51 protein-coding genes (1 of these 51 cut by a window edge) are annotated in these 57,127 nt (G+C 56.6%); 17 read left to right on the top strand and 34 right to left on the bottom strand.

What is annotated here, in order from left to right; all coding sequences use genetic code 11:
* The 10 genes from surE to J7382_RS09515 all read right to left on the bottom strand — a co-directional run.
* On the bottom strand, positions 1 to 384 hold the 5' portion of the coding sequence (gene surE, locus J7382_RS09560; RefSeq protein WP_209068826.1) for a 5'/3'-nucleotidase SurE. It extends 399 nt beyond the left edge of the window; the window shows 384 of its 783 coding nt (coding positions 1-384); the start codon lies at positions 382 to 384; its stop codon lies off the left edge, out of view.
* A 140-nt stretch (positions 385 to 524) separates the two neighbouring features.
* Positions 525 to 1,199 (bottom strand): SDR family NAD(P)-dependent oxidoreductase, encoded by a 675-nt coding sequence (locus J7382_RS09555; protein WP_209068825.1) that lies wholly within the window; start codon positions 1,197 to 1,199, stop codon positions 525 to 527.
* Between the two features lie 172 nt (positions 1,200 to 1,371).
* Positions 1,372 to 1,629 carry an amidophosphoribosyltransferase gene (locus J7382_RS09550; protein WP_209068824.1) on the bottom strand — a complete coding sequence of 86 codons (258 nt, stop codon included), beginning with the start codon at positions 1,627 to 1,629 and terminating at the stop codon, positions 1,372 to 1,374.
* 137 nt (positions 1,630 to 1,766) lie between these two features.
* Entirely contained in the window at positions 1,767 to 2,336 is a 570-nt protein-coding gene (locus J7382_RS09545; RefSeq protein WP_209068823.1) for a DUF2199 domain-containing protein, read from the bottom strand.
* Positions 2,337 to 2,343: 7 nt separating this feature from the next.
* Positions 2,344 to 3,873 (bottom strand): amidophosphoribosyltransferase, encoded by a 1,530-nt coding sequence (purF, locus tag J7382_RS09540; protein WP_209068822.1) that lies wholly within the window; start codon positions 3,871 to 3,873, stop codon positions 2,344 to 2,346.
* A 341-nt stretch (positions 3,874 to 4,214) separates the two neighbouring features.
* On the bottom strand, positions 4,215 to 4,496 hold the full coding sequence (locus tag J7382_RS09535; RefSeq protein WP_209068821.1) for a GlsB/YeaQ/YmgE family stress response membrane protein: 282 nt from the start codon (positions 4,494 to 4,496) through the stop codon (positions 4,215 to 4,217).
* A gap of 29 nt (positions 4,497 to 4,525) precedes the next feature.
* The gene (locus tag J7382_RS09530; protein WP_209068820.1) at positions 4,526 to 5,788 is read right to left on the bottom strand and encodes a TAXI family TRAP transporter solute-binding subunit; all 1,263 of its coding nucleotides are present in this window, start codon (positions 5,786 to 5,788) and stop codon (positions 4,526 to 4,528) included.
* A 138-nt stretch (positions 5,789 to 5,926) separates the two neighbouring features.
* On the bottom strand, positions 5,927 to 6,481 hold the full coding sequence (locus J7382_RS09525; RefSeq protein WP_058238014.1) for a CvpA family protein: 555 nt from the start codon (positions 6,479 to 6,481) through the stop codon (positions 5,927 to 5,929).
* A 74-nt stretch (positions 6,482 to 6,555) separates the two neighbouring features.
* Positions 6,556 to 7,923 carry a DNA repair protein RadA gene (radA, locus tag J7382_RS09520; RefSeq protein ID WP_209068819.1) on the bottom strand — a complete coding sequence of 456 codons (1,368 nt, stop codon included), beginning with the start codon at positions 7,921 to 7,923 and terminating at the stop codon, positions 6,556 to 6,558.
* 17 nt (positions 7,924 to 7,940) lie between these two features.
* A complete protein-coding gene (locus J7382_RS09515; RefSeq protein WP_209068818.1) occupies positions 7,941 to 8,375 on the bottom strand; it encodes a paraquat-inducible protein A in 435 nt (144 codons plus the stop codon).
* Positions 8,376 to 8,605: 230 nt separating this feature from the next.
* On the opposite strand from J7382_RS09515, the gene J7382_RS09510 reads away from it, so the two are divergent.
* On the top strand, positions 8,606 to 9,901 hold the full coding sequence (locus J7382_RS09510) for a hypothetical protein (protein WP_209068817.1): 1,296 nt from the start codon (positions 8,606 to 8,608) through the stop codon (positions 9,899 to 9,901).
* A gap of 559 nt (positions 9,902 to 10,460) precedes the next feature.
* Here J7382_RS09510 and J7382_RS09505 read toward each other — a convergent pair.
* From J7382_RS09505 to J7382_RS09455, 11 genes are all read right to left on the bottom strand, one after another.
* Positions 10,461 to 11,804, bottom strand: a complete 1,344-nt coding sequence (locus tag J7382_RS09505; protein ID WP_209068816.1) for a biotin/lipoyl-binding protein — start codon at positions 11,802 to 11,804, stop codon at positions 10,461 to 10,463.
* Entirely contained in the window at positions 11,801 to 13,879 is a 2,079-nt protein-coding gene (locus J7382_RS09500; protein ID WP_209068815.1) for an ATP-binding cassette domain-containing protein, read from the bottom strand. Before J7382_RS09500 ends, J7382_RS09505 begins: the two co-directional genes overlap by 4 nt.
* Positions 13,880 to 13,887: 8 nt before the next feature.
* Complete coding sequence (locus J7382_RS09495; RefSeq protein WP_209068814.1) at positions 13,888 to 16,302, bottom strand: calcium-binding protein; 2,415 nt, start codon at positions 16,300 to 16,302, stop codon at positions 13,888 to 13,890.
* A gap of 125 nt (positions 16,303 to 16,427) precedes the next feature.
* Positions 16,428 to 16,820: a hypothetical protein gene (locus tag J7382_RS09490; RefSeq protein WP_209068813.1), complete on the bottom strand. Its 393-nt coding sequence runs from the start codon at positions 16,818 to 16,820 to the stop codon at positions 16,428 to 16,430.
* Positions 16,817 to 17,563: an ATP-binding cassette domain-containing protein gene (locus tag J7382_RS09485; RefSeq protein WP_209068812.1), complete on the bottom strand. Its 747-nt coding sequence runs from the start codon at positions 17,561 to 17,563 to the stop codon at positions 16,817 to 16,819. The genes J7382_RS09490 and J7382_RS09485 overlap by 4 nt, the downstream gene beginning before the upstream one ends.
* Complete coding sequence (locus tag J7382_RS09480; protein ID WP_209068811.1) at positions 17,560 to 18,345, bottom strand: ABC transporter permease; 786 nt, start codon at positions 18,343 to 18,345, stop codon at positions 17,560 to 17,562. The genes J7382_RS09485 and J7382_RS09480 overlap by 4 nt, the downstream gene beginning before the upstream one ends.
* A complete protein-coding gene (alr, locus tag J7382_RS09475; RefSeq protein ID WP_209068810.1) occupies positions 18,342 to 19,379 on the bottom strand; it encodes an alanine racemase in 1,038 nt (345 codons plus the stop codon). The genes J7382_RS09480 and alr overlap by 4 nt, the downstream gene beginning before the upstream one ends.
* A 208-nt stretch (positions 19,380 to 19,587) precedes the next feature.
* A complete protein-coding gene (locus J7382_RS09470) occupies positions 19,588 to 21,078 on the bottom strand; it encodes a replicative DNA helicase (RefSeq protein ID WP_058238001.1) in 1,491 nt (496 codons plus the stop codon).
* Positions 21,079 to 21,269: 191 nt separating this feature from the next.
* Positions 21,270 to 21,950, bottom strand: coding sequence for an orotate phosphoribosyltransferase (locus J7382_RS09465; protein ID WP_209068809.1), 681 nt, complete (start codon positions 21,948 to 21,950; stop codon positions 21,270 to 21,272).
* Positions 21,951 to 21,977: 27 nt separating this feature from the next.
* Positions 21,978 to 23,021 (bottom strand): dihydroorotase, encoded by a 1,044-nt coding sequence (gene pyrC / locus J7382_RS09460; RefSeq protein WP_058237999.1) that lies wholly within the window; start codon positions 23,019 to 23,021, stop codon positions 21,978 to 21,980.
* Positions 23,022 to 23,093: 72 nt separating this feature from the next.
* On the bottom strand, positions 23,094 to 24,038 hold the full coding sequence (locus J7382_RS09455) for a phosphoadenosine phosphosulfate reductase (RefSeq protein ID WP_209068808.1): 945 nt from the start codon (positions 24,036 to 24,038) through the stop codon (positions 23,094 to 23,096).
* A gap of 204 nt (positions 24,039 to 24,242) precedes the next feature.
* On the opposite strand from J7382_RS09455, the gene J7382_RS09450 reads away from it, so the two are divergent.
* From J7382_RS09450 to J7382_RS09415, 8 genes are all read left to right on the top strand, one after another.
* The gene (locus J7382_RS09450; RefSeq protein WP_209068807.1) at positions 24,243 to 25,151 is read left to right on the top strand and encodes a MoxR family ATPase; all 909 of its coding nucleotides are present in this window, start codon (positions 24,243 to 24,245) and stop codon (positions 25,149 to 25,151) included.
* Between the two features lie 60 nt (positions 25,152 to 25,211).
* Positions 25,212 to 26,465, top strand: coding sequence for a VWA domain-containing protein (locus J7382_RS09445; RefSeq protein ID WP_209068806.1), 1,254 nt, complete (start codon positions 25,212 to 25,214; stop codon positions 26,463 to 26,465).
* A 93-nt stretch (positions 26,466 to 26,558) separates the two neighbouring features.
* Positions 26,559 to 27,527: an XdhC family protein gene (locus tag J7382_RS09440; protein WP_247744940.1), complete on the top strand. Its 969-nt coding sequence runs from the start codon at positions 26,559 to 26,561 to the stop codon at positions 27,525 to 27,527.
* A complete protein-coding gene (locus J7382_RS09435) occupies positions 27,524 to 28,510 on the top strand; it encodes a molybdopterin-binding protein (RefSeq protein WP_209068805.1) in 987 nt (328 codons plus the stop codon). Before J7382_RS09440 ends, J7382_RS09435 begins: the two co-directional genes overlap by 4 nt.
* Positions 28,511 to 28,645: 135 nt before the next feature.
* The gene (locus tag J7382_RS09430) at positions 28,646 to 29,131 is read left to right on the top strand and encodes a (2Fe-2S)-binding protein (RefSeq protein ID WP_058237993.1); all 486 of its coding nucleotides are present in this window, start codon (positions 28,646 to 28,648) and stop codon (positions 29,129 to 29,131) included.
* A 98-nt stretch (positions 29,132 to 29,229) separates the two neighbouring features.
* Entirely contained in the window at positions 29,230 to 31,593 is a 2,364-nt protein-coding gene (locus J7382_RS09425) for a xanthine dehydrogenase family protein molybdopterin-binding subunit (protein WP_209068804.1), read from the top strand.
* A gap of 13 nt (positions 31,594 to 31,606) precedes the next feature.
* A complete protein-coding gene (locus J7382_RS09420; protein WP_209068803.1) occupies positions 31,607 to 32,395 on the top strand; it encodes a xanthine dehydrogenase family protein subunit M in 789 nt (262 codons plus the stop codon).
* 70 nt (positions 32,396 to 32,465) lie between these two features.
* Positions 32,466 to 32,864 carry a hypothetical protein gene (locus J7382_RS09415; RefSeq protein WP_209068802.1) on the top strand — a complete coding sequence of 133 codons (399 nt, stop codon included), beginning with the start codon at positions 32,466 to 32,468 and terminating at the stop codon, positions 32,862 to 32,864.
* Positions 32,865 to 32,895: 31 nt separating this feature from the next.
* Here J7382_RS09415 and J7382_RS09410 read toward each other — a convergent pair whose 3' ends face one another.
* Positions 32,896 to 33,426, bottom strand: a complete 531-nt coding sequence (locus J7382_RS09410) for a hypothetical protein (RefSeq protein WP_209068801.1) — start codon at positions 33,424 to 33,426, stop codon at positions 32,896 to 32,898.
* 144 nt (positions 33,427 to 33,570) lie between these two features.
* Entirely contained in the window at positions 33,571 to 34,116 is a 546-nt protein-coding gene (gene infC, locus J7382_RS09405) for a translation initiation factor IF-3 (RefSeq protein WP_209069144.1), read from the bottom strand.
* A 195-nt stretch (positions 34,117 to 34,311) separates the two neighbouring features.
* On the opposite strand from infC, the gene J7382_RS09400 reads away from it, so the two are divergent.
* Complete coding sequence (locus tag J7382_RS09400) at positions 34,312 to 34,998, top strand: hypothetical protein (RefSeq protein WP_209068800.1); 687 nt, start codon at positions 34,312 to 34,314, stop codon at positions 34,996 to 34,998.
* An 87-nt stretch (positions 34,999 to 35,085) separates the two neighbouring features.
* On the opposite strand, the gene J7382_RS09395 is transcribed toward J7382_RS09400, so the two are convergent.
* The 5 genes from J7382_RS09395 to J7382_RS09375 all read right to left on the bottom strand — a co-directional run bounded on the left by J7382_RS09395 (position 35,086) and on the right by J7382_RS09375 (position 39,272).
* Complete coding sequence (locus J7382_RS09395; RefSeq protein WP_209068799.1) at positions 35,086 to 35,934, bottom strand: ferredoxin--NADP reductase; 849 nt, start codon at positions 35,932 to 35,934, stop codon at positions 35,086 to 35,088.
* A 118-nt stretch (positions 35,935 to 36,052) separates the two neighbouring features.
* Positions 36,053 to 36,460: a DUF934 domain-containing protein gene (locus tag J7382_RS09390; protein ID WP_209068798.1), complete on the bottom strand. Its 408-nt coding sequence runs from the start codon at positions 36,458 to 36,460 to the stop codon at positions 36,053 to 36,055.
* Positions 36,457 to 37,254, bottom strand: a complete 798-nt coding sequence (locus J7382_RS09385; protein ID WP_209068797.1) for a phosphoadenylyl-sulfate reductase — start codon at positions 37,252 to 37,254, stop codon at positions 36,457 to 36,459. The genes J7382_RS09390 and J7382_RS09385 overlap by 4 nt, the downstream gene beginning before the upstream one ends.
* The gene (locus J7382_RS09380) at positions 37,244 to 38,911 is read right to left on the bottom strand and encodes a nitrite/sulfite reductase (protein WP_209068796.1); all 1,668 of its coding nucleotides are present in this window, start codon (positions 38,909 to 38,911) and stop codon (positions 37,244 to 37,246) included. Before J7382_RS09380 ends, J7382_RS09385 begins: the two co-directional genes overlap by 11 nt.
* Positions 38,912 to 38,948: 37 nt before the next feature.
* Positions 38,949 to 39,272, bottom strand: a complete 324-nt coding sequence (locus J7382_RS09375; protein ID WP_209068795.1) for a DUF2849 domain-containing protein — start codon at positions 39,270 to 39,272, stop codon at positions 38,949 to 38,951.
* 142 nt (positions 39,273 to 39,414) lie between these two features.
* Here J7382_RS09375 and J7382_RS09370 point away from each other — a divergent pair, with 142 nt between their 5' ends.
* The gene (locus J7382_RS09370; RefSeq protein WP_058238136.1) at positions 39,415 to 39,876 is read left to right on the top strand and encodes an Lrp/AsnC family transcriptional regulator; all 462 of its coding nucleotides are present in this window, start codon (positions 39,415 to 39,417) and stop codon (positions 39,874 to 39,876) included.
* A 169-nt stretch (positions 39,877 to 40,045) separates the two neighbouring features.
* Entirely contained in the window at positions 40,046 to 41,824 is a 1,779-nt protein-coding gene (locus tag J7382_RS09365; RefSeq protein ID WP_209068794.1) for a HAMP domain-containing methyl-accepting chemotaxis protein, read from the top strand.
* Positions 41,825 to 41,892: 68 nt separating this feature from the next.
* On the opposite strand, the gene J7382_RS09360 is transcribed toward J7382_RS09365, so the two are convergent.
* Genes J7382_RS09360 through J7382_RS09350 form a run of 3 tightly spaced genes read right to left on the bottom strand, consistent with a single transcriptional unit; the run spans position 41,893 to position 46,045 of the window.
* Positions 41,893 to 43,056, bottom strand: a complete 1,164-nt coding sequence (locus J7382_RS09360; protein WP_209068793.1) for an MFS transporter — start codon at positions 43,054 to 43,056, stop codon at positions 41,893 to 41,895.
* Positions 43,053 to 44,279 (bottom strand): sigma-54 dependent transcriptional regulator, encoded by a 1,227-nt coding sequence (locus tag J7382_RS09355; protein WP_209068792.1) that lies wholly within the window; start codon positions 44,277 to 44,279, stop codon positions 43,053 to 43,055. Before J7382_RS09355 ends, J7382_RS09360 begins: the two co-directional genes overlap by 4 nt.
* Complete coding sequence (locus J7382_RS09350; protein WP_209068791.1) at positions 44,276 to 46,045, bottom strand: ATP-binding protein; 1,770 nt, start codon at positions 46,043 to 46,045, stop codon at positions 44,276 to 44,278. Before J7382_RS09350 ends, J7382_RS09355 begins: the two co-directional genes overlap by 4 nt.
* A gap of 176 nt (positions 46,046 to 46,221) precedes the next feature.
* Between J7382_RS09350 and J7382_RS09345 the strand changes: the two genes are divergently transcribed.
* Genes J7382_RS09345 through J7382_RS09335 form a run of 3 tightly spaced genes read left to right on the top strand, consistent with a single transcriptional unit; the run spans position 46,222 to position 49,782 of the window.
* Positions 46,222 to 47,397, top strand: a complete 1,176-nt coding sequence (locus J7382_RS09345) for a M20 aminoacylase family protein (RefSeq protein ID WP_209068790.1) — start codon at positions 46,222 to 46,224, stop codon at positions 47,395 to 47,397.
* Between the two features lie 27 nt (positions 47,398 to 47,424).
* Positions 47,425 to 48,588 (top strand): M20 aminoacylase family protein, encoded by a 1,164-nt coding sequence (locus tag J7382_RS09340; protein ID WP_209068789.1) that lies wholly within the window; start codon positions 47,425 to 47,427, stop codon positions 48,586 to 48,588.
* Between the two features lie 27 nt (positions 48,589 to 48,615).
* On the top strand, positions 48,616 to 49,782 hold the full coding sequence (locus tag J7382_RS09335) for a M20 aminoacylase family protein (RefSeq protein WP_209068788.1): 1,167 nt from the start codon (positions 48,616 to 48,618) through the stop codon (positions 49,780 to 49,782).
* 54 nt (positions 49,783 to 49,836) lie between these two features.
* Here the strand turns inward: J7382_RS09335 and J7382_RS09330 are convergent, their stop codons facing one another.
* Entirely contained in the window at positions 49,837 to 52,284 is a 2,448-nt protein-coding gene (locus tag J7382_RS09330; RefSeq protein WP_209068787.1) for an ATP-binding protein, read from the bottom strand.
* Between the two features lie 496 nt (positions 52,285 to 52,780).
* Between J7382_RS09330 and J7382_RS09325 the strand changes: the two genes are divergently transcribed.
* Both J7382_RS09325 and J7382_RS09320 read left to right on the top strand, forming a co-directional pair.
* Positions 52,781 to 54,025, top strand: a complete 1,245-nt coding sequence (locus J7382_RS09325) for a glycosyltransferase N-terminal domain-containing protein (protein ID WP_209068786.1) — start codon at positions 52,781 to 52,783, stop codon at positions 54,023 to 54,025.
* On the top strand, positions 54,022 to 55,365 hold the full coding sequence (locus J7382_RS09320) for a glycosyltransferase N-terminal domain-containing protein (protein WP_209068785.1): 1,344 nt from the start codon (positions 54,022 to 54,024) through the stop codon (positions 55,363 to 55,365). The genes J7382_RS09325 and J7382_RS09320 overlap by 4 nt, the downstream gene beginning before the upstream one ends.
* Positions 55,366 to 55,641: 276 nt before the next feature.
* Here J7382_RS09320 and J7382_RS09315 read toward each other — a convergent pair whose 3' ends face one another.
* A complete protein-coding gene (locus tag J7382_RS09315; protein WP_209068784.1) occupies positions 55,642 to 56,109 on the bottom strand; it encodes a PACE efflux transporter in 468 nt (155 codons plus the stop codon).
* Positions 56,106 to 56,504 carry an ACT domain-containing protein gene (locus J7382_RS20130; RefSeq protein ID WP_209068783.1) on the bottom strand — a complete coding sequence of 133 codons (399 nt, stop codon included), beginning with the start codon at positions 56,502 to 56,504 and terminating at the stop codon, positions 56,106 to 56,108. Before J7382_RS20130 ends, J7382_RS09315 begins: the two co-directional genes overlap by 4 nt.
* Positions 56,505 to 57,127 lie beyond the last annotated feature (623 nt).

The following is a 57,127-nucleotide window of genomic DNA, read 5'->3' as shown; positions in this document are numbered from 1 at the left end:
TGAAAGCGCAAAGGAAGGAATGCCCTGTAGCGCGCCTTCAATGGCCGCGCCCAGGGTGCCGGAATAAAGCGCGTTCTCAGCCGAGTTGTTGCCCCGGTTCACACCGGAAAGGATCAGGTCGGGCCGGGCCTCTTTCATCACGTCATGCACACCGGCCAGCACACAATCGGCCGGGCTGCCCTCTGCTGCAAAGCGCCGTTCTCCCATTTTGGCAATCATGGTGGGGTGGGTGTAGCTGATGCAATGGCCGACGCCAGATTGTTCAAAGGCTGGTGCGACACACCAGACCTCGCCTTCAGCCCCGGCGAGATCTTTGGCAATCTGCTCCAGAACCGCCAGACCGGGCGCGTTGATACCGTCGTCATTTGTGATGAGAATGCGCATGCTGCCAGCCCCTGAAATCGCCCGTGTGTCTATCTAGTCGAGGTTCTGTCTAGTAGAGCGGCTGATCCGGGGCAAGCATCACAGCCGCCTCTGGGGCAGTTGCCAAATCTGTTGCGCAGAAGTCGCGGCTGGCTGGCCTGTCAGAGACCCAGCTCTGCCATGAGACGCGCGGCTTCCTCTTTGGGAGAGGTCAGCGTGTCGCGATCTTCACCGGGGAAGAACCGCGCGCGTGTGCCGGTGGGCATGCCTTTGGGTGACAGAATAGAGACCTTGGGGCCAATGCTGGCGGTTTCCAGCTGCCAGCTGCGCGCCAGAGCAATCTGCGCCGCCTTGGTGGCCCCATAGGAGCCAAAGAACTTCTCACCGGCGTGGTCATCGTCAAAGAAGACCGCATGGCCCTGTTTGCCCAGCAGCGGACTGACAAAAGGAATAAGTCGTGCCACCGCATCCAGATTGATCGCCATGGATTTCTGCCAGTCTTTGGCATCAATATGATCGGTGGGCGTCAGCGGAGCCCCATGTGCGGCGGTGTGGATCCAAAGATCCACTTTGCCCCAGCGGTCGTGGATGGAGCGGCACAGCTGCGCCATCGCATCGGCATTGCTGATGTCCATGGGGGCCAATGTGGCCTGTCCGCCTTTGGCCTGAATGCGATCATCCAAATCTTCCAGCCCGCCGGTGGTGCGCGCCACGGCCACCACATGATAGGCCCCGGCCAACGCTTCGGCAAAGGCGGCACCCAAACCACGGGAGGCCCCGGTGATCAGAGCGATTTTTTCGTCAACTGGTGAGGCGGAAGAAGGCGTGTTGGTCATGCCTATCACATGCGGGGAAAGCTGCGAAAGGTCAAGAGTGGCTGTTGGGGGAAGGAGAAAGGGGCCAGCCCCTCTTGGCCCATGCGGGCCAATTCACCCCGGGATATTTTGCTCAAGAGGAAGAGCGGATCTGTGTTGCTCGATCAATTGGGGCCAGATCAACTGGGTCCGGTCAATTGGGCATCGAGAGTCGCGTGGCACCCTGACCGCCATTGAGCACGATGCTGCGCTCATCAATGGCCACCACCTTGCCTGATGGGGTGCGATCCCCCAGTTCCACCCGCAACGTGCGCCCGCTGCTGGTCATCAGAAGCGCGCGGGGGGCTTTCTGCGATCCCATGACCCCGATCAGGGTCAGCCGCGCACGATTTTGCAATACGCCGCTTTGCGTGGCCTGCGCGGCCACGTGAGGAGGGGTCTTGGACGTCATGGCCAAACCTATATCTGTGAGTGGTGACGCCCTTATGAGAGAGTGTGTCGGGCGCTGCTATTCACAGATACGATAGGTATGGTTAACAGGGCCTCAACAGGCAAAAGCTTGCCATATTTTCTTCGATTGCGCGGGTGTCAGCCCATCAGATGCGGGCGGATGTCCGTGCCGCTGGCCGCATAGATATCCAGCAGGTGATCAAACGAGATGCCCTCTGCCTGCGCTTGTGCCAATGGGCCGTCTTGGACCATGAGGCGCGGGCGCTCCACAGGAGTTTCCGGCGCTGTGAGGTGACAGCTCAGGGCCTGTGTTGTTTCAAACCCGGGCAGATCATTCATCAGCCAGGCGGCGCAGCCCTCAAACCCTGGGGCTTCGCTGGTGGCGTCTTGCACATAGGCTTTGAAATCTGCCTCTGCCACGCTGGCCCAGACCCCAAAGAAGAAGGTGTCCGTGCTGCCCCGAACGGGGAGCGGCAGCACCGCATGTACGAAGTGAAGCCCCTCAAAACGACACAGATCCGGCGTGAGGAAATCTGCATCAACGGTCACGGTCTCTGTGTCGTTCTCCGTCAGAGCCTCATGTGTCCAGCAGTCTGGATGGTCAAAACCGATATCAACAATCCCGCCAAAGCTGCGCCCACAGCAGGGGCAGGCGTAGCTTTCATCGTTCAGACGCCGCCAGCGGCTGTCCAGCGCCAGCAAGCTCATCAGAGCGTCACCCTTGGCTTGGGGCCAGCGTTGCCCCGTTCCAGCTTGCGCCCGGCGTCGGGGCTTCGGCGATTTTCTGGCTCACCCGGCTGCTGTTTTCCAGCGCATCCAGATATTCCGGGGTCACGCCACCGGTGATGTAATCCCCATTGAAGCAGGAGCAGTCAAAGCGGGCGATCTCAGGGTTGCCTTCCTGTGCGGCCCAGATCAGATCTTCCAGATTTTGGTAGAACAGCGCATCCACGCCCAGTTCCTCACGGATCTCTTCCACGCTGCGGCCATTGGCAACCAGCTCATGTTTGGTGGGCATGTCGATGCCATAGACATTGGGGTAGGCCACCGGCGGGGAGGCCGAAGCGATATAGACTTTCTTGGCCCCGGCTTCGCGGCACATCTGCACGATTTTTTTGATGGTGTTGCCACGTACGATGCTGTCATCAATCAACAGGATATTGCGGCCTTCCATTTCACGCGGAATGGCGTTGAGCTTGCGGCGCACACTCTTCTGACGCTCTTCCTGACCGGGCATGATAAAGGTCCGGCCCACATAGCGGTTTTTCACCAGCGCCTCGCGGTAGCGAATGCCGGTGATATTGCTCACTTCCAACGCCACAGGGCGCGCGCTGTCGGGCACAGGAATGATCGCATCAATCTCAAGCCCGCTCTCCTGCACCTGTTTGGCAAGGGTTTTGCCCATGCGGATCTGCGCCTGATAGACGGACACGCCGTCCAGCACACTATCGGGGCGCGCCAGATAGACATATTCAAAGATACAGGGCGTCAACTCGCCTTCGACCGCTTGGAACTCATGCAGGTTGCCATCCAGATCCACCAGAAGCGCTTCGCCCGGCTTCACATCACGCAGCTTGTCAAAGCCATTGATGCCAAAGGCCACATCTTCGCTGGCAAAGGCATAATCATCGCCCTCGCCATCTGCGGCACGTTTGGCGACTGACAGAGGGCGGATGCCATGAGGGTCACGGAACGCCAGCATACCGACACCGGCAATCAGGCAGATCACCGAATAGGCGCCCTGCACACGTTCCATGGTCATTTTCACACCGGCAAAGATATTGCGGATCGCATCGGCACTGCCGTTCACCTTGATCGCATCCGCCACTTTGTCCGCCAGCACGTTCAGCAGGATTTCACTGTCGCTGGTGGTGCGCAGATGGCGACTGTATTTGCCGGTGACTTTCTCGCGCTGGGCTTCGGTGTTGGTGATATTGCCGTTGTGCACCAGATAGATGCCATAAGGCGCGTTTACAAAAAACGGCTGCGCTTCGGCGGCACTCAGGCTGCCAGCGGTGGGATAGCGCACATGCCCCATGCCCACACGCCCGGTCAGAGTTTCGGCGTCAGAGGGCTGAAACACGTCTTTCACAAGACCATTGGCCTTGCGTTCGCGGAAGAAACCGCCTGTGTAGGTCACCACGCCCGAAGCGTCCTGACCCCGGTGCTGCAACATCAGCAGCCCGTCATAAATCTCCGCAAAAACATCGTCATTGCGATTGGCGATCCCCAGAATTCCGCACACGTGCAGCGCTCCCTTGTTCGGTCTAGGCTAAGCTAGGGTGGGTGGCTTTGCAGTTTTGTACACGGGGGGCATCCCGATGCGACAAAACTGTTGAAAGAGCACGAATAACCGCAGTTGCAAAGGTTCGGATGCAGGTCAGCAGCCCGCTTTTCGCGGCAACGTTAGGGGCGTCTGACAGGTCAATGACCACAGGGCGGCTCCGAATCCCGGTTACGTGCTTGGCTTCTCATAAGCGCTCCTGCGCAGCATGTCACGAAAGGATCACAATTGCCGGGCAAGAAAGCCACAGATGTACGGCGAAACCCTGCGTCGCTTAGACAAATTTGATCAGTCAAATTTGGTCAGGCTGATTTGATCAGCCGGATGATCAAAAGCACAACGGCGGCCCCAATCATGGCGGAGAGCACAGAGCCGATAAAGCCTGTGCCAAGGCTCACTCCCAACAGCGGCAGAAAAAAATGCGCGAGCACCGCGCCCCCAATGCCCAGCAACACATTGCCAATCAGGCCAAATCCGCCGCCGCGCACCATTTTGGCCGCCAGCCAACCGGCCAGCCCGCCAATCAGGATGGCGGAAAAGACACCCGAAAACAGGGCGGCTTGCGTGTCATTGAGGCTCTCCATGTCTGGATCCTTAAGCTGTGCAAAGGGGATCAGAGAGACTGATCTTCCATTTGGCGGATGCGTTTGCGCACCAGATCGATATGCATGCGCGCGTGATAGGCGGTCTGGCGATAGGCCGGCGGCAGGCGCAGCTGCGCGATGCGATGGTCCACCGCTTCAAGATCTTCTGCCAGCAGAGTGAGGTTGGCCATGGTGCCATGCTGGCTCAGTTCGGCTTCGATTTCGCGAATACGACCATAGTGTTTCCACACCTGCCAGCCTCGGAAATAGGCGTAAAGCGATGGCACAACCCGTAGCAGCGGCACCAGTAAGAGCAGGATCGGCAGGGTCAGCAGCAGCAATCGGTTGACCTGCGCCGCCGCCCAATAAGGCAAGAGGTTGTGCCAGGTTGAAGGACCTTCCTGTATGAGCTGACGCGCCACGGAATTGATCGGCATGCCGATGCCATAGGGCGAGGGGAATGTGCCCCGGTCTGTCAACAGATCGCGCCCGCGATGCAGCTCCTTGGCGGCCATGGTCAGGCGGTTCACAAGCGCCGGGTGCAAATCCGGCGCAATGGCCAACTGCGCCTTAAGCGCCAGCATTTCGCGGGCTTCTTCCGGCTGCACGGGGGCCAAAGACACTGCTCCTGTGGGGATTTGCACAATATCCGCATAATCCAGATGCCGGGAGATGGCCTCTGTATAGGCCAGCTGCAACAGCGTGATCTCCTCAGAGGCAAAGGCCTGCGTCAGGTAAGGCGCTTCAATGCTGCTGACCAGAAACGCCAGATCAATGCCCCCTGCCTCAAGCGCAAAAACACTCTGCGCAAAACCAAGAGCCAGATGTTTGTTGGCACCTTGCGCCATCCCGACGGCTTTTTGAAAATCTTCAAAAGCGGCAGAGGTTCCAGAGCCGGGGCGGCCGCTGGAAATGCGCAGATCACGCCAGAGCGCAGGGTTGGACGGGATGTCATGCCCCTTGCGTGCAAGAAAGATCATCGGTTCATAAAACACGCCACCAATGGCCTCGGCCTTGCCCATCGGCACATGCACACCCGCCTGCACAAAGGCCGCGTCAATCTCACCTCTCGTAAGCAGGGCGGCATTGTCCACAGAGCCATCGGTATAGACAATTGTCACGTCAATATCGTCACGCGCCAGCACCTCTCTATAGCGCTCCGCCATGAGCGCATAGGCGCCGCCACGTGCGCCCGCCGCCAATGTCAGAGATTGCGGCGGCAGCAGCATAAACAGGATCAACGACAGGCACATGGCCAGCGTCAGGGCGGTAATGGCAATCCAAAGGCGCATGGACAGGCTCTGTTATTCTATGTCGCGCGCCACGGTAGCGGTCCACCGGCGCGCAAACAAGTGCTGCCTGCGCTTAAAAAGAAAGCCCGCGCTCCAAAGGGCACGGGCTTGATGCATTCGCAAAATCTGCGGGGCAGCTTACTGCTCGCAGACACCGACAAGCTGTTCATACTGTGTGGTGATCCAACCCAGCGCTTCCTGTGGATCACGGTCATCAATGCGGCGTGTGATGCGGCTGAACACTTCTGCCGAGCGGCTGTCATCCACCATGGCAATCGACTGGCTGGTGATCACGGTTTCATAGACAAAGAAGGTGATTGCCACCAACAGGATGCCGCGTAGCACGCCAAAGATAAAGCCCAGAGCCTGATCCAAACCGCCAAGCGCAGAGCGCTGAATGACCGAAGAGAACAGCGGTGTGAATAGCGAGACAACCACCAAAGACAGGGCGAAAACCCCGGCAAAGGCGGCGATGATCGAAAGCTCACAGCTGTCTGCGAGGTATTCGCCAAGCACCGGCACTTCCTTCACCAGCGGCTGGAGCGAGCCTGCAAACATGAAAGCCAGCACCGCTGCGGCAATCCAGCCCGCAATCGCCATGCCCTCGCGGACAACACCGCGGCTATAGGCCAGCAATGCCGAAATAATAATGACACCCGCGACCACGGCGTCGATGATGGTGAAACCTTCCATGTACTCTTGTCCCCTTAGACCGCCCGCGGTCCGCCTTTCGGCCCTTTAGTCTGTGGGCCGCTGGCCCTGGCATTTTACCCCGCTCCGAAGACTTCTCCCACAAAGCTTGCCAAATCCCCAATACGGTTCAGGTTCATGCCTTCCACGGTCTGGGTTTTGCCACCTTTCGGAGCGATTGCCGATGTGAAACCAAGTTTTTGGGCTTCTTTCAACCTATTTTCCGTCTGGCTGACCGCGCGAAGCGCGCCAGAGAGGCTGATTTCGCCAAAAACCACCGTGTCGGCGGGCAGGGCGCTGTCCTCTCTGGCGGATATCAGCGCACAGGCCACCGCAAGATCGGCGGCAGGTTCTGAGATCTTCATGCCTCCGGCCACGTTCAGATAGACATCGAGCCCCGCAAACGGCACACCACAGCGCGCTTCCAGCACCGCAAGAATCATCGCCAGCCGCCCGCTGTCCCAGCCAACCACCGTGCGGCGGGACTGGCTGTGAGGGGAGGGGGCCACCAGAGCCTGCAATTCCGTCAACACAGGGCGGGTGCCCTCAATACCGGCAAAGACCACACTGCCCGCCGTGGGCGCGCCCCGATCAGAGAGGAAAAGCGCTGAAGGGTTGCCCACCTCTGCCAGCCCCCGTCCGGTCATCTCAAAGACGCCAATCTCGTCAGCAGGACCAAACCGGTTCTTCACAGCGCGCAGAATGCGGAACTGATGCCCGCGCTCGCCTTCAAAATAGAGCACTGTATCGACCATATGCTCGACCACACGGGGCCCGGCGATCTGGCCTTCCTTGGTGACATGCCCCACCAGAATAATCGCCATGCCCTTGCGCTTGGCAAATGCCGTCAACTCATGGGCAGCGGCACGCACCTGACTGACCGATCCCGGCGCGCTGCCCACCGTGTCACTCCACATTGTCTGGATGGAGTCGATAATGGCAAGCTGCGGCCGTTCCGCTTCCAGCGTGGTCAGAATATCGCGCAGATTGGTTTCCGCCGCCAAGAGCACCGGGCTTTCCGTCAATCCCAAGCGCTGGGCGCGCATGCGCACCTGTGCGCTGGCCTCTTCGCCGCTGACATAGATGGTTTTTACACCCTGCCGCGCAAACCGCGCTGCCGCCTGCAACAAAAGTGTGGATTTCCCGATCCCCGGATCGCCGCCTACCAGAAGCGCGCTGGCAGGCACCAGCCCGCCGCCCAAAACTCGATCGAGTTCTTTCACGCCGCTGATGGTGCGCGGTGGCGGGGTCTCCTTGGTGGCCAGATCTGACAGCTCGATCCGCCGCCCCTTGGCGTTACCAAGGGCGCTTCCTGCGGGACCGGCCCCAAAGGGGGCCTCTTCCACGATGGTATTCCACTCTCCACAGGCCTCACAGCGGCCGGACCATTTGGAGGATACTGCGCCGCAGGCGGAACAGGTGAATTGGGTTTTGCTCTTTGCCATGTTCCCGTTTTGGACCACTACCGCCTGCGGGTCAAATAGCTAATCGCCAGCGAGCCCAAAATGCAGCCGGTGAACAGATAAAGCCCCCAGCCAGCTTCCACCGTCACATAACCCGCGCCTTTCACCAGTACGATGTAAAGCGCAATCAGAAACACATCGCCCATCGCCAGCTTGCCCAGCAGCTCCAGCGCAGGAACCACCCTGCGTCGCATCAGTCCAAACTGCACCAGCGCTATTCCGATCACCTTCACATAGGGGGCGAAAATCGCCAGAAAGGTCACCAGCAAGGCCAGCGCCACATCCGTGGTCCACAGCGATTGCAGACCGGAAATGATCGAAATCTCGCTCAGCCCAAAGATGGGCAAGACGCCCGCCCTCAACAGGGGCGCAAACCAGGCCAGCGGAAAAAGGATCAAAAGCGACAGATTGGCAAAGCGCAGAACATGTTTCATGCCCAAACAGCTAGGCACAGGCACCGCGCCGCACAAGCGAAACCTTACGGGGAAACACGTCTTCCTTTCCCCGTGTCGGGCTCGGTGTCACCGACATGCGGCGGCTGCCCGGCCTGTGACGCTACGACCACAGAACAGGGTGAAATGCAGCCTATGCGTGTTTTTGCATTGTCCGGTGCCCCGCGCTTTCCTCAAGGTAAACGCGGGACATAAGACATAGAAGAGACATCATGCACAATTTTGCAGCACTCGACTGGCCGCAGTCGTTGATCACACAACGGATCAAAACCGCCAGCCGGGTTGGGCGGCTGATGCCACAGTCTCCAGCAGCCAAACTTGGCATTCAGGAAGGCTGGCTTGTGCTGGCTCTCAATGGTGAGGCGCCCAGCGAAGATCGGGTGAGCGCGCTCTATGCTGCCGATAACGTGGAAATCGTTTTTATGGACGAGGCCACAGAGCAGTGCTTCCATGTGGTTGGATCAGGGATCCCTTTTGGTTTCAATGTGATGCCCGTGTTCTCTGAGGAGTACCGGCTGGATATTCGCGTCGGCAAAATCCCAGCTATGGATTGGCTGAAACCTTGGGATGTGGGGGCCACCAATGACTATGCCGAGCTGCGCCGCGATTTCGAAGTTGCGCTGAGCCCCGTGTCCCACAACCTCTTTGGGGCTTTTCTCTCTGCCCACAAGAAACGCATGGCACAGCTGAGCAGTGCGGACCGCTGGTCACAGCTCGGGTTGGCGCTTGCGGCCTTGGCACAGGAGGATTTTGATACGGCTCTGGCCTTTGGGCAGGCCTATTTCCGCAACCTGCAATCTGGCGAAACGGAGTCTGATCCGGTGATTGTGCTCTCCGCAGCCTCTTACGTCATGGCCGCCTGTTTCTGGCACAGCCAAGACAGAGACGCCGCTCTGGATATGGTCTCTGATGCGCTCTTCTATGACCCCGATGCCGCACCCGCCCGCCAGCTCTTCGAAGGCATCACCGGCCATCCCTTTGTTGCGCCCGCCCAAAGCCTGAAGGGGCGTGTTTTCCCTGTGGCGGATTACGCGCTGCCGCAATTTGATCCTTATGATGTCTGGGCCGATCCCGGTGAGGATCTGAATTTGCAACAGGCCTTGGCGCGGATGGGGCCGAAGGATTACGGCCTGATTTGCGTCTTAGGCGTCTATCGCTCCAACGGGCCTTTTCTGGAAGATTTGCAGAGGGTTCTGGCCTTGCAAAAATCAGAAGAGCTGCGCCCGGCTTTCCTGCATGCCATCACCGCATGGTCCGGCAACCCTGACAGCGACATTTCCAGACACAGGATTGGCTTTGAGACCCAGATGAAAGACCATGGCCTGACAATGAACATCGGGTTTGACGCCCCCGATCACATCAGCACGACTGTCGCCGCAGAGGCCCTGCCCACATGGTTCGTGATCGCACCGGGCGGCACCGTTATGGCCTATGGGACGCTTGAAGAGGGTGAGGTGATCACGGCCATCGCGCAAACCGCCAGCCCGGCCCAAACTCCCGCTATGTAACGCGATGACAGGTCTCCCTGCGCCAACGCGCGCAAGCCCTCGGCACTGGCACTGAATGGTCGATGGTATCCTGTCGCCAACGGCCGCCGCCATCAGTTGCAAATGTCGAGCTTATATCATTCGGGTGTCAAAGAGGAGATCGGTAAGCCCGAAACACGCTCCCACGCACGACCTAGGCTTAGGAGCCATCCATTTTCCGCACCGGTTTGGCAGATGTTCGAGCTCAAAAGGAACAGCGCCGCAGGGATAGTTTTCTATTTCAACGGAATGCGACGATGCTCCGGTCGAATATCCGCCAAATCGCAGACGCCAAAATCGCGGCAGCTCAGTGGCGCGAGATGTTTGAAAATAGATCCAATATGTTGAGCACATCTCAAACCCCTGAAAGTTAGCGCATTGGCAGATTTCACGGCATGTGTCCGGTTGAGGCATGCAGGCCTGCGCCGGTGTGCGCCTCCTTGGCTCTCCCTCGTCCAAGGTGTCGTCCATCACGCCAAGACTCGCGACCATATGCGCGCCCTCTCCCCATCACTGGTCGCCCGGCATGGCCGCCGCTCGCTCAATCCTGCATGGCTTTGGTCAGGAAATCCGTGAAAGGGCCAAGCAGGTAGGCACCAAAAGTAATCGTACGCCCGGTAAACACAAGGCTCACCGGCATATCGGAGATCAGCGAGGCCTCTTCTCCCAGCGCGTTGAGCAGACGGGCATGATCCTGCACGTCAATTTCCGCCATGCCATCATAGCCCAAAATGGCTCCATCGCGATCCCGCCGCGCTTCGGGGGAGAGGGTTTTGATTGTGACCGCCACTTTGGGATGGCTGCGCTGAGATAAGGCGGTGACTGTGAGTTGCCCGGTCATGCCGACGCGCAGTTGGTCAATCACCTGAGGATTGGCCACGAAAGACACCTGATGCTGTCCACTGGGACGCGCGAGGCTCAAAACCGTATCGCCGCGCGCAATGACCATTGCGTCCGTGTCATAATAGAGCGCGGAAATCACCCCATCATCGGGGGCCGGAATATCCGCCTGTGCGATCTGTGCCTCCAGTCGCAACAGTTGCAACCGCAGCTTGGGGATGGCTTCCTCCAAATAGGCCAGCCGGTCCAGCACCTGCTGGCGAAATGCCAATTGATCCTGCGCGATCTGCAACTTGGCTTGGGCGGCCTGGCTGGCCAGCCCGGCCAGTTCCGCATCTTCACGTTGCAAATCGGCCTCCAGCTCCAGAATATCCTCTGCCAGAGCATCTGTGTCTGCCGCCCGAAAGGCCCCCTGCGCCTGCAGCGCGGCGTAGCGCTCATATCTGGCCTGCATGGAGTGATGTTGCGCCTGACGGTGCTGTCGGCTCTTTTGCAAACGCTCGGCGCGATCCTTTAGCTCCTGAGCCAGCGCTGTGCTCATTTCGGCGCGCAATTCCATCGTGGCCTTCATGGTCTGCAATCGCCGCAGCGCCAGCGCCGCCGGATCTGTGACCGCCGTTGCATCGGTCTCCTCCCCATCGGGTAATGCCCCGACCATAGCCGCGCGCAAAACAGCCCTTTCTTCCTGCAGAGGTGACAGCGTTTCTCTAAGCGCTTGTGCTTCTGCTGTTTCGCGGCTCACATCCAGTTGCAGCAAAATCTGCCCGGCGGTGACCACATCATGCGCGGACACATGGATTTGCGCGATCTTGCCCCCGTAGGGATGTTGCACATCATAGCTTGGTCGCGCTGCATTGAGGTGCCCGGTTGTGGGAATGGAGGTGGCCAAGGGCGCAAAACCTGCCCAGAGGCAAAAGCCTCCCAGAGCAAGAAACACCGCCCAGGCCCCGCGCCGCAAGGGGCGGATCACCTGACTAGGAAAGGCCGCTTCAGAGCTCATTGGCGAGGCATCAGTATGTGCCGCCGTATCTGTCCGTTGGATCAATGGCGCAAACCTCCCTGCAAGGCCACCGGACGCATGGAGACCGCCGCCCGGTAGGTGGCCTGTCCGGCTACATTGTCGATGTCAAAACTGTCACTCAGTTGGGCGATCACAGCGAGCGCGGCCTCATCCCCCGGCAATCGGCCCATGTCGGTTTCGGGCTGCAGCATGAGCCGCGTGACCTTTTCCATCTTGCGGGCCGCCTCCGTGATGCGGTTCTCCGTCACGGTCACTTCGCAGCTGTGATCGGACAGAAAGCGGAACGCGAAGCTCACCGTGCGGGGCTCATCCTGCGGCCCGCTCGCCCGGGCGAGATTGAACAGTTCCGAGGCGATCAGCTCTGTGCGGGTGGAAAGCTCCGCATCATTGCCACGGGTAAATTGCGCGCCAACCCAGTCGACCAGATCCTGCAAGCTGTCATGGCGCAAAGGCAGGTCGATCCGCCTGCGCCCGCCGCTCATACGGCCAAGCACTTCGCTGCGGCTGCCAAAATCCGCAAGCCGACCATTTTCCAGAGCTACCACGTGATCGGCCAGCCCCATCAATCCGGAGCGGTGAATCACCATGACAATTGTGATGCCCTGTTTCCTGAGCCGCGCCAGCACCGCACAGAGCTGCCGTTCTCCGGCCGCATCCAGCAAGGCGTTGGGCTCATCCAGAAACAGATACTGTGGCTCATGAAAAATCGCGCGCGCCAGCGCGACGCGTTGTTTCTGCCCCGCCGAAAGCACATGGGGCGTTGCACCAATATCTGTGTCATAAGACTGCGGCAGGGCGGAGATCAGCCCATGAACCCCCGCCATTTTCGCGGCTGTGATGATGTCTTCATCGGCGGCTTCTGGGGCAAAGCCAGCAATGTTTTGTGCCAAAGTGCCGGCAAAAAGCTGGGCCTGCTGCGGCAGATATCCGATGTGCGCCGTATGGGAGGCCACCGGCAAAGTCTTGATTTCGGTGTCTTCCAGCCACACGGTGCCAATCGGGCAGGGGGCCAAACCGCTCAGAGCCTCAAGCAGCGTGCTTTTGCCGCTTCCGGATGCCCCGACAATGGCAGTACAGCTTCCAGCGGGCAGTGCAAAACTCACCCTCTCCAGCCTTGGCGCCGCGCCGCCTGCGCGCGGAAAGATCAGCCCGTCACAGCGCAATGCTCCCGACAATTTGGAAATATGCGTTTCGGCGTTTGAGCGCGGCATCGCAAGTGATTTGAGATGCATATAGGCCGATTTGGCGGCGCTGATATCCGGCCATGTTGTCACCACGGTTTCAAAGCTTGTCACCGTCTTGATGAGGATCAGGCTGGCAGCAATCATCCCTCCGGCACTGAGAGCATCCTGCACCACCAGCATGGCGCCAAGGCTAAGACCAAGCAGTTGCCCCATTGCGCGCAAGAACCCACTCAGCGCCGCGCTCTGTGTTGTGAAGGGGGTTAGCCGGTCTTCCAATCGGCTGCGCGCCCGCATGGTGCGCACCACCTGATTGCGCAGATTGTCTGCCATCCCCGGCACCCCAATAGACTGAGAAAACTGCTGTGCGTTTTCTGTGGCGTGGTCTTCTGCTGTGCGGGCTTGTGCCAAAGCGGTCTCGGGAGCTTTGGACATGGCACTTGTTGTCAGCCGCAGCGCAGCTGAGAGACAAATCAAACCAGACGTCAGGGCCACAAACCAAGGATGTATCAGCCACAGCACTGCCAGAAAAAGCGGCAACCACGGCAGGCTCAGCGCGGCAATGGCCGCTGGTCCACGCAGAAAGCGGACCACCTTTTTCAACTCCTGTAAATTGGCCACACGGTCGACCAAAGGTGTTTGCAGGATCAGTGGCGCAAGGCTGCGTTCTGCAAACCCTGCAGCGGCGTAAAAACTGCTGTCGCGCAGGCCATCTACAACCGCCTGCAGCAAGAGGGCCAGAGCTGCGATCAGGAGCAAAAGCGCCAGCGTATGCAAATTGCCAGTGGGCAGCACCCGATCCAACACCTGCATCATGAAGATCGGGTTGATCAACACCGCAAGATTTGAAACGGCGCTGAGCCCCAGCAGCAGTGGCACCATCTTTGCGAAGGGTGAAAGGGCAGAAACCGGTCCCATCAATTGGCTCACAGCAGAAAGTTGCTTTCGTCCAGATCATCCGGGTCCACCGATTTCAAAATCAGTCGATCATTGCTTTCGCCGCCAGTGAGTGCGGAGAGATCGATGACTGTCGCCCATCCCTGATCCTGAATATGCGGCTGCAGATCTGCATAGTTGATGCCATAGCTCGACAGATCGATCACGTCTTGATCCACTTCAAAATCATGGATCATGTCGCGCCCGCCGCCAGCCTCGGCGACAAATGTGTCGGAATCCCCATCCCGCCACCAGTTCCCGCCCCAGAGATGGTCATTGCCCGCGCCGCCCTGCAGCGTGTCGGAGCCGGTCCCGCCCACAAGGCGATCTGCGGCATCGCCACCTGACAAGAGATCATTGCCCTCGCCGGTGTTGATATAATCCTGCCCTGCGCCGCCATCGGCGCGATCATGGCCTTCTTCGGTGGTGATGCTGTCGTTGCCTGCACCGCCAAAGGCGTTGTCATTGCCGCTGCCGCCCATGATGCGGTCCGCGCCGGCGTCGCCGTGCAGTTGATCGTCGTCTGCGCCTCCATGCAGCGTGTCGTCGCCCGCGCCGCCAAACATCGTGTCATCGCCACCGCCGCCCCGCAGATCATCATTGCCGCCTTGGTCGCTGATGATTTCCGGATCTCGGATCAGGATATTGCTGCCCCGATCGACAGGGGCAAAAGGATCCGGGGCGCGTGGATCGACGGCCCCATCATTGCTGCCAGTGCTTTGGGCCTCTGCCATGAGTTCGGAGTAGGCTGTGCCCGCCTGCCAATCCACCTCAACCCGATAGATGGCACCGGTGGCATCTGTGGTACCGTCCAGATCGTGGTCACCTCGGTTGAGCCCAAAGAAGAGATTGCCCTCGCCATCCATGAAGACAGCACCATAGGCGCCACGCGGCATGCCAGAGGTCATGCCATCGTCATTGAGAGTTGCGGTGATCGGCACAGAGCTGATCTCGGGGGCACCGCCGTCTGGTACGCCAGACAGATCAATCCGATGCACGGCCCCGGCCTCACCATTGCGGCCAGGGGACTCCACCGCATAGAAAGCCCCTTCTGAGGCGTTATAGGCCACATCATAGGTGCGCCCCTGAAACAGACCGTTGGGCAGATCGTAGTTTACCACCTCTGGATTGCCGTTTTCATCCAAGGCGTTCACGTCGATGCGCGTGACGCGGTTGAGGCTGGATTGAAACGTCCAGAGGTTGCCCTGATCATCAAAATCCCCGACGTAGTCACCAATTGGGGTCTCGCCAACGCGATAGGCTTGGCCCTCTGCGTCGACCATCACGAGGTCGCGCACGGATACAGGGTTCCCAAGCGCGTCCACGCCATTGGCTTTGGCGATCCCATAAATCAGATCATCTTCGGTGTTGAAGCCGATGGCGTTGATGCGCAGCCCTGTTGCAGGTCCGGCGATTTCATAACTTTCCGCAACGGGATCAAAGACATTGAGCTGCCCGTCAATCATTTGAAACAGTTTGGATTGCCCCGGCGCAAACCCCGCCACAGAAATCTCTTCACCGCCAAGGGTGACGGTGGTGTCATAGGAATAAATGGGCCCGTCCATGTTGATGATGGGGCCTGTGTTGGGCAAAGGCAGCTCCCTAAGGGTGAGCGCGCCCATGCTGCCATCTCCGGTCACCTCAAAGCTGTGGGTTTCAAACACGCCGGAGGTGGCGGTGATCATGCCAATCACCTCACCATTCCAGAGCACTTCCAGACAGCCGCAATCGGCCCCGCCTGCAAGGTTGGCGGCCGCTTCAAGTCGAATGGTATAGGTCTCTCCTGTCTCCGTGGCCACCGCTTGGGAGAGGTTGTTGTGCGCGGCGTCTTCATCCACCGTCCAGCTGCTGTTTTCGGCGAATTGTGTGAGCGTGGCCGCCCCACCGCCCGTGCCCGTCAAAAGATTGCTGTTTGCCAGATCCCCAAACACCAGATCATTGCCGCTGCCTGCATTGATTGTGTCCGCGCCAAGCCCGCCCTGCGCACGGTCATTGCCCGCCTCTAGATTGATCAGGTCATCGCCAAGCCCGCCATCCGCCGTATCATGTCCGTCACCCGCATTGATCAGATCATCGCCGGCGCCGGAGGAGAGGCGATCCTCTCCTCCATTGCCCAGCAAAACATCGTCGCCCGCGCCGGTGGATATCACATCATTGTAGGAGCGATCCGTGGCATCTCCATTGGAGACGATGTTTGCAGAATTATACACCCACCGTCCCCCAACAAAGCTCCATTCGCTGCCGACCATGTCGCCCGCGGCAAGATCATTGCCTGCACCCGTGGAAATCGTGTCATCCCCGGCATGGCCGTTGATGGCATCGACACCTGCGTCTGTTGAAATGGAGTCATCCCCGGTCGTGCCCACGACACGACGCACCGGCCCTTGCGGCTCGTTCTCTGGCATACCCAAAACACCTTTTACCAATACACAGGGAACATTGTGCGAACGAAGGGTTTACAAATGGTAAAGAAATGCCCGCGAATGTCGCGCTGCGCCAAGTAATACTGTAGCCACTTGAAAACGCGCGGCTAAAGGCCGTGGGAGTGATTCAGCACAAAGGCGACAAAGAACCAGATCAGCCAGCCAACACTAAGCGCAGATCCAAAAGCACATAACAGCTTTTTCTCACTCACGATGGCCAGATAGCTCAACACCCCACCTGCCGTTATCAAGCCTGCTGCTAGCCCGCCCCAAAACAGTGGTGCAAAAAGCCAACTTGCCGAGCTTCCGCGCATCTCCGGTGGAAGCATGTTTAAAAGGAACATGATCGCAAAAGGCCAAACAAACGTTACCGGCGGCAATACAATTAAAGCAACGCCGATCCGTCGATGCGACTTCAAATGATGAAGCCCCATATACACGCTGATCCCGGCCGCGATGAAGGGCATAGCGACGAAAATGAGGGCGATGAGCGCATTCACCGCACCGCCTCAATCGGGCCCTCTGCGCTGCCGGCTATAAACTGGCTGAGATAAGGATCGCCGCTGTTGTCCATCTGCGCCACCGGGCCGCTCCACTGGATCACGCCGCCATGCAGCATCGCCACCTCATCGGCAATCGCGCGCACGGAGGTCATGTCATGGGTGATCGTCATTGCGGTTGCGCCCATCTCCACCACAATCTCGCGGATCAGATCATTGATCACGCCGGACATGATCGGATCCAGCCCCGTGGTGGGCTCATCAAAGAAGATGATCTCAGGCTCCGCCGCAATGGCGCGGGCCAACCCCACGCGCTTTTGCATGCCGCCCGACAGCTCGGAAGGGAAAAGATCCGCCACATCCGGGGTCAGCCCAACACGCCGCAGCTTTTCAATGGCAATCTCCCGCGCCTCGGCCTTGGGCCGTTTTAAACGCCCCCGCAGCAGGCGGAAGGCCACATTCTGCCACACCGTCATACTGTCAAACAGCGCAGCCCCCTGAAACAACATGCCAAACCGCGCCAGAAAGGCATCGCGATCCTCTGTGCGCGCATCATGGCCGTCTACCGAGATCGTGCCGCTGTCCGGTGTGATCAGGCCCAGAACGGATTTCAGCATCACCGATTTTCCGGTGCCCGATCCGCCAATGATCACCATGGAGCTGCCCTTGGCGATGGAGAGATTCACACCCTGAAGCACCTTCTTGGGCCCAAAGCTCTTATGCACGTTATCAAACTGGATCATGAGGAGAAAAACAGACTGGTCAGCAGGAAGTTGGCGGCAAGAATGAGCACGGCGGCGGCCTGAACCGAGCTTTTTGTGGCTTGGCCCACGCCCTGTGCGCCACGCCCGGAATTCATCCCGTAATAGCAGCCCATCACGGCGGCGATCCCGCCAAAGACCGCGCCTTTCACGAGGCTGGAGACAATGTCATTCAACTGTAGAAAATCGGCGGTGTTGCGCACATAGGTTGCGGGGTTGAAGCCAAGGTTCTCTGTGGCCACCAGAAACCCGCCATATATGCCAATGATATCGCCAATCCCCACCAGTGCAGGCACCACCAGCACCGCCGCAAGAACACGTGGCGCGGCCAGATATTTCATTGGATGTGTGGACAGGGTCACCAGCGCATCAATCTGTTCCGTGACCTTCATGGTGGCAATCTCTGCGGCAATGGAGCTGGTCACACGGGCGGCCACCATCAGACCAACCAGCACCGGCCCCAATTCGCGCACCATGCCAATGGCCACAATCTGCGGCACCACGCTTTCCACGGAAAACCGCGAAGAACCGTCATAGATCTGAAGCGCCAGCGCGCCGCCGGTGAAAATCGCCGTCATGCCCACCACGGGCAGGCTCAGCCAGCCAATGTTGAAAAGCGCGCTGAGGAATTCACGCCCATAAAATGGCGGGCGAAAGATGTGGCTTACCGCCCCCCAGACAAACAGCGCCACGCTGCCGATCATCGTCACCAGCGCAAGCACATTGCGACCAATCGCGGTGAAAGGCGCCAGCAGGGCCGTCATGAAGATTTGTAGCGGCGCTGATAGCGCTGCCCCATGGAGGTGAGGATTTCATATCCAATCGTGCCTGCGGCCTCCGCGAGCGTGTCCACAGATTGGTGCTGCCCTAAAAGTTCAACAGTTTGCGGCTCAGTTCTTGCGTCTGTCACATCCACCCCGATCATATCCATGGAGATCCGTCCAATCATGGGACAGCGGCTCTCTTCGGCAAAGACGTCCACTTTCTCTCCCATGGCGCGGATGATGCCATCGGCATAGCCTGCTGCGATGGTGGCCACCCGGCTGTCGCGCTGGGCGATCCACATATTGCCATAGCCAACACTCTCTCCCGCTGCCACATCGCGCACCTGAATGACCGGCACGCTCAGGCTCACCACTGGGGTGGCGTCAACAAAGGGCATGCCCCCATACAGGCCCACGCCGGGACGGGTGAGGTCAAAGTGATAGTCTGCCCCCAAGAGGATGCCACCGGTTGCCGAAAGCGAACGTGGCACATCAAGCCCATCGGTCATCTCTTTAAACGCGCTAAGCTGGCGCGGGTTCATCGGGTGGTCTGGCTCATCCGCACAGGCCAGATGGGACATCAAAAGCGTTGGGCCGCGCTGCATGATCAGATCTTGCACTGCCGCCCATTCCGGCGCTTCCAATCCAAGGCGGTTCATGCCGGTGTCCAGCTGCACCCCAAAAGGATGCGCGGGCAGGGCCTCCAGGTGGCGCACGATCTGTTCAGTGGAATTTAACATTGGCGTCAGCATCATGTCGCTGATCATATCCGCGTCGCCGCGCATATGTCCGCTGAAGACATTGATCTCTGGCGCTGGGCCGACGGCCTGACGCAGAGCCGCGCCTTCTTCTGCGGCAGCGACAAAGAAACGGTCCACACCCGCGCGCATCAATGCGCGGGCCACCCGGTCCGCGCCAAGTCCATATCCATCAGCCTTCACCACCGCGGCGGTCTGGGCTGTGCTCTGTGCATCCAGCGCCCGCCAATTGGAAAGCAGGGCGTCCAGATCAATTGTCAAAGTTGCAGTAGCCATGGGCGTGTTTGTTGACCTCTGTCTGCGGGAGGTCAAGGCCAAAGGCGTTTCGTTTTTAGGGGAAGGGGCGCACTGTGGTGAAACAAACGCCAATCCGCGCCTTTTGGAAAAATCCACCTACGCGATACCGCTGGAATACCGACGCGATACCGATGCTCCGTTTTTCCCAAAAAGGCGCGTTAACACTTTGATTCGCTCTGGCGAAAAATCAGAACTCGTCGCCGCCGCCGGATTGCTGCCAGGGCTGCACAAGGTTGCCAAAGCGGGTGAACTGCCCCTCAAAGCTGAGCTCCACCGTGCCAATCGGGCCGTGACGCTGCTTGCCAAGGATTACCTCAGCCTTCCCATGCAACCGCTCCATGCGTTCCTGCCAGGCGGCCATCTCATCCAACCGGTCATCAGAGGGTTTTTCCCGCTCCACATAGTATTCTTCGCGGAACACGAACATCACCACATCGGCGTCCTGCTCAATCGAGCCAGATTCCCGCAAGTCACTGAGCTGAGGGCGTTTATCGTCTCGGCTCTCCACCGTACGTGACAGCTGGGACAGGGCAATCACCGGAATGTTGAGCTCTTTGGCGATGGCCTTCATGCCCATTGAAATCTCGGCAATTTCCTGCACCCGGTTGTCGGCGGTGCCGCGGCACAGCTGCAGATAGTCGATGATCAGGACATCAAGACCATGGGTCCGTTTCAAGCGCCGCGCCCGTGCTGCGAGCTGCGCAATGGGCAGGGCGGGGGTGTCATCAATAAACAGCGGGCAGGCCTCAAGATCCTTGGCCGCTTGCACAAATCGACGGAATTCCTCTTCGGTCATATCCCCTTTACGGATCTGCTCAGAAGGGATCTCCGCCGCCTCCGACAAAATCCGCGCCGCCAACTGTTCAGCAGACATCTCAAGGCTACAGAAAGCGACAACGCCGCCCTCAATGGCCCCCTCGGAACCATCTGGTTTTAAACCCTTCTTATAGGCTTTGGCGACGTTAAACGCGATGTTAGTCGCAAGGGAGGTTTTGCCCATAGAAGGGCGTCCCGCGAGGATCAGAAGGTCGGAAGGGTGCAGGCCGCCCAGCTTCTTGTCGAGGTCAATCAGACCGGTGGAAATCCCGGCCAGACCACCTTCGCGCTGATAGGCCGCGTTGGCGGTGTTCACCGCTTCTGTGACGGCCTTCAGGAAGCTTACATAGCCGCGCTCTGCTGACCCCTGTTCAGAGAGTTTATAAAGCGCCTGTTCCGCCTGAACGATCTGCTCTTTTGGCTCAAGTTTGATGTCAGCCACTTTGGCGCGGGAAGCGATGTTGTTGCCCAGCTCGATCAACTCACGGCGCATCGCCATGTCATAGATCATCTGAGCGTAATCCGCTGCGGCAAAAGAAGAAATCGCCGCACCCGCCAGGCGCACCAGATAGGCCGGACCGCCCAGTTCGATCAAGCCGGGGTCGTCTTCCATAAAGGCTTTCAGCGTCACCGGGGAGGCGAGGTTGTTCTTGGCAATCCGCGCGGCCGCAATCTCATAAATGCGGGCATGCACAGGTTCGTAGAAGTGCTTGGAGGTGATGATCGAGGCAACTTTATCAAAGATATCGTTGTTCGTCAGAATAGCACCCAGAAGCTGCTGTTCCGCCTCCAGAGAATGGGGCACCGGATCCGGGCTTGCGGCCTCTGTGGAGTCAGGATTGATATTCGCGATTTCGTTCATGTCACGCCCCCAAACAACCAGCGTTTTCGGTTCTAGCGACCGAGTTTTCACTGGGCAAATTGTATGTTTTTGTGGACAGCCTGTGGATAACTCAATGCCACATCATACTGTCACCGCAAACAGCGTTCCGTCAATATTTGGTATGTGCGCGCAGTCAATCTTCCGGCGCGCGCCACCAGCTTAGGCGGAAATCAGCTGTTTTTGCGTGCCTCTTGCCACGCGCGCGGGTCTTTCAGAAAGCTCTCAACTTCATTGAGCGTTTCTTCGGAGAACACACCCTGCGCTTTGGCTTCGGCCAGAACATCCCACCAGGTGCAGAGATAGTGCAGCGCCACGCCGTGATCACCCAGTGTTTTCTCAGTCTCTGGGAAAATGTCATAGTAGAAGATCACCGCCGTGTTAGCACAGCTGGCGCCGGTGTCCCGGATCGCATCCACAAAGGAAAGCTTAGAGCCGCCATCCGTGGTCAGATCTTCGACCAAGAGCACGCGCTCGCCTTCACTCATCGCGCCTTCAATACGCGCATTTTTGCCATAACCTTTTGGTTTCTTGCGCACATATGTCATCGGCAGCGCCATGCGCTCTGCGACAAGAGCCGCAAAAGGAATGCCAGCAGTTTCGCCGCCTGCGATGTTGTCAAAGGCTTCAAAACCGGCTTCGCGCATCACGGTCACGGTCATGAAATCCATCAATGTGGCGCGGATGCGTGGGAACGAGATCAGCTTGCGGCAATCGATGTAGCTCGGGGAGGGCAGGCCAGAGGCCAGCGTGTAAGGCTCATCGGTGTTGAAGTTCACTGCACCAATTTCCAGCAGCATGCGGGCGGTCAGGCGGGCGATTTCTTCTTTGGGCGGGAAAGCAGTCGGGATCATATCAGGGTCCTTTGGCAGCAGGATGTCTTAGTCAGCAACGGTCCAGAACACGTCATAGCCGGGATCAAACACGGTGACCGGGCCATTCGCGCTCTCGATTTTGTCAGGAAAAACCGTGGCTTGTTCGTTTTTGGTAAGGGTGATTGTGCCATCATTGACGGGCAGACCATAAAAGCCGGGGCCATTTCGGCTTGCAAAGGCTTCAAGGTTTTCAAGCTTGCCGTCTTCTTCAAACACATGCGCCAAGAGCGCCATTGTGTTGGTTGCCGTGAAGCAGCCCGCACACCCACAGGCGCTTTCCTTGTCGCCATCAAGATGCGGCGCACTATCAGTGCCAAGGAAGAACCGCGCATCTCCAGAAGTAGCCGCTTCGCGCAGCGCCAGACGGTGCTCCTCACGTTTAGCCACAGGCAGGCAATAATAATGCGGTTTGATGCCGCCCACGAGGATGTGGTTGCGGTTGATGATCAGGTGGTGTGTGGTGATCGTTGCGCCCAGATCGCGCGCATTGTCACGCACATAGGCAACACCGTCTTTGGTTGTGATATGTTCCATTACAACGCGCAGACCCGGTGTGGCCTTGCGGATCGGGTCAAGCACGCGATCAATAAACACCGCCTCGCGGTCGAAAATATCAATGTCATGGTCGGTGACCTCACCATGCACACAGAGCGGGAGCCCGATCTCGGCCATTTTATCCAGTGCGGCACGCACGTTTTTGAAATCGGATACGCCGCTGGCGGAGTTCGTTGTGGCCCCTGCCGGGTAGAGCTTAACGGATTTGATCAACCCGGAGGCATGCGCGGCTGCTATATCTTCGGGATCGCTGTCTTCCGTCAGGTAGAGCGTCATCAGCGGCTCAAATTGCATATCCTCGGGCAATGCCGCCATGATGCGGTCTTTATAGGCGGCAGCCTGCGCACCTGTCACCACAGGGGGCACCAAATTTGGCATGATGATCGCACGCCCAAAATGACGCGCGGTTTCGGGCAGAACAGCTTCCAGCATTGCGCCATCGCGCAGATGCAGATGCCAGTCATCGGGGCGGGCAATGGTCAGGTTTTGGGTCATGAGCGCGGCTTACACAAAGCCGACGGGACTGGCTAGTCTGATCTCTGTCGCATTGGCAAAAAATGGCAGGGTTTAGCTGGCCAGCCGCCCTTGATCTGCTGCTTGTACCAACCCATTCAGGTGGCGCAGGAAGCGGGGTTCCCGCAAACGTCGGGCCACATTGGCGCAAAGAAGTGCCGACACAAAGGGGCGCTTCTTCCGATTGACCGCATCAAGCAGGCGGTTGAGGTACGGCGAATGGCCACGCCTTGCGCGGTATAGCTTATAAAAGGCCCTGCGGCTCAATGTGCCAGCCCCGGCTTTCACCAGAATGCGGAAGAGGATTTGCATTTCAAGCAAGTCTTTCTCGATCTCGTCCCCAAGATAGGGCGTCGGAAGCAAAACTGTATTCTCGCGTAGAAACAACGTGGCGTGCATGGCGTCATGATCCACTTTTGGATCATAGATCACAAAGCACCGGTCCGCCGCAGAGGCCATTTCTGGGGCAAAGCCATATCGGCCTTCAAAGCTAACTTTGCGACTGTGTGAAAAGCGCGTATCCCATGGAGTTAAGCGCGGCGAGAGCGTGGCTTGTGGCTGTAGCGAAATCACCTGCGCATCAGGAGAGGCAATTGAAAAGGCAGCCGCCGCATAGCCGCAAGAGCCTGCGCCATAGAAGACAACCTCTTCAAACTCATCGAAAAAACCATCATCCGCAAGGCGATCGAAATAGGCGTAGACCGCAGGGTCGCGAAACCAAGTCTCCCCGTCACTGACCAAGCTGAGATGAGACCAGCCCAATTCGCGCACCAGTTCCCAGCCCAAAGGTTGGCCGGTATCACCGCGTTTCTGAATGGTCTGGATGGTCTCGAATGTCACAAGAAGAACCGGCTTATCCTCAACAAAGCTTGCCCAGTGACGGGTGCCAAGTTCTACAAAGCCACCATGGTTTTGGGCGACCTGTTCGAGCTGTTGCAGCCAAGCCACCTTCGTCAAACCCAGCATCGGGGTCTCAAACCCATTGGGAGAGTCCTGCATATCCTGTTCCTTGCGCCCCGGGACCTTATAAATTGGTCTTTCAAATGCTCTTGGCCTAAATGTTACCATCCATTTGCGGCAAAAATAGGGAGCTGTGACCATTTCTACAACTTTTGTCTCGTCTGCTGACCGTTGACCTATGGCTTGGGCCTGTGCAGCCTGTCGCGACCCTATTCCTGTCAGCACAAGAGAAAACGAGGCCCCATGTCTGAAATTGAAAGCATTGATGCGGTGCAGGCCATGCTGGCAGAAGAAGGATATGTCTGCGCCCGCCCGCTCGCCACTGTTGTGTTCTTGGCGCTGCGGTTGGGGCGTCCGATCTTCCTTGAGGGGGAAGCGGGTGTTGGCAAGACAGAAATTGCCAAGGCACTTGCCTCAGCCCTTGGTCGCAGCCTTATCCGTTTGCAGTGCTACGAAGGTTTAGATGCCTCAAGCGCGGTCTATGAATGGAACTTCGCCGCGCAGATGGTCGCTATTCGCACAGCAGAAGCCAGCGGACAGGCGGATCGCGCATCTTTGCAAGAAGAGCTCTTTGGCCCAGGGTACTTGCTGGAACGTCCCCTTTTAAAGGCAATGCGCCCTGACCCTTCAGGGGCGCCAGTCCTGCTGATTGATGAGCTTGATCGCACGGATGAGCCCTTTGAAGCCTTCCTCTTGGAAGCGCTCAGTGATTTTCAGGTCACCATTCCCGAAATCGGTACCATTAAGGCCCCACAGCCCCCCATTGTTATCTTGACCTCCAATCGCACGCGCGAAGTGCATGATGCGCTGAAACGTCGATGCCTCTATCATTGGGTGGATTACCCGGAATTTGACCGAGAACTCGAAATTTTAGAGGCGCGCGCGCCTGAGGTCGCGGAGAGCCTCAGCCGCGAAGTTGTAGGATTTGTGCAGCGTTTGCGCACGGAAGACCTATTCAAAAAGCCCGGAGTCGCAGAAACCATTGATTGGGCCAAATGTCTGCTTGCATTGGATGTTCTCACGCTCAGTCCTGAGGTGATTGCGGACACATTGGGTGCGGTCCTTAAATACCAGGATGATATCGCCAAACTTCAGGGCTCAGAAGCCAAACGCTTGCTGGACGAAACCCGTGCTGCATTGGATCCGGTCTGATGATCGGCTTTCTGAAGGGGGTGCGAAGGGAGTGGGGATGGCTTTTCCCCATCGCGCGAGATGGCTGAATATCTTCCTCTATCACTTCCCGATGAGCCCAAGCTCACGCATAATATCACTTGGTTTGCGCGCGCTCTGCGCAAAGCGGGTTTGCCGATCGGGACAGGGCGTTTACTGGATGCGATCCGTGCGGTCCAGGCTGCGGGGTTCACCAACAAAGAAGACTTCTATTGGACACTTCATGCCTGCTTCGTGTCCCGTCCGGAGCATCGCGTCGTGTTTGCACAGGTGTTTCGGCTCTATTGGCGGGATCCAAGGTTTTTGGAACATATGATGTCCATGATGCTACCCGCTGTGCGCGGAGTGCAGGAGGATCGTGCGGCACAAGCTGGAGAAAAACGTGCGGCAGAAGCTTTGCTGGATGGGTTTGATCATACTGTTCCGGAAGGGCAGCAAGAGGAGCAGGGCACAGAGATAGAACTTGATGCTTCCATGACCATGTCCTCGGAAGAAAAGCTGCGCACTTTGGATTTTGAACAAATGAGCACAGAAGAAATTGCGCAAGCCAAGCGCATGCTTTCAAGGCTTACTTTGCCGGTAGACCCCATTGCATCCCGCCGTACGCAGGTCGCCGCCCGTGGCCGTCAATTGGATTGGCGCGCCACGTTAAAGCACGCGATGCGACATGGCGGCAATGTCTCCAATCTCAAACACAAAGACCGAAGTGAGCGTTGGCCCAATTTAGTCGTGATCTGCGATATATCGGGTTCGATGAGCCAATATAGCCGTATGGTGCTACATTTTTTGCATGCCGTAGCCAATCATAAAGGGGCGGGATGGGCCAAAGTCCACGGATTCACATTTGGCACACAGCTCACAAACATCACGCGCCACTTGGCGACAAAAGATGTTGATGCTGCTTTGGCTGCTGCTGGCGCGGAGGCGCAGGATTGGGAGGGGGGAACCCGTATTGGGGAATGCTTGCATGATTTCAATCGGGATTGGTCTCGGCGCGTGATGGGGCAGGGGGCTGTGGTCTTGCTCATCACTGATGGATTGGACCGTGGGGCTCCTGATGCTCTTGCAAAAGAAATGAAACGTTTACGTTTGTCCGCGCGCCGTTTGATCTGGCTTAATCCTTTGTTGCGTTGGGAAGGTTTTGCAGCAAAAGCACAGGGTATTCGCGCAATGTTGCCGCATGTAGACAGTTTTCGCGCAGGCCACTCCATTGCCTCCATTGAAGCGCTTGCCGAGGCACTCTCAAAGCCTGACGATGTTGGTGAAAAGGCGCGTCTGTTGCGAGCGCTGGAATGACTGTGAGCCGGCTGTATATCTTGGGGTCGTTCAAGAGTTTGCTTGTTCTTTGCTGCGAAGCAGCCCAAGTCATCACGAAATATAGGGGATAGCATGACAGAGATGCAGGTCGGCGCGCCAGAGTTGGCGTTGGATTGGCACCGCACCGGTAGGGGCGCGGCGCTTGCGACGGTTGTGGAAACTTGGGGGTCCGCTCCGCGTCGTGTCGGCGCGCAGATGGTTGTGTCTGGTGATGGGCAGATAGAAGGCTCTGTTTCCGGTGGCTGTGTCGAGGGTGCCGTGATGGTCGAAGCGATGGAGGCCATCGAAACTGGTAAGAGTGCGCTGTTGGAGTTCGGTGTCTCTGATGGCGATGCTTTTGCGGTTGGCTTGGCCTGTGGCGGTACAATCAAAGTGCTGGTGGAACCTGTTGGGCAGGTTTTGCCGGAGGCCGTTTTGACAGAGCTTGTGGCAGCACGCACCGCGCGCAAAGCCGTAGCTTATGTGGTCAATCCTCGCACCAGCGGCGGGACATTGCTCTATGACGGTTTTGAAGCACGCTTTCGCATGGATCGCTCAGGGCTTGAGGAGAATGGTACCTTTGTTGCGATTCACAATCCGCCTCTGCGCCTTATTGTGGTCGGAGCGGTTCATATTGCGCAGGCTTTGATCCCTATTGCACGGCTTGCCGGGTTTGATCCCATTGTTGTGGATCCGCGCTCCGCGTTTGGATCTGAAGCGCGTTTTCCGGGAGAAACCATTTTGGATGACTGGCCGGATGAGGCCTTGCAGCACCTTGGAGTGGATGCGCGCACCGCGTTGGTCTTGTTGACGCATGATCCCAAGTTGGATGACCCTGCATTGCATATCGCGCTGCGTTCTGAGGCGTTTTATATCGGCGCGCTTGGCAGTTCGCGCACACATGCCAAACGTTTGGAGAGGCTTGAAAGTGCTGGGTTTGACCAAAGAGCGCTTGCGCGCATTCATGGTCCGATTGGCTTGGACATTGGCGCGGCGAGCCCCGCTGAGATTGCGATCTCCATTATGGCGGAAATGTTGCTGGTACTGAGGACAGGCGCATGAAGTTCGGAGCGGTTGCCATTGAGGAGGCGGTTGGCGCTGTGCTGGCGCATTCTCTTGTCGCTGGTAAGAGAATTCCAAAGGGCACAGAGCTTTTGCAATCTCATATCGAAGATCTGCGCGCAGCAGGCATTGAAGAGGTTACGGTTGCGCGTCTTGAAGATGGAGATGTGGATGAAGATACGGCGGCTGAGACCCTTGCCCAAGCCGTTTTGGGAGCATCTGTTGGCATTCGGATGACTGCGGCTGGCGCTGGGCGGGTCAATCTTTATGCGGAGCGTTGTGGTTTGATCCGGGTCAATATTGATACGGTGCACCAAATCAATGCCGTGGAGCCGATGATCACCATTGCAACCGTGCCAGATCACCACCGCGTGGATGCCGGTGGGATGATCGCGACGATTAAGATTATCGCCTACGCGGTGTCGGATGAGGCTTTAAAGGCAGCGGCTTCTATTGCCGAGGGCGCTGTTGCCTTGTGTCGACCAGCCTTCAAAACGGCAACTTTGATTGAGACAACGATCGGTGATGTGCCTTCTGATAAGGGACGCCGTGCAATGGCTGGGCGTGTTGAGCGCATGGAGATGGGGCTGACGCCACGTGTGTTGGTGCCCCATGCTGTCGCAGAAATCGCTTCAGCGGTCTCTTCAGCGGTCGGGGACGTCATTTTCATTCTAACCGCGTCTGCCACCTCCGATCCGCATGATGTCGCGCCTGCTGCGGTGCGGTCGGCAGGAGGAGAGGTCGAACGGTTTGGCATGCCGGTGGACCCTGGAAATCTCCTCTTCTTGGGACGTATTGGCGACAAGCCCGTCATTGGCTTGCCTGGTTGCGCGCGCTCGCCCGCATTGAATGGCGCTGATTGGGTGTTGGAACGTGTCGTCTGTGGATTGGACGTCAGCCATGACGATATAGCAGCCATGGGGGTTGGCGGATTGCTGAAAGAAATTCCGACACGCCCGATGCCGCGTGAAAAAGGCATTTGATCGAGGCTGCTGCACGCGCAGCTACGACCAATGTCTACGACCGTTCTCTCCCATTGGCTGAAATACCACCTTCTCAAGTTCATGAGGGGCTGCTTTACTCTTGGCCAATAGCCAACTCAAAATTGGGAGGAGCCAATGTCACAGGTCAAAATGACCGTGAATGGCAAGGAAATGTCCGGCGAAGCAGAAGGGCGTACCTTGTTGAGTCAGTTTCTACGCGAAACGCTTGGACTTACGGGAACACATGTTGGTTGCGATACAAGCCAATGTGGTGCCTGTGTCGTGCATGTCGATGGCGTTGCGGTGAAATCTTGCACAATGCTTGCTATGGAGGCTGATGGTGCCGACGTGGCTACCATCGAAGGGCAGGCGGCCGCAGATGGCACTTTGAATGCCTTGCAGCAGGCCTTTCAGGACCATCATGGTTTGCAATGCGGGTTCTGCACGCCGGGTATGATCATGTCTGCCGCAGACCTATTGAAGACCAATCCGCAGCCGACCGAAGCAGAAGTACGTCATCATCTTGAGGGCAATATCTGTCGCTGCACGGGCTACCACAATATCGTCAAGGCTATCATGGCGGCGAGTGGTCAGGATGTGAGTAGCATCGCGGCTGAATAACTGAGCGCCCGCGCTGGAGGAGGCGTGAGGCATTGCAGTTGGACATCAGAGATCGGAGGTGTAGGCAAGGCCCCCTCTGGTCCATAGGGAGGAAAAACATGCCGAAAGATCATGGCATTGGCGCCAGCCCAAAGCGGCGCGAAGACGTCCGGTTTTTAAGCGGAACCGGCAATTATACCGATGACATCCAGATCAATGGACAGGCTTATGTGCATTTTCTGCGTTCTGACATCGCACATGCCAAAATCAGGTCCATTGATACGACGGCGGCCGCGGCGATGCCGGGGGTCGTTCGTATATTTACCGGTGCCGATTTTGAGGGGATTGGAGGTATTCCCTGCGGTTGGCAAGTGACAGATCGCCATGGTGAACCTATGCAAGAGCCCGCGCACCCCGTGCTGGCGCAGGGCAAAGTCCGCTATGTTGGCGACCAAATAGCTGCCGTTGTTGCAGACACGATCGAGCAGGCGCGTGACGCTGCTGAAGCAATTGATGTTGAACTTGAAGAGCTGCCAGCCGTGGTAGATATGAAGGCCGCTCTGGAGGAGAACGCGCCCAAGGTCCATGACGATCTGACGAGCAATCTGTGCTACGATTGGGGCTTTGTTGAGGAGAACAAACCTGCCGTTGATGCGGCTTTTGAAGCGGCAGCGCATGTGACGACGCTTGAGTTGCGGAACAATCGCTTGATTGCCAACCCAATGGAACCGAGGGTCGCGATTGGTGATTTTAATCGCGCAACTGGTGACAGCACGCTCTACACCACCAGTCAAAACCCACATGTGATCCGCCTTCTCATGGGCGCGTTTGTGCTTGGCATCCCTGAGCACAAACTGCGCGTGGTCGCGCCCGACGTCGGTGGTGGATTTGGGACAAAGATCTTCCACTATGCCGAAGAAGCCTTCTGTACCTTTGCGGCAAAGGCACTGAACCGGGCGGTAAAATGGACCTCGACGCGGTCTGAGGCCTTTATCTCAGATGCGCATGGGCGCGATCATGTCACCAAAATTGAACTGGCCTTGGATGCCGACAACAATTTTACGGCTTTGCGGACGGATACGCATGCAAACATGGGGGCCTATCTGTCCACGTTTGCGCCCTCTGTGCCAACCTGGCTGCATGGGACATTGATGGCGGGCAACTACAAGACGCCGTTGATTTATGTGAATGTCAAAGCGGTGTTCACAAATACCGTGCCGGTAGACGCCTATCGAGGGGCCGGACGGCCCGAGGCGACATACCAACTGGAGCGGCTGATTGACAAAGCGGCGCTTGAGCTTGGGGTGGACCCGATTGCGTTACGACGTCAGAATTTTATCACCGAATTCCCTTATGCGACGCCGGTCGCGGTGGAATATGATACCGGAGATTACCACGGTACAATGGACGCGCTTGAGCGTATGGCCGATATCTCCGGGTTTGAGGCGCGTCGTAAGGAAAGTGAAGCGCGTGGCAAGTTACGCGGATTTGGTGTCAACTGCTACATTGAGGCTTGCGGCATTGCCCCCTCCAATCTGGTGGGGCAACTCGGTGCGCGTGCAGGGCTGTATGAAAGCGCTACGGTGCGGGTGAATGCCACAGGCGGCATTGTGGTGATGACGGGATCTCATAGTCATGGACAGGGTCATGAGACATCCTTCCCTCAAGTGATTGCCGAAATGATCGGTATTGACGAAAGTATGGTCGAGATCGAACATGGGGATACGGCTAACACCCCCATGGGCATGGGCACCTATGGGTCGCGATCCATTGCTGTGGGCGGCTCCGCCATGGTGCGCGCCACTGAAAAAATCATCGCCAAGGCCAAAAAGATTGCTGCCCACCTGATGGAAGCTTCCGAAGCCGATATAGAGCTGAAGGATGGAGCGTTCAGCGTTGCGGGGACGGATAAATCCGTTGCCTGGGGAGATGTAACTCTGGCAGCCTATGTGCCACACAATTATCCTCTGGAGGATATTGAGCCGGGGCTGGAAGAAACCGCCTTTTATGATCCGGCCAACTTTACCTACCCTTCAGGGGCTTATGCCTGCGAAGTTGAGGTTGATCCAGACACCGGCAAGGTGACGATTGAGGCCTTCAATGCAGCGGATGATTTTGGCAACATTATCAACCCGATGATTGTTGATGGGCAAGTGCATGGCGGGATTGGGCAAGGTATCGGTCAGGCGCTTTTGGAGAATGCGTCATATGATGAGAATGGCCAGCTCTTGAGTGCGTCTTACATGGACTATGCCATGCCACGCGCCAGCGATGTGCCATTCTTTGGCGTGGATCACTCCAGTCAGACCCCCTGCACGCACAACCCCCTTGGGGTTAAGGGCTGCGGTGAAGCTGGTGCGATTGGGTCTCCGCCTGCGGTGGTCAACGCAGTCGTAGACGCGTTGCGCTCCGGGGGACATGATATCACGCACATTGATATGCCAGTCTCGCCTTCACGCGTCTGGCAAGCCATGAACGGCTGAGGGAGAAACAGCTATGTATAACTTTGAGTTTGAAAAACCCTCGACCATAGCAGATGCGGTTGCATCGCTTGCAGAGGAAGATGCTATGGCGTTGGGAGGCGGGCAAACACTTTTGCCCACCATGAAGCAACGCTTGGCGAGCCCAAGTAAAGTGGTTAGCCTGAAGGCGATCGCCGAGATGCAGGGCATCTGTGTTGCAGACGATGGTTCCGTCTGCATTGGAGGTGCCACGACACATGTGGAGGTGGCCTCTGGCGAGGAGGTTTTTCCTGGATTGGCGGCTTTGGCTGCGGGCATCGGCGACCCAGCCGTGCGGGCGCGTGGCACAATTGGCGGTTCCCTTGCGAATAATGATCCTGCGGCCTGTTATCCGGCAGCCGCATTGGGGGCTGGGGCAACGATTGTGACAAACGCGCGTCACATCGCGGCTGATGACTACTTCCAAGGTATGTTCACCACCGCTCTCGAAGAGGGAGAGATCATCACCGAAGTGCGTTTCCCGATACCTCAGGCGTCTAATTATCAGAAGTTTGAACAACCGGCCTCTCGTTTCGCTTTGGTAGGCGTGTTTGTCGCCAAGGTTGCGGATGGTGTTCGGGTGGCTGTGACCGGGGCATCTGAAGACGGTGTCTTCCGCTGGTCGGAAGCGGAAACTGCGCTGTCCACCAACTTCACTGCAGATGCGATTGCTGAGCTGACGTTGTCAGAGGATGGTATGATCTCTGATCTTCATGGCACGGGAGCTTACCGTGCGCATTTGGTGGGTGTTTTGACACGCCGTGCGGTTGCGGCGGCATCGTAGCACGGGCCATTCTTGTGTGACTTAGGGGCGCCTAGCGATCGGGCGCCCCATGTATCTGGAGAAGCGCAGGATGATACGGGACATCTGGGCAAGTTTTCTCACACTTCCACTGTGGGTGCGGCTTTGGATGGGGCTTATCCTTGTGCCTATAAATTTGTTTTCTCTAAAATTTGTTGGCAGGCATCCTCATGCCACTTGGATTGCTGTTTTATGCATTATGGGGATGTTGGCGAATGTCCCGATTTTACTGCGCCAGCGGGAATTCTCTTCAGCGCTCGCTCTCCCGCATTTGATTTTCTGGACGCCTCTTATCGTCGGGATTTTAGTGACGCCGACGATCTGGCTGCAACCCATGTCGTCTTTTGCAAAGTTTCTTATGGTCCTTTTGGTGGTGAATGGCATCTCACTGGCATTTGACACGCTAGAGGCAGCCAAATGGCTGAGAACCAGACGAGGAGGGCGCGTCTAGTCGTGTCGCGAGGCCTTCGTTCTGGTTGCTGTTATGATGCTGGTAGATTGCTGGGATCAAATTGGCACCATTCCCCTGCGCGTTGGAGTGCCTGACCAAAGCCTTCGGGAGAAAAACGCCCAAAAACAACAGTTTCTTTCTGAGTTTCGCGCTCAATCATGACGTCAATGGTGGACTTTGTTGAATCTATTGCCCCTATGAACTCCGAAAGCATGCCATCCGTCATTTCGATGCTATAGCCAGCTGGACCATCGTGGGTGAACATTTCATCCCCCAACCAGCTGGGTTCGCCGTCAAGCTCTAGTGCGGGGTAATCGTTGGCATCCCATGGGGCTTCTGTTTCTCCCGGCCATTGAGCATAGTTGTAGGACAGGCTGGCATTGTATCCTTGATTGTAGAAGGTCAGAACCAAGGCACCTGATGTGTGTTTTGCAGGAAATTGAGTGAAGACATAGCAGGCATGTCCAACATGCGCTGCGGCCCAATTACCGCTTTCGAATGTGGTTGCCGACGCTGCAGTGGCTGCCAGCAGAGATGCTGCAATGAGTGTTTGAAATTTCATGGATATATCACCGTTGTTTCTGAGCAAAAGTCGGAATAGTGGGGGCATCCTTCAAGGCATAGGTAAATTATTCGTGCTGAAATGAAAAAGCCCCTGCATGCCGTCATGCAAGGGCTCCTGAAAGTACGTAAAACTGAGTTTACTTTATTTGGTAAGAGGGCCAATCATCATGATCATTTGGCGGCCTTCCATCTTGGGCATATTCTCAACTTTGCCCAGTTCCTTAATGTCTTCTGCAACGCGTTCCAGAAGCTCACGCCCCAGATTTTGGTGCGCCATTTCACGACCACGGAACCGCAGGGTCACTTTGACCTTATCGCCTTTTTCAAGGAACTTAATCACATTGCGCATTTTGACATCATAGTCGTGCGTGTCAGTGTTCGGACGGAACTTGACCTCTTTGACTTCGATGGTCTTCTGCTTTTTGCGCGCCTCGGATTCGCGCTTTTGCTGTTCATATTTGAACTTGCCAAAATCCATGATCTTGCAAACTGGTGGGTTTGCATTTGGAGAAATCTCAACAAGATCCAGACCAGCCTCTTCGGCCATTGCCATGGCTTTTGCCGGATGCACAACACCAACGTTGTCGCCATCTGCGCCAATCAAGCGGATTTCAGGGGCGCGAATACGTTCGTTTACGCGAGGGCCGGTGTCACGCTGAGGCGGTGCGTTATGAGGTCTGCGGGCTATCGTTTTGTTCCTTCAATGGTGGATATCTTTGGGACCGCAATTTATGCGCGCTTTTGCGCCGTTACAACCGCCGAATCCCGATCCGTGATGTAAATCACCGTCGTTTCCCCCTTGAGAAGAGGCTTTGAAAGGCCGACCTGTCCGTTAGAGCCCCTCAGATCAGAGGGACGAAGAGGCAAAACGGGAGTTTATCTGATGAAGAATCTTATTTTGGTAGCGGTAGCTGCTGGTGCGGCCGTTGTCGGTTACGTGCTTTGGGACCAGTCCAAGCAAGAGACACCATTGGCAGATGCCGTAAATGAAGCTGCAGAAGCGATGGCGGAACAGACTGAGGCTGTTGTAGAGGCCGCGACCGAGACAGCTGAAGCCGCTGCTGATGCGGTTTCCGAAAACGTGACCGAGGCTGCGGAGGCAGTTGCAACGCAGGTTGACGTGGTTCAGGAAGCCGCCGAGGAAATGGCAGCAGAGGCGGTTACCGCAACCGAGAGCGCTGTTGCCGCGACAACAGAGGTTGCTCAAGAGGTGGCGGATACGGTTGCAGCTGAAGTGGAAGATGCGACCACCGCAGCAACCGAAGCTGCTGAAAGTGCTCTGCAAGCGGGAAACACAGCTGTTGAGGCCACGACCGAAGCCGCTGAAGAGGTCGTTACAGAGGCTGCCGGCGCGGCTGAGGCTACATCTGATGCCGCAACTTCAGAAGCGGTTGCGGATTTGTTCACCGCTGACGGATTTGACTTGAACAAAGTCAACGAATTTATCGATGCTTCTGCACTCAATGACCTGCAGAAGACAGCTCTGAAAAGCTCTCTGGAGTCTGCGATGGCCAATCCCGAAACACTCGCGGCGGCACTGGAGAAAGCTAAATCAGCTTTGGGTCTGTAATACCACTCAAACCATGAAGACCAAAAAACGCCCTCAAGAAATTGAGGGCGTTTTGCATTTATCTTCGGTGGCTGAGAGCAAAGAAGATCAGTCCAAAAAGGCTTTCTCTACCACGTATTGCGCTGGCTTGCTGTTGGCGCCTTCCTCAAGGCCCGCATCTTCCAGAAGTTCTTTGAGCTCAAGGTTGAAGGCCAGGTTACCACAGATCATCGCACGATCGCTTTCTGGATTGAGGGGGTCAATTTCCAGATCTTCAAACAACTCTCCGGAACGGATCAGATCAGTGATCCGGCCCATTTTCGCGCTTTCTTCGCGGGTGGTTGTTGGGTAGTAACGGATCTTTTTGTGGAAGTCCTCCCCCATCAACTCTGCCAGCATTTCGTCGTTCCGAATGCTTTCAATCAGATCGCGACCATAGGTCAATTCACCAACTTCGCGGCAGGTGTGCGTGATGATGACCTCATCGTAGTCTTCATAGGTTTGAGGTTCGCGGAGCAAAGATGCAAAAGGGGCGAAGCCTGTGCCTGTCGCGAAAAACCAGATACGTTTACCCGGAATCAGTGCGTCATGTACCAGTGTTCCCACCGGTTTGGGGCGCAGAATGATTTCGTCACCAACCTTGATATGCTGCAATTTGGATGTCAGCGGGCCATCTTGCACTTTGATGGAGTAGAACTCCATTTCATCGTCCCACGCAGGGGATGCGATTGAATAGGCACGCAGAAGTGGTTTTTGCTTGCCTGTTTTTGGGTTCACGTCTCCCATCAGGCCAATCATCACAAACTCACCAGAACGGAAGCGCAAAGTGGAAGGTCGTGTGCAGCGGAAGGAGAAAAGGCGATCAGTGTAGTGCTTTACTTCCGTAACGGTTTGGGCATCGGGAAGGGCTGGCACTTTTGCAGATTTTTCTTCGGTCACAGGCGTTTGCTCAGTCATATCAAAACAGGCGGGATTGCCACGCCTCCTCATGTATCATCTTTTTAAGGGTTTTGAAGCTATATCAACGATGCGACTTTGACATATCGCAAGTCGCATCGTGATTTTGCTATGTGTTTCAGCCACGCATGCGCGCCTGATAGTCGTGAGCTTGCCAATCAGCGCGGAAATTCCACTCGCTTTCTGGCTGGCGTTGAGCAAGTTCATCGGAGATTTCGATCTCATCAAAACCACAGCGACGCGCCATGGCATATTGATCGGAAATCACATGCCCTTTGGCACGCAAGCGTCCGGTGAAGCCTGCAAGTCGTAACTGTCGGGCTATGGTAAAGCCACGCCCGTCAGCGAAACTAGGGAAATCCACCCGAACCATCTGAACGCCGGATAGGCGGTCGATCACGTCTGCTGGATCGGTGTCAGAAGGCACGTCTAAGGCGGCAACGTCATTGGCAGCATCATCCAGCGGCGAAAAGCCGAGGGTCCAGTCATCGGTGCCAAAACCTTCATCAGTGATTAGTACGGTCATGCTGTTTCTCCGCTTCGCACCATTTTGCCGTTCACAAAATGGATGCCACATTCGTCTTTGTCTTGTCCACGCCAGCGCCCTGAGCGGGGATCTTCACCCTCAGCCACCTTGGATGTGCAGGGCGCACATCCAATTGAAGGATAGCCTTGCGCCACCAATGGATGCCGAGGCAGGCGGTTTTCTTCCAAGTATGCACGGATATCTTCCGGTGCCCAATGTGCCAAAGGGTTCACCTTGATGCGCCCTGTGAAGTCTTCGACTTCAAAAAAGTCCAAAGCCGATCGGGTGCCCGACTGAAACCTTTTTCTCCCAGTAATCCAGCCATCGTAGCCGCGCAGGGCTTTTTGCAAAGGCCGCGTTTTGCGCAGCGAACAGCAGGCATCTGTGTCGTGTTGATGCAGTGTGCCATGCGGATCTTCTGCGGCTATGGTTGCTTCGCTGGCGCGAATGACTGTTACATTTTGCAAGTGCAGTCGTTCTGCAATCTCTTGCTGATACACGAGCGTCTCGGCAAATAGCAGTTCGGTATCAACAAACAGCACAGGTATATTGCGATCAACGATGGCTGCCATATGCAAGAGCACAACCGACTCCGCGCCAAAGGAAGACACCAAAGCCAGTTTCCCGGCTTGTGGATCCTTAAGGGCGGCCTCCATCACAGAGGTTGCCGAGTGATGCCTGTAGCGCGTGTTGAGTGCCTCTACTTTCGCCGCTAACGGATCCACACGATCTGACCCCGGGGCTTGCCCGGTGATCAGAGGGGATGTCAGAGGCGTTACACCATCATGCCGCATTTGCCTGAACCTCGGGGTAGAGGTAGGTTTTGAATGGCGCCAAGCCCAGACGGCGATAGGTTTGGAGGAAGGTTTCCTCCTCGCTGTCACGCAGTTCCAGATAACCTTTCACCAAGCGTTCAATTGCGGGGACAATCTCATCATATGCAAAGCCGGGCCCAGCACGCTGGCCAATTGTGGCATCCCATGTGGCATCGCCACCCAAGGTGATCTGGTAGTTCTCAACGCCAGCACGATCCAGGCCGAGAATGCCGATATGGCCCACGTGGTGGTGGCCGCAGGCGTTGATGCACCCTGAAATCTTGATTTGCAGATGACCGATGTCATGCTCAAGCTTCAATTCCTCAAAGCGCGTGGCAATCTGTTGTGCAACAGGGATAGAGCGCGCCGTGGCAAGCGCACAATAGTCCATGCCGGGGCAGGCGATGATATCACTGATCAACCCGATGTTCGCGGTGTGAAGCTGAACTTCGCGCAGCGCCGCGTAGATCGCTGGCAGGTCGGACTTGTGAACATGAGGCAGAATGACGTTCTGTTCATGGCTAATGCGCAGCTCATCATGGCCATAGTCACGCGCGATTTGCGCCAAAGCGCGCATTTGCTCGGCAGAGGCGTCTCCGGGGGTGTCTCCGTGCTTTTTGATGGAAACTGTCACAATGGCGTAGCCCGGTGCATGGTGTTCCGTCAGGTTGGTGTCAACCCAGCTGCGAAACAGCGGGTCGGCATCATATGCGGCATCAAAGGCCGCTGTCGGTGCGTCGCGGAATGCGGGAGGGGCAAAGTGTTGCTTGATCTCTGCAAACAGGGCTTGATCCACACCTTTGAAGGTCGGGCGCACGGATTTGTAACGCTCTTCAACTTTGGCGCGGAATTCATCGAGGCCAGTTTCATGCACGGTGATCTTAATGCGTGCCTTGTATTTGTTGTCACGACGCCCCGTTTGGTTCCAAACCGAGACCGTGGCCTCGATGTAGGGCAGCAGGTCTTCGCGTGGTAGAAAGTCATTGAGCACCTTGCCAACCATCGGCGTGCGGCCCAAGCCACCGCCAACGAGAACCTGATAACCGGTTTCTCCTGCCACATTCTTCACAATGCGAATGGCCAGATCGTGCGCCTTCAACACGGCGCGATCTTGCGCACCGGCGCTGACTGCGATTTTGAATTTACGCCCCATGAACTGAAACTCCGGGTGGTCGGTGGACCATTGGCGGATCAACTCAGCCACTGGGCGCGGATCTTCGACTTCATCTGCTGCAGCGCCGGAGAAGTGGTCAGCGGTTACGTTACGGATGGTGTTTCCAGAGGTTTGAATGGCATGCATGCCGACTTTTTCAAGCGCGTCCAGCATGTCAGGGACATCTTTGAGCTTTGGCCAGTTGTATTGAATATTCTGACGTGTGGTGAAATGCCCATAACCTTTGTCCCACTTTTCTGCGAGCAGGGCGAGCGTATCCATCTGGTCGGAACTTAAGGTGCCGTATGGAATGGCGACACGCAGCATATATGCGTGCAGTTGCAGATACAGGCCGTTCATCAAGCGAAGAGGCTTGAATTCATCTTCCGTCAGATTGCCAGCGATGCGGCGTTCTACCTGTGCTCGGAATTGACGATTGCGCTCAGCCAAAAAGGCTTTGTCAAATTCGTTATACTGATACATGGGTGGGACCTTTTCTTTCTGCAGAAAGGACGACCGATTAAACGGCCTGACCATCCTGCGGCTGTGTCTCTGCCTGTTTTCCGTGGAAATAGTTTGACGGCCCGGTACGGCGGAACTCTTCGCGGAAGTGCGTTGGTTCTGGGCCATTGTCTCCAGCGACGGCATCAGCGAGGTACGCGCCGACAACATAGTCGACCTGCTGTTGTGCCTCGATCAGGCGCAACTGCGCATGTGCTTCGTCTGTCAGCAGTTCAGCGCAAGCCATATCGCGAGTCCAAGTGTCTGCTGCAGTGAAGTAAATCACGTCGCCCTCGAGGAGGGCGTTGGCGGTGATGACTTTGGGTGTGAATGCGCGGGGCATTTGGCCGACTCCGGTGTTTGACTTTGAATGGAATATAGGAAATATTCCCGCCAATCCGCCAGATGCGGGGAAAAATAGAAACATGCGTTTTGGCGTTGCGCGGGGAGTGCGCCAAAGTTCCACAAAAGGCGAGGGAATTGGGATGGCGTTGCGTATCGACGATATGGATAAGAAAATTCTCGGCGAGCTGCAACGGGATGCTGCGCAGTCTTTGGACGAAATTGCCAAACGTGTGGGCTCTTCCAAGACACCGGTTTGGAATCGCATCCGTAAACTCAAAGAAGCTGGTGTGATCCGCCAGCAAACAGTGCTTCTTGACGCGGAAGCCCTTGGTTTTGATGCCTGTTTTTTTGTTCTGATCCGCACCAGCGAACATGAGGCGGATTGGCAGGCCAAGTTCCTGAAGGCGCTGCGAGAGCGCCCTGAAGTGCTCGAAGCGCATCGTTTGGCGGGCGACATAGACTATATCCTGAAAGTTCAGGTTCAAAACGCGCGCGCCTATGACAGCTTCTATCAAGCTTTGATTTCGGAAGTGAAAGTGCACAACGTTACAGCCTTGCTTTCTATGGAAGAAATCAAGTCAACCAGCATGCTGCCGCTCTGAGCGTTAACGTGCCCAGGCACGGCAGGGCCGCGTGGGGTATTGCATCTGTATCACGTCGGTATTCCAGGGGTATTGGGGAGGTGCAAGCGACAGGCGACTTTCGTTAACGCTCGCTTATATCGTTGGACTTAGAGGTGCCGTCAGAATCCCAAACAAAGACGGACACCCCATGTTGACCACTTTCAATAACGCCAAGATCGCCTACAAGATCGGGGCCGCTTTCATGCTGGTTTTGGCTGCTTTTAGTGTGTTTGCCTATTTTTCAATGCGTTCTTTGGCAACGATCGAGCATGGCACAGATGAGATCTACAACAACTATTTCGCAAGTGCCTTGAATCTCACAAGTGCAGAGGCTGCCCTTGCTGCCCTCTTCATTTCGCAGAAATCACACATAATTGCTCCCGACGACAATGCAATGCTGCAAGCTGAAGCCGAAGTTGCGGATGCGGTGGCGCAGTTTGATGCCAGAATGGCGGCTTTCCAAACCACTTTGGATGCGGGGCTTGAAACGGAGACCTTCAACAGCCTGATGGCGCGGGTGGCGAAACTTCTTGAGTTGAACGAGCAAATCATCGCGCTTAGCCGCAATAATAATGATGTCCGTGCTGCCAATATCAGTGCGCAGGAGTTTGCGCCGCTCTACGCCGAGATTGTTCAAATGAGTGAGACCATGTTGCAGACAAATGTGGATGGGGCACAGGAGTACTATGACCGCACCTTGAACACGTACAATCTCATCATGACCAGTTTTGTGATTGCGATCGCAGTTTTCCTTGGTTTCAGTTTGTTGGTTGGTGGTGTCGTGGCCCGGTCTGTTGCGCGCCCCCTGAACAGTTTGAATCATGTGTTGCGCCGGATGGTGGAGGGAGATGCTGCTATTGATCAGACGCTGGTCTCGCGAAAGGATGAGATTGGAGATCTGTCGCAATCTGTTGTCGCTCTGAAAGCGGCAATTGAAGAGCGGGCGCGGGATGCGGCTTCAGAGAGAGAAGTCGCCGCGCGTGAGGCCTCGCATGTTGTGACACAGCTTAGCGCGAGCATTGGCTTGTTGGCTGATGGAGAGCTGGCGGCTGAGATTTCAGATCCTTTTGCAGATCAGTATGAAGCGCTGCGCGGTGATTTCAACGCGCTTGTTGAGCGCCTTTCAGGCACCATTGAGGCGGTTGTTGAGGTAGCCAGTTCGATACAACAGGGATCAGGCGAGATCACGCAGGCTTCCTTTGAGTTGTCAAAGCGGACTGAGAGTCAGGCGGCAACACTTGAAGAAACCGCAGCTGCCATGGATGAGTTGACAACAAGCGTGTCATCCTCGGCCGCAGGTGCCAAAGGGGTTTCCTCAACAATGGAGACTGCGCGTGGGCAAGCTGAAACGACAAGTAAGACCGTTGATGATGCTGTGCGGGCCATGACGGAGATTGAACACAGCTCTGGGCAAATTTCGCAAATCATTGGTGTGATTGATGATATTGCGTTTCAGACCAATTTGCTTGCGTTGAATGCCGGGGTAGAAGCGGCACGTGCAGGTGATGCGGGGCGCGGCTTTGCCGTTGTGGCCTCCGAGGTGCGCGCGTTGGCGCAACGTTCATCTGAATCGGCGGCTGAAATCAAAACGCTCGTAGCTGAAAGCTTTCAGCAGGTGGAGCGCGGTGTCGATCTGGTTGGGAAAACGGGCGTTGCGATTTCTGATATCGTTGAGCAGGTCAATCAGGTGTCCATGTTGATCAGGGATATCAGTGAGGGAACAGCAGAGCAGGCGCGAGGGTTGGCGGAGATCAATTCCGGCACGGCACAGTTGGATCAAGTGACCCAAAGCAACGCCGCGATGGTGGAGGAAGCCACCGCCGCAAGCCAAACTCTGGACAATGATGCGCGCCGATTGGCGCAGCTTGTCGCTTTCTTCAATGTGAATAGGCGCATGTCCGGGCTCGAACAGAAAAGAGCCGCTTAGAGCTGGCAATAGTCATCGAAGAAGCGCCTGTCCTCTGGATGGGCGTTTCGCTTAGGTGGCGCCAATTCCTACGCCTCTTTCTTCAAAGCGTTGCTCAGAAGCGCGATCATCAGTGCGAGGCCCGCCAGAACAGCGAAGGACACGCGCAGAGAGGTGGCGCTGGCAATGAAGCCCATCAACGGAGGGCCCAGTAACATCCCGCCATAGCCAAATGTGGCGGTGCCGGCGAGCGCCTTTCCGGGGCTTTCGTTCGGGTCGTTTGCAGCGCGGCTGAACGCGAGCGGAAAGATCAATGCGTAGCCAAGCCCCATGAGCACAAACCCAGTCAGCATCATAGGGGGCGTAGGAAATATGACGGTGAGTATTGCGCCGAAGGCCGCTGTGAGGCCGCTTATGCGTGCGGCATGTTGTGGGGATACCACGCGCGTGACCATATCGCCCAACAGGCGCATAACGACCATTGTGGCAGAGAAGACTGCATAGCCCATTGCCGCCCAGTTTTCAGGTGCGCCGCCGATATCGACGAGATAGACCGCACTCCAATCTGCAATTGCACCTTCGCCCATGGAGGCTCCCAGAGCCAATACGCCCACCAGAACCAATTGACCTTTGGGGATAGAGAATATTGGAGCTCCGCTGCCACGATTGAGAGGAGATGCCCAAGTGATATTGCCCAGAGCAAAGAGCAGGGCCGACAGCGGCAAGCCAACCACCGTAAAATGTATCTCAGGTGAAGCATTCAGGCTGATAGCGGCGAAGCCAGTGGCAGCGCCAAGTCCGGCCCCAAGGCTCCACATGGCGTGGTAGGATGACATTTGTGGATGTTTGGCCCAGCGTTCAACTTCCGCTGCCCAAGCATTCATTGTCACATCCATGCCGCCGTGAATGGCCCCAAACAGGAAGAGAGCCAAGGCCAAAGTCACCACATTCGGAGCCAGAGCAAGCGCCAAAAGGGCGGCGATTTTGACAAAGGCAAACGTCTTGGTGACGCGCGCGGCGCCATAGTGATCCGCCAGACGCCCCGCCAGAGGAAAGGCACAGATGGCACCGCCTGCGAGCAGAAGCAGCAACCCGCCAAGCTCTGCATGGCTGAGCGTATGGCTGGCTTTGAAAGCGGGAATACGACTGGCCCAGAGGCCAAAGAGCGCGCCATTGAGGGCAAACATTGCAGAGATGGCCACCCACGCGCGGCGGCGGGACAGGCCGGCAGGAGCGGGGAGGGAGGAACTCATCGGAAGTTTTCTGGCTTCAGGCTGTATTTGGCGAGTTTGTCATACATGGTTTTGCGCGGGAGCTTGAGCGTTTCGGCAGCGGCAGCTGCCCGGCCCTGATGTTTGCGCAAAGCTTCGGCCAACAAAGAGCGTTCTATTTGCGCCATCTGTTCTGTAAGTCCAAGGCCACTGTCGGGAGACTCTTCGCCCGGCAGACCTAATGTGAAGCGCATGGCGGCGCTCATCAAGGCGCGGGCATTGCCGGGCCAATCCTGTGCCATCAGTTGTGAGATCACTTCAGGGGTGATGTCAGGGGCCTCTACACCGGCCTGTTCGGCGGCCTGTGCCACATAGTGGCGAAAGAGGACAGGGATGTCTTCGGGGCGGTCTGCGAGGGCAGGAATGCGCACCTGCAGGGCTTCGAGGCGATAGTACAGATCGGCATGGAGCGCTCCGGATTGCACAGCATCTTCCAATGCGGCGGCGCTGCCGAAGATCAGGCGGGGGTGGTCGCGGGTTTCCAGCAGCGTCAGCAAGGCAAATTGAGTTTGCATGGGCATGAGATGGACATCATCGAGAAACAGGCTGCCGCCCTTGGCGTTTTCGACCGCAGTGGACAGATCACTTGGGGAGAGATCCGCGGCGGTGTGTTTGCCAAACGGGCCCTCTGGGTGGGTGCCGCACAGGTGAATGACTTCGGCGACCTTGGAAATACCTGCACCGGGTGGGCCAGAGACAAGGGTTTCGGCATGGATGCGGGCCACCGAGCGCACCTTGCGACGCAGGGCGTCCGCCTGGGCAGAAATGCCGTAAAGCAGGCGGGCGGCGGCGTCGCCGGTTTCAAGCTGAGCTTTGAGTTGCCGATTTTCCAGCGCCATGGCGCGGGCTTTCTGAGCGCGGGCAATCACGGCAACCAGTTCGGTGGGCGCACAGGGTTTTTCAAGGAAGCCGAAAGCACCAAGGGTCATGGCACGCACCGCCATGGGGATGTCGCCTTCACCGGTAAGTAGGATCACGGGCAGTTCGGCGTCGATGTCGCGGGTGTAGGACAGCAGATGAAAGCCGTCGCGCCCTGGCATCCGCATATCCGAAAGGATCACCCCTGTGAAGGTTTGCGTGATGTGGTCCTTGGCCTCAACGAAAGACCCGGTGGCGATCACGGGAAAGTCTTCAAGCTCGAGGGTCTGGCTCAAGGCTTCGCGCACGATTGGGTCGTCATCAACCACAAGCACAGGGGAGGTCATGCGACGTTTTCCTCTTTCCAATAATTCAATTCCACGGTGAAGAGGGCACCGTTGCCCGCCGCATTGGCCCCGCGAATGTTGCCGCCAAAGCTTTGCACCAATCCGTAGCTGATGGACAGGCCCAAGCCCATGCCTTCCGCTACGCCCTTGGACTTTGTGGAGTAAAACGGATCAAAGACCTTCTCGGGATCTTCCAAACCGGGGCCGATATCGCGCACGGTGACACCCAGTTTTCTGCCGTTATTGATGACAATGTGGATCAGCCGGTTGTCCTGTTCCAACATGGCATCAATGGCGTTGTTGATCAGGTTCACAAAAACCTGCGTCAGACGCACCTCTCCGCCTTCGGCAAAGACCGGGCCGGAGGCATCGGGCTGCCAATCCAATGTGACGGCGTGTTCTTTCAGGCGGGGTTCGGTCAGTTCGACTGCCTGAGAGATTACGCCAACAAGATCGACCCGGCCCATGGGCTCGCTTTCATTGCGCGCGAAGGCCCGCAAATTCTTGATGATGCGGGCCATCCGGGTTGCCATTTGCGAGATGCGGGTGAGGTTGTCCGCTGCCTTGGAGGTATTTTCCCGCTCCAGAAAACGCGTGCCGTTTTCGGCAAATGTCTGAATGGCCTGCAAAGGCTGATTGAGTTCGTGGCTGATGCCGGCACTCATCTGGCCCAAGGCGGACAGCTTGCCGGCCTGCACGAGATCTGACTGTGCTTGCTTGAGTGCGGCTTCGGCCTCTTCGCGCTCTGTGATTTCCCGACGCAGCGCTTCGTTCGTGGCGCTGAGGGCTTGCGTGCGCAGGGTCACACGCTGTTCCAACTCGGCATTGGCTTGCGTCAAAACGCGACGGCGCTCCAGTACTTGTAAGAGGATCAGACCAAAGATCATGAATATTGCTGCAATGGTACCGGCTTGCAGCCCCGCAATGCGCCGCGCAAGGCTGATGTCCACGATGGCTTCGGCCACCATATCAATCACAGGCAGATCCTTGACGATGTGCAAGCCTTGTGCGGGGATGTAAGGCCCCCAGTCCAATTCCCAGATTTCGTGACCCGCGCGCATATATGATTGAACGGGGGGGGCGGTGCCACTGGGAGGGATCAGACCGGAAGACGTGGGGTTGCGCTTCCAAAACACCAGTTCCGAGCGGTTTGAGATAAAGACCTCGTTGAGATCGTCGACAAAAAACACTGTAGGGCCGTCACCACGCCAGTTTCCTTCCACATCTTCCACATCCAGAACCACGGTCAGCACCGCGCTTACCGTGCCTTCGGAGGAAAAGCTTGGGACCGAGTAATAGAATGCGCGACGTCCAAATCGCGCATCAACTTCGTGGTGCGCGCCAAGTGCCCCTTGCAGTGCCCGCTTGAAGTATGGCGTTTGATCAAGTGCGTCAGGTGGGGCGACATCTTCCTGTGCTGTCGCCAAGATTGTGCCATCCGCGCGGGCATATATGATATCGAGCGCGGCGGTTTTATCGGCGGCATCAAGCAGCAGCGGGTGGCCGCGCTGCGCGCTTGTGATCGCTGGATTTCGGGTGAGGGAAAGTAGCGTTGGATGCTCTGCCATAAGCACCGCAAGCTCTTGATAACGTTTGAGCTGTGCCGTCAAGCTATCCGCACCCAGTGCAAGATCGGCTTCGCCACGGCGGGCCAGTTGATCAAGCGCCTGACCATACCCATAGCGCCAGACGCCGCTGGTTACGGCAAAAAGTACACAGGCAAATACGATCAGAATCGAGGCGCGATGGCGGATCCAAGTGCTCATGTGGTGACCCTAGACGCTTTCCGATCTGGCTGCGAGTCATGCGAATGCCTAATCCAAGCGTCAAGACCCTCAATCCCTTGGAAGATTGATTGATATGTGAAATTCTTTTGCGGGGCCTCTTGCTCCAATCTGAACAATCGTTCAGTCTGCGGAGATGCCTGAACAGGAGTGTTGATATGCCAATCAGAAATCGTTTTGCGGAGTTGCAGGGAGAAATCACTGGCTGGCGGCGACATCTGCACGCCCATCCTGAATTGATGTTTGACGTGCATGAGACGGCTGAATTCGTACAAGCGCGGCTTAAAGAATTTGGTGTGGATGAGATCACGCCGGGTATTGGTCGCACCGGTGTTGTGGCCGTGATCAAAGGGCAAAGTGACACGCAGGGGCGCGTTGTCGGTCTGCGGGCAGATATGGATGCGTTGCCAATCCATGAAGCCACAGGGGTGGACTACGCCTCTGAAGTTGAAGGCAAGATGCATGCCTGTGGGCATGACGGGCATACGGCGATGTTGCTTGGCGCCGCGAAGTACCTGGCGGAAACACGTAATTTCGACGGGACTGCTGTTTTGATCTTTCAGCCAGCCGAAGAAGGCGGCGGTGGCGGCAAAGAGATGTGTGATGACGGTATGATGGATCGTTGGAACATTCAGGAAGTATATGGGCTTCACAATGCGCCGGGCATGCCAGTTGGACAGTTTGCCATTCGATCGGGCGCGCTTATGGCATCGGCAGATGAGTTTGAGATCAAGGTGACCGGCAAAGGCGGTCATGCGGCAGAACCAGCCGAAGCCGTGGACACAACCCTTGTGGCGGCGCAGATTTTGATTGGACTTCAAAGTGTTGTGTCACGCAATGTGAAACCAATTGACCGCGTTGTGTTGACTGTTGGGACACTTGAAACAGACAGCAATGCGTCCAATGTGATTGCGCATACCGTGCGCATGCAAGGCACAGTTCGTACTTTGGACAGTCAGAACCGCGCATTGGTCGAACAGCGTATACGCGATATTGCAACTCATACCGCGCTGGCGTTTGGGGCCACTGCGGAAGTGATCTGGGAAGATGGATATCCGGTCACCGTGAACCATGAGGCGGAAACGGCCCATGCGGTCGAGGCGGCCAATGCGGTTGCTGGGGAGAGAAATGTTGATCCGAATGTAGACCCCATCATGCCTGCCGAGGATTTTTCCTTCATGCTGGAAGCGCGGCCCGGGGCTTATATATTTTTGGGCAATGGAGAAAGCGCGCAATGTCATCACCCCGCTTATAACTTCAATGACGAAGCTATCCCGTTTGGCTGTAGCTGGTTTGCAGAACTGATTGAGCGGCGCATGCCGGCATCCAGCTGAACAGGCGAGCAAGGGGAGAGATCACAGATGCCAGTCAAAAACAGATTTGCAGCGCTTCACGCCGAAATCACGGGCTGGCGGCAGGACATCCATGCGCATCCAGAAATTCTCTATGAGACACATCGCACTTCTGCTTTCGTGGCGGAAAAGCTGACCGAGTTCGGTTGCGATGAAGTGGTGGCGGGTATTGGGCGCACTGGCGTGGTTGGATTGATTAAAGGAAAAACAGATCGTTTGGGAAAAGTGGTTGGGCTGCGCGCGGATATGGATGCCCTCCCGATGCAGGAGCAGACCGGGATCGCCTATGCATCAAAGGTAGACGGAGCGATGCATGCTTGTGGCCACGATGGACACACGGCCATGCTTTTGGGCGCGGCGAAGTACCTTGCGGAGACGCGCAATTTCGACGGCTGTGTGGCGGTAATCTTTCAGCCTGCCGAGGAGGGCGGCAATGGCGCTTTGGCCATGGTGCAAGATGGCATGATGGAGCGCTGGAACATTCAGGAAATTTACGGGATGCACAACAGCCCGGGCCTGCCTGTCGGGACTTTCGCGCTGCGCAAAGGGCCACTGCTGGCTGCGGTTGATTTCTTTACGATTGAGATTGTCGGGCGCGGTGGTCATGCGGCGCAGCCTCAGCAGACGGTTGATCCGACACTCATGGGAACGCAGCTGCATTTGGCTTTGCAATCGATTGTGAGCCGGAATGTGGATCCGACAGAGCGGGCTGTGCTGTCTGTGACATCGTTTCAAACAGGGGCGGATGTTTACAATGTGATCCCGCATACAGCGACATTGAAGGGGACTGTGCGTACGTTTGATCCCAAGGTGCAGGATACGATAGAGGCGCGGATGCAAGCTGTCGCCCAGGGTATTGCGGCCACGCATGGCGGAGAGGTGAGGCTCGACTATCAACGTATCACCCCTGCAACCATCAATTCAGACGCGCAGGCCGGCTTTGCCGAGGAGGTGGCGAAGGCGGTTGTCGGAGGCTGCGAAGAGGCGCCTTTGGTGATGGGCGGAGAAGACTTCTCCTATATGCTTCAGGCCCGACCGGGGGCTTTCATCATGGTGGGGAACGGCGATAGCGCAGCGTTGCACCATCCGGAATATGACTTCAACGACGATGCTATCCCTTATGGGAGCAGTTTTCTGTCAGAACTGATCGAACGCCGCATGCCAGCGGCGTGAGCACGGACTTTAGAGCGAGGACACGATATGCCAACCAAAAACCGTTTTGCAGAATTGCACGATGAAATCACCGCATGGCGGAGGGATCTCCACGAGAATCCAGAAATTCTGTTTGAAACCCATCGGACCAGCGGCATCGTGGCTGAAAAACTTCAAGAGTTTGGACTGGATGAGGTGGTGACTGGGATTGGTCGCACCGGGGTTGTTGGCGTGATCAAGGGAAAAGCCACCGGCTCAGGCAAGGTGATTGGGCTGCGCGCGGATATGGATGCTTTGCCAATTCATGAGCAGACCGGACTGGACTACGCGTCAAAGACACCGGGCGCGATGCATGCCTGTGGTCATGATGGTCATACAGCGATGCTTCTGGGCGCGGCCAAATATCTGGCGGAGACGCGGAATTTTGACGGTACCGTGGTGGTGATCTTCCAGCCTGCGGAAGAAGGTGGCGGTGGTGGCCGCGAGATGTGCGAAGACGGGCTGATGGATCGCTGGGGCATTCAGGAAGTCTACGGTATGCACAACTGGCCGGGCATGCCGCTGGGCAGTTTTGCCATCCGTCCAGGGGCATTCTTTGCCGCTACCGATCAGTTTGACATTACTTTTGAGGGCCGGGGAGGGCATGCCGCCAAGCCGCATGACACGGTGGACACAACCGTGATGGCGGCGCAGGCGGTTCTGGCGCTGCAGACAATTGCCAGCCGGAATGCGGATCCGATTGATCAGGTCGTGGTCTCTGTCACCAGCTTTGAGACCTCTTCGAAAGCCTTCAATGTGATTCCTCAGAAGGTACAGATCAAAGGCACCGTGCGTACAATGTCCAAGGAAATGCGGGATCTCGCTGAGACCCGTATCAAAGAAATCTGTGCGGGCATCGGTGCGACCTTCGGGGGGACCGCAGATGTCACCTATTATCGGGGATATCCGGTGATGGTGAATGCGGAGGCCCAGACCGAGTTTGCTGCCGACGTGGCCAAATCCATTTCCGGACAATGTGAGGAAGCGCCTTTGGTGATGGGGGGAGAGGACTTTGCCTTCTTGGCTGAAGAGCGTCCAGGGGCCTATATTCTGGTTGGAAACGGCGAAGATGGCGCCATGGTCCACCACCCGGAATACAACTTTAACGACGAAGCTATTCCTGCGGGATGTAGCTGGTGGGCAGAAGTGGTTGAAAAACGGATGCCAGCACTTTAAATAAAAATGTGTAGGCCGCGCAAAAGGCGCGGCCGATACTCTGGAAACGTAGGGTCAGGAGGCCAAGCGATGTTCCAGATGGGTCGACAAGGCTTGCAGAAGGTGAGTCTTGTTGATCGGCTTTGACAGAAAGAAATCCATTCCAGCATCAAGACAGGTCTGCTTATCGCTTTCAAAGGCATTTGCGGTGAGCGCAATGATCGGCGGTTGATTGATGGAGAGGCTGCGGATGATGCGTGTGGCGGTGACGCCATCTAGCTCTGGCATGGACATATCCATTAGAACAACGTCTGGGGCGTGCCGTCGACAGTGCTCAACGGCTCCGAGACCATTTTCCACTTCAATCAGTTCCAAGTCAAACTCCGCCAAAAACTTGCGGATCAGCAGGCGGTTGGTTTTGTTGTCTTCTGCGAGGAGGATGCGCGCGCCTTCAAGATTGGCCGGTACAAAATCAAGTGCTTCATCTACGATCGGTGCCTTGCTTTGCACTGGCGATGTGGCAATGGACACAGAGAAACAGGCCCCATCGTGATACTCGGAGCAAAGGGTGATGTCGCCGCCCATATGTCGCGCCAACATTGTCGAAATTGTCAGGCCCAGCCCTGTACCGCCAAACGCCCGCGTGGTTGCTGCATCGGCCTGTGAAAAGCGGTCAAAGATGTGTTTGGCCTGCTCTTTAGAGATGCCGATGCCGGTGTCTGAGACCTTGACCTGAATGCCATTGGGGATGTTGTGGTCGCACTGCACATTGACGTGCACGCTCCCTTCGGAGGTAAACTTGATGGCGTTGCCGATCAAGTTCATCAGAATTTGCCGCAAACGCCCGTCATCTGCGCGTACCTCAGATGGTAGATCAGTGGCATATTCGACGGTAAATTCGATACCCTTTTTTTCCGCCTTGTGCCGTAACAGATTGACTACGCCGTCGATGCACCGCTTAAGATCAAAATCCACCTCTGAAAGGTCGAATTTTCCCGCCTCCAGGCGAGAGAGGTCCAAGATATCGTTGATGATTTTAAGGAGGGCATGCCCAGAATCGCGAATGGTTTCTACGCCCTGAGTATCTTCATCGTTCAAATCGGATTCGGAAAGTAGCTCTGACATTCCGATGATGGCATTCATCGGTGTGCGAATTTCGTGGCTCATATTGGCCAGAAATTCTGTTTTGGCTTTGTCGGCTTGTTCCGCAGCCCGTTTGGCATCTGCCAACTCTGCTTCGTATTTTTTGGTTTCAGTAATCTCCCGCTCAATACCGATACTCATGACCACATTGCCCGTCTCATCTTTGACAGGGAATAGGTTGGTATCCACCCAGATATCCTTGCCGAACTTCGTGCGATTGAGAATTTCTGTGTGAAAGCGCTGCCCGGCTTCCTGATGATGTCGAATTGATTGGATGGTGTAGGGATCTGTGTCTGGTGAATTCAGCAGTTTTCCTACTGAGTTGCCTTGGGCTTCCTCCAGCGTATAGCCCGTCATGCGGGTGAACCCATCGTTGGCCCAAATGATTTCACCGTTTGGATCGGACAGAACAATGCTGTCAGAGGCGTGCTTGGCAACGAGAGACAGGCGCTCGAGCTCTTCTTCGCGGCTGCGCAAGGCTTCGATGATTTTGCTCCGACTGTCCGATAGCCGCGCGACGGAGACGATGGGCAGTAGGATGAACACCAGCGCAGCCAGAAAGAAGAGTCGATTTCCCCAAGGATTAGCTGCTCCAGTGACCCAGCCTTCTTTGGGCCGCGCGGCGAGCTGCCAACTGCCATTTGGCAGTTTGATGTCCAGAAGGATTGGATTGTCCTCCAGCACTTCGGGATTGCCGAAGAATAGGGGACCATCGGCCCCTGTGCTGTCAGTTCCACGCAGGGCAATGTCCAGCGAAAGATCGTCGTTTAGCAGGCCTGCTTCAGCATAGAGTTTGTCCGCATCGATTACTGCGGACACAATTCCCCAGAAGCGCTTAACGCCTGACCGTTGATCAAAAACGGGGAACCGTCCCAAGAAACCTGTGCCGCCCTGAACAAGTTCAACAGGTCCAGCAAGGAGCATCTTGCCTTCATCGCGGACGCGGAAAGCTGCGGCGCGTTGTGTTTCACTTGTATTGAGGTCAAAGCCGAGAACGCTGCGGTTCTTTTCGTATGGGTAGACAAGGGAGACGACGAGCCCGGGAGAGGCTGCAATGTTGATGAACTCCTCATGGCCGCCTGTGACCAGCTCTCCAAGGGCACTATATTCTTCTTGTGTGATATCGAGATTGCCAGAGATCGAGGCCACCATGCCCTGTATCAGCTGAAGTTCAGCATTGACATATCCTTCGACCTCGGCGCGCAAGCGGCTTGTTTCGCTGCCGGCTATGGCACGCTGTTTTTGGATGGCGATCGTGTCGTTCTGTTTTTCGGCATAAATCGCAAAAGCGAAGACCACCACGAAGGCGATGATCGACGGCACATAAGTGCGCTTTCCCAGCGCGCGCGTTGCAGAAAGCAGCGTGTGTCTAATGCGCATGAAATGGTCCTCAGCGGGCCTCTGCCCAATTCAATTGGCTAACTGTTACACATTTATCTTCCTCAGAGGTTAACGAACAAAGTCCTTTTTTAGAGGATTTCTTTTGGGAGTGTTCAGAGAGCGGTTTTGATGCTCCGCTGAAGACGCGTGATGGCGTAATGCAGCGAAAGGACAGGAGTTTTTCTGGAAATCTCGATTTAATTCATAAGTTTAGTAAGTGTGTCCGCAAGTACTTCCACCGTTTTGAGATGGTGTTCCTGGGCGACATTTTGCGGTCAAGAGTTAACGCTTTACGGATGTCTGGCCGTGATTCGGCGCTGTTCGATGGGGATAAATCCGTAAATGGACACGCACTAGGGGCCACCGCTTGATGGTGGCGCGTCTGGCCGCTCTGTGCGACATAGGTGCGAACACAAAGAGCGCGGCAATCGAAGTAAAGGGCCTGAGTTTGACAAGAGAGAGCGGTACTTTAGGGTGGCAGCTCAGGACATACCTGATGCTACGGTCGGTATTGCAGCCAGTGATGCGCCGCGTGACCGCAAAGCGTGTCCGTTCAGGCAAAGATGACCCCGCCCGAAGCGGCGAGAAACTTGGTGTTTACAATATCCCTCGGCCTGCAGGATCTGTCGTTTGGGTGCATGCTGTGGGCCTCGGCGAAGTGTTGGCTTTGAGGCCTCTGCTGGCTGAGATCGGGCGTCAGGCGCCCAACGTGCATTTTTTGGTGACCTCCACGGCCCGCAGTTCGGCCCAAGTCATGGGGCGCAATCTTCCAGCGAATACCACACATCAGTTTTTACCACTGGACGGGCCGCGGTTTGTGCGCGGCTTTCTGGATCACTGGCGGCCTGATCTCTCTATTTGGTCCGAACAGGACATTTGGCCGGGTATCGTCATTGATGTGAAAAGGCGCGGTATCCCTTTAGCCTATATAAACGCACGCATCTCACAAAGCGGGTATGAAAAGCGTGCAAAGTTTCGCACGGGCTTTGCCGCCCTTATGGGGCATTTTGATCGCGTTTATGCACAGGACGATCATAGTGTGTCGCGGCTGAAGGCGCTGGGCGCTGCACGTGTCGACAAAATGGGCTCGCTGAAGCCTGCTGCGGAACCATTGGCTGTGGACCAAGAGGCCCTGGCCGCATGGCAGGCCGTGAAGGCGGGGCGCCGGATTTGGGTGGCGGCCTCAACACACGACGGTGACGAAGAGATCGTGCTCAAGGCACATCGGGAGATTTTAACGAGCGATCCCGCGGCTCTTCTGATCATCGTCCCCAGAGATCTTGATCGTGCTGCAGACATCAGCCAGCTTGCCACATCCTATGGACTGCGCACGGCCTTGCGCAGTCAGTCGTCCTCCTGCGCACCTGAGACATCGCTCTACATTGCGGATAGCTTTGGGGAGCTTGGCTTGTGGTATCGCCTTGCTTCGCACGCATTTGTAGGAGGCTCCTTTGCCAATATCGGCGGGCATAACCCTTGGGAGCCAATATGTTTGGGGTGTCCGGTTCTGCATGGTCCGAACACGCAGAATTTTGCGCGCGATTATGCAGATTTAAACGCCGCGGGGGTTGCCCTGCCGATTTCCGCTGGTCCCGCTGCCGCGTCCCATCTTGCCCAAACCGTACTGACGCAGGATGTTGCGAGTGTTGCGCAAGCCGCGGCAGTGCTGACGGAGCAGGCGCGCGCTGGTCTCGTTCCTTTGGCACAGGAGCTTCTTTCTATGTTGGGAGGGCGCACATGATCCTTTTCGTTTTCAATATATTCTATCGTGTGCTCTGGCTTTTGGCGCTACCGCTTGTGATGCTCTACCTTTGGAAGCGCCGTCGCAAAGACCCGCGCTACCTCTACAAACTGAAGGAGCGGTTTGGGGTCTATGAACAGGCTTTGCCGCAACAACCGCTGTGGGTACATGCGGTAAGTCTTGGGGAAGTACGGTCCGCTCTGGGATTGATCCGATTGGCGTTGGCGCGGGGGGAGAAAATTGTCATTTCCTGCTTTACACCAGCAGGACGAGAGGAAGCAGAGCGCCAGTTTGCAGACGAGATTGTTGCGGGCGATCTCGCCGTGATTTGGGTGCCCTTGGACATGCATTGGTGCTTGCATCGCTTTTACCGAGCGTGCCGCCCGCGTTTTGGACTGACGCTTGAGGTGGAGATTTGGCCTGCGATGATCGCAAGCGCACGCCGCGCGAAGGTGCCGCTTTATCTGTGCAACTCACAATATACGTCAGGGGCCTATGCCAAGGACAGTCGGGGCCTGCGCGTGCGCCAGCGTGTGATTGCAAGCGTGGCCGGGGCCTTTGTGAAGTCAGACATTCAACGGCAGCGTTTTGCCTCTGTTGGGGTGAAAAACATCACGGTCACCGGGGAGTTGCGGTTTGATCAGCCGATTCCGGAGGCTTTGCTGGATGCGGCGGCGCAGCTCCGCCCGCAGCTCATCGCGGATGGCCGTCAGGTGATCACCATAGCGTCAGGCGTCGCGGGAGAAGAAGAGATCTTCCGCGATATGATCCTGGGGCTGCAGGAGGCCGCGGCCAAAGACAGCATGCCTGCGCCGCTCTTTGTCTATGTGCCACGTGCTCCAGAGCGCTTTGGGGCGGTTGGTCAGATGTTGCAAAGCGCTGGGCTCTCTGTTTGCGCGCGCAGTCAGGTGGCTGAAGCGGGTACAGCGGGACTGGCCGCGCTAGGAGAGACCTTGGCGGATATGCCAGATGTCCTGCTGGGCGACAGCTTTGGGGAAATGTATTTCTATCTCGGCTTGGCCGATCAGGTTATCGTAGGGGGCGGTTTCACCCCGGCAGGCGCACATAACATTATTGAGCCGCTGGCGGTTGGCAAACCACCGATCACCGGACCTGAAACCTGGCCAATTGAATTTCCTTTTGCGGAAGCAGAGGCGGCTGGGGTTGCCAGGCGCTTTGAGACACCTGCGGCGATGGTGGCGGCGCTCTGGCCCCCCAGCGAGCCGCCCCTGCAAGCCGCCGCCACATTTATGGCGGAACATCGGGGCGGGAGTCTGCGCACATTAGAGGCGATGGATCAGGTGCTCGCCGACAGCAAAGGCCAACAGGGGGGGCTGTAGAACAGGGGGCGCGTGCGCGCCCTTTGTCACATCTGGCTGTTATGGCAGGGGAGCCATGCGCTGTATCCGGCGATGCGACATGTCGTAGGGTGAATAAGACGCTGCCCGAAATCAGGAATGGTTTCGTATAAGTGTGGAACGTCACTGATAGTTGACTCTCAATGTGAAATTTCCTGAATCGTATCAGCGCGCGGCTTCACCCATTGCTGGCCCAAACGCCAAGCATTTCTGACCCAGTGAAGGTTTGGGTAAAACCGTGATTTAGGCTGCTGAAATTCAACCAACAGCATCATTTGGGGGGCGCTCAGAACTATGCCGCAGTGGGAATATGAGGTCATAAGCGAATGTGAAAAGGTAGGTATATGCGACGACGAAAAATGTGACGGCAATATTTACCGAAAGCGCTTCCAGAACACCAATTTCCAGCCAGTATGTATTAATCGGCAGTGACATGGCCGTCAGCATCAGCTCAAAACCTGCAGCGTGCAAGAGGCGGCGTGGCCATGTTCTCTCGCTTGAAATCCGCCCCTGCCTCGCCTCCAATCGATCGAAAGTCCAATTGTAGATTAGATTACAGATCATGGCGTTTACAGAGAGTATCGCCATAAGGAGGCCGATATTAGCCAGAGATTTGTCAAAAAAAGCGGCGCCAACCGGTACGATCATTGCCATCAGCGTTGCCTCAAATAGCAATGTGTACCGGATGCGGTCCTTGGCGGTTCTCAACGCGACTGAGTTGGTCATTCGATTTGCCCGCCCAGAACCAAATGGCCAGCGGCCTGTAGAACCTGCGTTGCCTTTTCAACTTCACATGAGGGCACCAAAATATGTTCCCCGTCGAAAGTGCAGACAACAAAAACGCCGATTCCACCATCCGACAGAGGTTCGACAAGGGCCTGAACAATCCCGGTCGCATCAAACGGGAAAGGACCTATTGTACGCAAACATGCCCACCCCTTTTCTGTCTCAACATCACTAGGAACGCGCTCTTCAAGACAGACAAGGGTTAGCTCATCATCTGAATGAACAGCAGCTCTGAACCCAGGGCCATTTAGCCAAGTGGGCAAGTCTGCATCTGCGTCCAAGCGGGAAACGGCATAGCGGCCGTCTACAAAGCGGATTTTTAGGTTGAGTGTCACAACATTCCTTCCTCAGATTTACTGAAGAAGGACATTCCCAAACGGCACCATCGCCTGATGTGGGAGCTTCATCTTCTAAGATGATGGCTGACACTAAATATTTTTCTTCGAAAGAGGTCAAGCCAACTATATCGGTAACTAAGGGACTTTGCGCATTGGGGCACTTCACGTCTCTTTGCATGATCCTATCGCACTGACATTAGCTGCACGTCAGGTTTCTTAGGAAAAAGGAGTTGGCGGGTAGGTGGGCCATCTGATGTTGAGCGCCCACCCTGTCCTGGTCGCACTATGACGGTTGGGTCAGGTTCGTGTGACGTTCCACAATAAGAGCGCGGTTCTGGCCTGTGCCGCTGATGCGTTTCCTTGGCCTAGGCCCTGCGCGCGATAGAATGCCCCTGTAAAATAAGGGGGCGGCGCACAAAGAATGGGCGAAGGGCTGTTTTTTTCATTTTTCTGTCAAAAAGGGCTTGCGACTCATCCGCCCCAGCACTAAATACCCCTTCACCGGCGGCGCTGAGGCGCACAACGGCGGGACGGACTGGACGGAGCGGCGCTTGAGAGTGCTGGTTTGGGAAGGAAGGTTCTGGAAATATTGAGGTGATATCAGCGGGTTGCGCTAGTAA

This window comes from Shimia sp. R11_0 (assembly GCF_017744035.1).
Classification (GTDB): domain Bacteria; phylum Pseudomonadota; class Alphaproteobacteria; order Rhodobacterales; family Rhodobacteraceae; genus Shimia; species Shimia marina.
The sequence above is the reverse complement of the archived record's forward strand: the minus strand, read 5'-3'. Positions and strand labels throughout refer to the sequence as shown.

What these genes read in the sequence shown, in the direction of transcription:
- J7382_RS09555 (WP_209068825.1), bottom strand. Translation starts at nt 1,199, where the DNA reads ATGACCAACACGCCTTCTTCCGCCTCACCAGTTGACGAAAAAATCGCT.
- J7382_RS09550 (WP_209068824.1), bottom strand. Translation starts at nt 1,629, where the DNA reads ATGACGTCCAAGACCCCTCCTCACGTGGCCGCGCAGGCCACGCAAAGC.
- J7382_RS09545 (WP_209068823.1), bottom strand. Translation starts at nt 2,336, where the DNA reads ATGAGCTTGCTGGCGCTGGACAGCCGCTGGCGGCGTCTGAACGATGAA.
- J7382_RS09535 (WP_209068821.1), bottom strand. Translation starts at nt 4,496, where the DNA reads ATGGAGAGCCTCAATGACACGCAAGCCGCCCTGTTTTCGGGTGTCTTT.
- J7382_RS09530 (WP_209068820.1), bottom strand. Translation starts at nt 5,788, where the DNA reads ATGCGCCTTTGGATTGCCATTACCGCCCTGACGCTGGCCATGTGCCTG.
- J7382_RS09525 (WP_058238014.1), bottom strand. Translation starts at nt 6,481, where the DNA reads ATGGAAGGTTTCACCATCATCGACGCCGTGGTCGCGGGTGTCATTATT.
- radA (WP_209068819.1), bottom strand. Translation starts at nt 7,923, where the DNA reads ATGGCAAAGAGCAAAACCCAATTCACCTGTTCCGCCTGCGGCGCAGTA.
- J7382_RS09515 (WP_209068818.1), bottom strand. Translation starts at nt 8,375, where the DNA reads ATGAAACATGTTCTGCGCTTTGCCAATCTGTCGCTTTTGATCCTTTTT.
- J7382_RS09510 (WP_209068817.1), top strand. Translation starts at nt 8,606, where the DNA reads ATGCACAATTTTGCAGCACTCGACTGGCCGCAGTCGTTGATCACACAA.
- J7382_RS09500 (WP_209068815.1), bottom strand. Translation starts at nt 13,879, where the DNA reads ATGGGACCGGTTTCTGCCCTTTCACCCTTCGCAAAGATGGTGCCACTG.
- J7382_RS09495 (WP_209068814.1), bottom strand. Translation starts at nt 16,302, where the DNA reads ATGCCAGAGAACGAGCCGCAAGGGCCGGTGCGTCGTGTCGTGGGCACG.
- J7382_RS09485 (WP_209068812.1), bottom strand. Translation starts at nt 17,563, where the DNA reads ATGATCCAGTTTGATAACGTGCATAAGAGCTTTGGGCCCAAGAAGGTG.
- J7382_RS09480 (WP_209068811.1), bottom strand. Translation starts at nt 18,345, where the DNA reads ATGACGGCCCTGCTGGCGCCTTTCACCGCGATTGGTCGCAATGTGCTT.
- alr (WP_209068810.1), bottom strand. Translation starts at nt 19,379, where the DNA reads ATGGCTACTGCAACTTTGACAATTGATCTGGACGCCCTGCTTTCCAAT.
- J7382_RS09470 (WP_058238001.1), bottom strand. Translation starts at nt 21,078, where the DNA reads ATGAACGAAATCGCGAATATCAATCCTGACTCCACAGAGGCCGCAAGC.
- J7382_RS09465 (WP_209068809.1), bottom strand. Translation starts at nt 21,950, where the DNA reads ATGATCCCGACTGCTTTCCCGCCCAAAGAAGAAATCGCCCGCCTGACC.
- pyrC (WP_058237999.1), bottom strand. Translation starts at nt 23,021, where the DNA reads ATGACCCAAAACCTGACCATTGCCCGCCCCGATGACTGGCATCTGCAT.
- J7382_RS09455 (WP_209068808.1), bottom strand. Translation starts at nt 24,038, where the DNA reads ATGCAGGACTCTCCCAATGGGTTTGAGACCCCGATGCTGGGTTTGACG.
- J7382_RS09450 (WP_209068807.1), top strand. Translation starts at nt 24,243, where the DNA reads ATGTCTGAAATTGAAAGCATTGATGCGGTGCAGGCCATGCTGGCAGAA.
- J7382_RS09445 (WP_209068806.1), top strand. Translation starts at nt 25,212, where the DNA reads ATGGCTGAATATCTTCCTCTATCACTTCCCGATGAGCCCAAGCTCACG.
- J7382_RS09440 (WP_247744940.1), top strand. Translation starts at nt 26,559, where the DNA reads ATGACAGAGATGCAGGTCGGCGCGCCAGAGTTGGCGTTGGATTGGCAC.
- J7382_RS09435 (WP_209068805.1), top strand. Translation starts at nt 27,524, where the DNA reads ATGAAGTTCGGAGCGGTTGCCATTGAGGAGGCGGTTGGCGCTGTGCTG.
- J7382_RS09430 (WP_058237993.1), top strand. Translation starts at nt 28,646, where the DNA reads ATGTCACAGGTCAAAATGACCGTGAATGGCAAGGAAATGTCCGGCGAA.
- J7382_RS09425 (WP_209068804.1), top strand. Translation starts at nt 29,230, where the DNA reads ATGCCGAAAGATCATGGCATTGGCGCCAGCCCAAAGCGGCGCGAAGAC.
- J7382_RS09420 (WP_209068803.1), top strand. Translation starts at nt 31,607, where the DNA reads ATGTATAACTTTGAGTTTGAAAAACCCTCGACCATAGCAGATGCGGTT.
- J7382_RS09415 (WP_209068802.1), top strand. Translation starts at nt 32,466, where the DNA reads ATGATACGGGACATCTGGGCAAGTTTTCTCACACTTCCACTGTGGGTG.
- J7382_RS09410 (WP_209068801.1), bottom strand. Translation starts at nt 33,426, where the DNA reads ATGAAATTTCAAACACTCATTGCAGCATCTCTGCTGGCAGCCACTGCA.
- J7382_RS09400 (WP_209068800.1), top strand. Translation starts at nt 34,312, where the DNA reads ATGAAGAATCTTATTTTGGTAGCGGTAGCTGCTGGTGCGGCCGTTGTC.
- J7382_RS09395 (WP_209068799.1), bottom strand. Translation starts at nt 35,934, where the DNA reads ATGACTGAGCAAACGCCTGTGACCGAAGAAAAATCTGCAAAAGTGCCA.
- J7382_RS09390 (WP_209068798.1), bottom strand. Translation starts at nt 36,460, where the DNA reads ATGACCGTACTAATCACTGATGAAGGTTTTGGCACCGATGACTGGACC.
- J7382_RS09385 (WP_209068797.1), bottom strand. Translation starts at nt 37,254, where the DNA reads ATGCGGCATGATGGTGTAACGCCTCTGACATCCCCTCTGATCACCGGG.
- J7382_RS09380 (WP_209068796.1), bottom strand. Translation starts at nt 38,911, where the DNA reads ATGTATCAGTATAACGAATTTGACAAAGCCTTTTTGGCTGAGCGCAAT.
- J7382_RS09375 (WP_209068795.1), bottom strand. Translation starts at nt 39,272, where the DNA reads ATGCCCCGCGCATTCACACCCAAAGTCATCACCGCCAACGCCCTCCTC.
- J7382_RS09370 (WP_058238136.1), top strand. Translation starts at nt 39,415, where the DNA reads ATGGCGTTGCGTATCGACGATATGGATAAGAAAATTCTCGGCGAGCTG.
- J7382_RS09365 (WP_209068794.1), top strand. Translation starts at nt 40,046, where the DNA reads ATGTTGACCACTTTCAATAACGCCAAGATCGCCTACAAGATCGGGGCC.
- J7382_RS09360 (WP_209068793.1), bottom strand. Translation starts at nt 43,056, where the DNA reads ATGAGTTCCTCCCTCCCCGCTCCTGCCGGCCTGTCCCGCCGCCGCGCG.
- J7382_RS09355 (WP_209068792.1), bottom strand. Translation starts at nt 44,279, where the DNA reads ATGACCTCCCCTGTGCTTGTGGTTGATGACGACCCAATCGTGCGCGAA.
- J7382_RS09350 (WP_209068791.1), bottom strand. Translation starts at nt 46,045, where the DNA reads ATGAGCACTTGGATCCGCCATCGCGCCTCGATTCTGATCGTATTTGCC.
- J7382_RS09345 (WP_209068790.1), top strand. Translation starts at nt 46,222, where the DNA reads ATGCCAATCAGAAATCGTTTTGCGGAGTTGCAGGGAGAAATCACTGGC.
- J7382_RS09340 (WP_209068789.1), top strand. Translation starts at nt 47,425, where the DNA reads ATGCCAGTCAAAAACAGATTTGCAGCGCTTCACGCCGAAATCACGGGC.
- J7382_RS09335 (WP_209068788.1), top strand. Translation starts at nt 48,616, where the DNA reads ATGCCAACCAAAAACCGTTTTGCAGAATTGCACGATGAAATCACCGCA.
- J7382_RS09330 (WP_209068787.1), bottom strand. Translation starts at nt 52,284, where the DNA reads ATGCGCATTAGACACACGCTGCTTTCTGCAACGCGCGCGCTGGGAAAG.
- J7382_RS09325 (WP_209068786.1), top strand. Translation starts at nt 52,781, where the DNA reads ATGCTACGGTCGGTATTGCAGCCAGTGATGCGCCGCGTGACCGCAAAG.
- J7382_RS09320 (WP_209068785.1), top strand. Translation starts at nt 54,022, where the DNA reads ATGATCCTTTTCGTTTTCAATATATTCTATCGTGTGCTCTGGCTTTTG.
- J7382_RS09315 (WP_209068784.1), bottom strand. Translation starts at nt 56,109, where the DNA reads ATGACCAACTCAGTCGCGTTGAGAACCGCCAAGGACCGCATCCGGTAC.